The sequence below is a fragment of the Streptomyces sp. NPDC021224 genome, from assembly GCF_044332905.1.
In the GTDB taxonomy this organism is placed as follows: Bacteria; Actinomycetota; Actinomycetes; order Streptomycetales; family Streptomycetaceae; genus Actinacidiphila.
Genome location: NZ_JBIRPW010000002.1, coordinates 1 through 43,900 on the forward strand (window position 1 = coordinate 1; position 43,900 = coordinate 43,900).

Genomic DNA, 43,900 nt, shown 5'->3' on the forward strand with positions numbered 1-43,900 from the left:
TGCCTCCGTTCCGGCCCCATCCGCAGAGGCCACCGCCACCCCACCTACATGAGTCGCCATCAAGCCGGTCAGACCGACTGAACGACGCCGCCCTGCTCGACCGGCGAACACCGCCCGGGTCGCCGGCATCCTCGCTCACCGATCTGGCCGTCTCGCCGTTCGGCATGCCCACCGCCCTGTTGCAGGGCGAGGTCCGGGTGGCGTGGCTGGGGCGGACTTCCACCGAGGATCAGCAGGATCCGCGGCAGTCGCTGATCCGGCAGTTGCGCAACAGCAAGGGCGCGCTGCCCGAGGCGTGGGCGATCGTCTGCCACTTCTACGACGTCGAGTCCGGGCGGATGGAACTGGCGGCCCGCGGGCACAGGCGCGACTACGAGCGTTTCGACATCCCTATCGCCCGCGACGGCGGCATCGCCGACCTTCTGGCCGAGGCGGGGCGCCCGAACCGGCGTTTCGACGTCGTCATCTGTGAGGGCGTCGCGCGAACCGCCCGGCGGATGTTCGAAGGGCTGTCGATCGAGCGGGAGCTGGAGAAGGCCGGGGTGCCGCTCTTCGCTTCCAACGAGCCCATCAAGCTCGACGGCGGGCGGGCGCAGCAGATCCTGATGCGGCGCATCAACCAGTCCGTCGCGGAGTACGAAGTCCTCAACACCCTGGAGATGTCCTGGGGCGGGCTGTGCACGCATGTCCGCGACGGCTGGAACATCGGCAAGCCGCCCTACGGCTACAAGGCCAAGCAGTACCGGCACCCGAACCCGGCCAAGGCCGCCAAGGGCGCCACGAAGACCCGGCTGGAGCCGGACGGGCAGCTGGGCGAGAACGTCACGCAGATGGCGTTGTGGCGCTACTACGAGCACCTCGGCTACGGCACCATCGCCGAGCGCATGGACGCCGACCTCGACCGCTATCCGCCCCCCGTCCCCCCGGGCGGGACGGAGCGGGCCCGCGGTTCGTGGAGCAAGTCCGCCGTGCGCGACATCCTCACCAACCCGAAGTACACCGGCTACCAGGTCTTCAACCGCCGGGCTACCCGTTCCCGGCGCGGCGCTCACAATGACCCCGCCCTGTGGGTGTGGTCGCCGGAGCCGTGCCACGAGCCGCTCGTCCCCAAGTGGATGTTCGACGAGTTGAACGCAGGGGACCGCCCATCCCGCCGGGGTTCACGCGACGGCGGTGGTGTGAGCAACGACCCGCGGGCGGAGCGCACTTTCGTCTTCCGGAGCAGGGTTCTTTGCGGGTGCCGGCGGCGGATGCTGGGTAACTACCGGCCGACGCACACGTACTACAGCTGCTGGCCGCGGGCCAACAATCGCGGTCGGGACGAGGCCTGGACTGCGTATCCCGGTCACCCGAAGTCCGTCTACATCCGAGAGGACGTCCTGCTGGAAGCCGTCTCGGCCTTTCTCGGTGACCGGCTGTTCGGACCCTCCCGGCGAGAGCTCTTCCTCGCGGATCTCGCCCGTACGGACACGAGTGCCGCCGAGCAGCGGGTGAGGGAGCGAGAGCGCGTGCGAAGCGCTCTCGACGCCGTGGCACGCCGTCAGGCGAACGTCCTGCGCCAGGCGCAGGATTGCGAGCCCGGTGACCCGTTCGCGGACGGCCTGCGCCGGACCTACACCGAGCTGGAGGGCGAGCGCAGGAGCGGCCTGGAGCGCCTCGCGGAACTGGACACCGCGGACGAGGCGGCGGGCGACATGCCGAGCGCCGAGGACGTGGCCTTGCTGGACCAGCTGCCGTACCTCGTGCTGAACCTGGAGCGCGCTCCGCAGGAGCTGCTGCGGCCGCTGTTCGAGATCCTCGACCTGAGGATCCAGCTGCACCTGGACTCGGATGCCGTGACCCTCACGATCACGCTTCCCGCCCGCATGACCACGGACCTGGCGGAAGCGGCGGGGAGGGTCGAGGAGGTCGTGCCCCCTGCGGCCCGGCAGAGCTGTAGGAACGGCGCGGGTGCTCGTGCCGTGGCTGGTGGTACCCCCAACGGGATTCGAACCCGTGCTACCGCCTTGAAAGGGCGGCGTCCTGGGCCACTAGACGATGAGGGCGAGGGCCTGCCGACGGGGACCTCGTGGCGCACGTCGGGGACGTCAGAAGCTTAGGGGATGGGCGGGGGGTTAGCCAAAACCCTTTCGGTGCGGCGGGGAGGGGGAGGGGAGCGGGGTGGGGCGGGAGAATGAGGGCGTGCTGGAGATGAGCCGTGAGGAGTTCGAGGAGCTGGTCGGGGAAGCCCTCGACCGCATCCCGGTCGAGCTGACCCGTCTGATGGACAACGTCGCCGTCTTCGTCGAGGACGAGCCGCCCGCCGGGGATCCGGATCTGCTGGGGCTGTACGAGGGCACGCCGCTCACCGAGCGCGGGGAGTGGTACGCCGGGGTGCTCCCCGACCGCATCACGATCTACCGCGGGCCCACCCTGCGGATGTGCGGGTCGCGCGAGGAGGTCGTGGAGGAGACGGAGATCACCGTCGTCCACGAGATCGCCCACCACTTCGGCATCGACGACCGGCGGCTGCACGAGCTGGGCTACGGGTAGCGGCGGCGGTCCGGGGGGCGGCCCCGCGTTGACGGGAAACGCCGGTGTGCGTGTCCTGGCGGGCGGCCGCGGCGTTGGACACGGCGTCGTACGCCCGCAGCGCGCGTGCGCCTCCCCGCACCCGAGCCGAGCCAGAGGTCCGTGCCCGATGCCCGCAGCGCCCCCGCCAGAGCCCCCACGTCCGTGTCCGTACCGCCGGGGTGCCGCGTCCGCGCGGTCCGCCGTGCTGGTCGCGGTGCTCGCCGCCGGGGTGGCGGCGTGCGTCAGCGCGGGGGGTGAGCAGGGTCACCCCGCGCCGGCCACGGTGACCGCGACCGCGGCCGTACACGGTGGCGGGCATGCCGCGCCGGCCGAGGAGGCGCCGGGGCGCGGGCCCGTACCGGAGTCGCCGCCGCGGGCGGCGGCGGGGGAGGGCTCGCCGTCCGCCCCCGCGCGGCCGGGCGGCTCCCGTACGCCCGACCGCCACCCCGTACCGCCCCGGGACGGCGCGTCGGAGCCGCAGCCGACGGCCGGGACGCCGCCGACCGCGGAGCCGACGACGTCCGGGCCGCCCCCGGTGGACCAGACGACCGCCGCGCCGCCGCCGGACGGCGGCCCGCCGTCCACGACCGCGCCGCCGGGCGGGTCCGGCGGGGAGTCGTCGGAGCCCTGAGCCCCTGGAAGGAGTGGGCGTATCCGCTGGTCAGGGGCGGTTCCCGGAAGGGATTCGCGAAAGCGCCGCGGCATGCGTATGCTGGTAGATCGTTTGATCCCCTGATCCCATTGCCTGGCGCCTGATCCGTAACGCGCCGCGTGGCGCGTTCCTCATCTCCTGTGGCTGACCGCATCGAGGCGGTCGTAAGCAAACCTGTGGAGCTGGCGCGTGCCGTAAGTCTCCGAGAGGTTTTGCTTTCGCATGTCCCTTGACAGTGTCAACCGTTCCGCCATGCCCGAGTACGCCGCCGCCGACGTGGCCGCGACCGAGGCCGAGGCCGTAGAGATCACCGAAGCCGAGGCCGTAGAGGCCACCGAGCCCACCGCGTCCGCGGAGTCCGCGGAGTCCGCCGAGCCCGGCGTCACCTTCGGCGACCTCGGCCTGCCGGACGAGATCGTCCGCAAGCTCACCCAGAACGGCGTGGTCACCCCCTTCCCGATCCAGGCCGCGACCATCCCGGACGCCCTGGCCGGCCGCGACATCCTGGGCCGCGGCCGCACCGGCTCCGGCAAGACGCTCTCCTTCGGCCTGCCGCTGCTGACCCAGCTGGCCGGCGGCCGCACCGAGAAGCGCCACCCGCGCGGCATCATCCTCACCCCGACCCGCGAGCTGGCCATGCAGGTCGCCGACGCGCTCCAGCCGTACGGCGACGTCCTCGGCCTGAAGATGAAGGTCGTCTGCGGCGGCACGTCCATGCAGAACCAGATCTACGCCCTGGAGCGCGGCGTCGACGTCCTCGTCGCCACGCCCGGCCGGCTGCGCGACCTGATCAACCGCGGCGCGGCCATCCTCGACCAGGTGCGGATCGCCGTCCTGGACGAGGCCGACCAGATGTCCGACATGGGCTTCCTGCCCGAGGTCACCGAGATCCTCGACCTCGTCCCGGCCGGCGGCCAGCGGCTGCTGTTCTCCGCGACGCTGGAGAACGAGATCGACACCCTCGTCAAGCGCTACCTGGTGAGCCCGGTCACGCACGAGGTCGACGCCGCCCAGGGCGCGGTCACCACCATGACCCACCACGTGCTGGTCGTGAAGCCGAAGGACAAGGCGCCGGTCACCGCCGCCATCGCCGCCCGCAAGGGCCGCACCATCATCTTCGTCCGCACCCAGATGGGCGCCGACCGCGTCGCCGAGCAGCTCGTGGAGTCCGGCGTGCGCGCCGACGCCCTGCACGGCGGCATGACCCAGGGCGCGCGCACCCGCACCCTGGAGGACTTCAAGCACGGGCAGGTCAACGTCCTGGTCGCGACCGACGTCGCCGCGCGCGGCATCCACGTCGACGGCATCGACCTGGTGCTGAACGTCGACCCGGCCGGCGACCACAAGGACTACCTGCACCGCAGCGGCCGCACCGCGCGCGCCGGGCGCTCCGGCACCGTCGTGTCGCTGGCCCTGCCGCACCAGCGCAAGCAGATCTTCCGGCTGATGGAGGACGCGGGCGTCGACGCCTCGCGCCACATCATCGGCGGCGCGGGCGTCTTCGACGAGGACGTCGCCCGGATCACCGGCGCCCGCTCGCTGACCGACGTCCAGGCCGACGCCGTGCACAGCGCCGCCGCCCAGGCCGAGCGCGAGGTCGCCGACCTCACCCGGCAGCTCGAACGCGTCCAGCGCCGTGCCACGGAGCTCCGCGAGGAGGCCGACCGCCTCACCGCCCGCTCCGCCCGCGAGCGCGGTGAGGACCCGGACGAGGCGATCGCCGCCAAGGCCGCCGAGGCCGCGGAGGCGCTGGCCGCCGCGACCGTCCCCGAGCCGCAGCCCGCCCCGGCGTACCAGCGCCGCGACGACCGCGGCAACTTCGACCGCAGGCGCGACGACCGGCGTGACGACCGGCGTGACGACCGCCGTCCGTCCTCGTCCTCGTACGAGCGCCGCGACACCCGCCCGTCGTACGGCAACCGCGACGACCGTCCCTCGTACGGCTCGCGCGACGACCGTCCGTCGTACGGCAACCGTGACGACCGCCGCGACTCGCGCCCGTCCTACGGCAACCGTGACGACCGCCGTCCGTCCTCGTCGTCCTCGTACGAGCGCCGCGACACGCGCCCCTCGTACGGCAACCGTGACGACCGCCGCGACTCGCGCCCGTCCTACGGCAACCGCGACGACCGCCGCCCCGCCTACGGCCGCCGCGACGACTCCCGCCCGTCCTCGTACGAGCGCCGCGACGACCGCCGCCCGTCGTCCTACGACCGCCGCGACGACCGCCGCCCGTCCTCGTCGTCCTCGTACGACCGCCGCGACGACTCCCGCCCCACCTACACCCGCGACGACCGCAAGCCCCGCTGGAAGCGCAACGGCTGACCCTCTCCCCCCACCGGGTGCCGGGGCCCCGCCCCGACACCCGGTAACCCTGCTGAGCCGCCCCGGCGACCCGGTTATGCTGTCGGGTGCGGGCCGTTAGCTCAATTGGCAGAGCAGTGGACTTTTAATCCATTGGTTGTGGGTTCGAGTCCCACACGGCCTACGAGGTCGATCCTCTCCGGAGGGCGTTGACCTGCGGGTCCGGTGCCCCGGCCACTCCTGGTGGCCGGGGCACAGCCATGTCCGGGCTACGGGTACGCGCGCAGGCAGCGGGCCAGCTCGGCGGCGTGGGCGGCCATCGCCCTTTTCCACGGGGTGTGGTCCTGTTCGGCGATCTCCCGCCACAGGGACGCCGTCGCGGTACCGAACGCCTCGAGTGCTTCGGGCGCTGCTCTGCGCCAAGACGGGAACCGGCTGGCGTATTCGGTCGCGGCCGAGGCCGGGTGTCCGGTGTCCATGAGGCGCAGCGCGAGGGCGCCGGGGTCGATCCATGCGGCGCCGCGTGTCGGCCACGCCCAGTCGATGAGCCGTGCCCGACCTTCGTCGATCAGGACGTTGTCCGGGGCGAAGTCTGTGTGCAGCAGTGTGTCGCCGTCGAAGTGATGCAGCGTGCCCTGCGGCGCGTACTCTGCCCACCGGTCCACGGCCTGCTTGATGCCGACGTCGGCCGGTGCGGTGATCCGCTGGAGTTCGGCGAGTGCCGCCTCCACGAGCGGCAGGTCCGGAGAGCCGGGCGCGTAATCCGCGTGGCGGCCGTCGACCACCTCGTAGCCGAGGAGGCTCCAGCCGCCGAGCTCCAGGTGCCAGAAGAGCTGTGGACAGGACGGCGGCAGGTGCGGGGCCACCGCCGCCTCTCGGTGCTGTGCACCCACCTGGGGATGGTCGGTCGGGACGCCCTTCACGAAGACGGCGCCGCTGTCCGTGTCGAGGACGGAGGCGATGCCGGAGTTCATTCCGCCGGGCGCGGTCATCGCCTGGTGCACAGCGCCGGTCTTGTCGGCGACGGCACGGCGGACTTCGGCGGGAAGCTGCTCGAAGGGGACACGGGACATGGACACGACGCGCGGTTCCTCGGCTGCTGGGGAATGGGGGTGCCGCCCCGGCCAGGGTAAGGCCGGAGCGGCACTGTGCACGCCTCGCTGGGGTCAGTACGGCTGGTCGTCGCCCGCCGAGCACGAGCACTCGGCTCCCTCGGCGGCCTCGTCCAGGTCGGCGACGATCTGGAACTCGTCGTCGCCGATCGCAGCGACGGTCAGAGGCACCGGCAGGATGCCGGTCGGCTCGGCGGGCGGGCGCAAGCCGATGGCGACCGGCACGGGCTGACGCGGCGGGGCCAATGCTGCGATGGGTGGTGTCATGATCCGTAACCTCCGTGCTGGCAGTAGAGATCTCTGCGGTCCCCCGCCTCCTGGTAGAGCTTGGCCAGCGGACGACATGTACGGCACGTGCCGACCTTGGTGCAGCCGGAGCATCCACCGGTGCGGAGCTGTAGGGACTCGGCGATCGCGCCGAGCCGGGGGAGGGCTTCGACACCCTCGGCGATGAGGTTCACGCTCGGGTCGCGGCCGACCTTGCAGATCGACGCGATGCCGTGCGGGTCGACGTGGAAGAAGGTGTGGCCGGCGTTGCAGCCGGTAAAGACACTCCGGGGCCGCAGGTGGTCGTACGCCTGGGTCGCCAGCGGGTTCGCCTCGCCGTCGACCGTGGGCGACATGCTCGTGTAGACCTGGTGGGGGAAGTCGTACGCCTCGGCCAGCCTGACCATGGCGTCGACCTCGTGGGCGTTGTCGTCCGAGACGATCACGTTGAGCCGGATCGGCAGCCTGTCCTCGCGGGCGGCGTCCAGGCCCTCCACGAACCGGCCGAACGCCCCGCGGTTCCTCGTGACCGTGTCGTACGTCTCGGCGGTCGCCCCGTACAGGCTCACGGTCAGGCGGTACGGGCGGAGCCGGGCGAACAGCTCCCGGATCGGCCGCTTCCGCAGCGAGCTGCCGTTGGACGAGACCTGGACCATCATGCCGAGCTGGTGGGCGTACTCGTACGCCGCGCCGAACTCGCGGTCGATCAGCGCTTCCCCGCCGGTGATCTGCAGCCACAGGACCCCGGCGTCCCGCATCACACGGAGGAGCTGCTGCTTCCCGTCCCAGTCCAGGCCGGCGAAGCGCTTCTGGCCGAGGTAGCAGAACTCGCAGTCGTAGTCGCAGCCGAGGTTGATCTCCCAGGACGCTTTGGCGTAGCCGTACGGGGACCGCTCCCTCACGAGAAGGACGTCACGGAGACGGGTGCGGGGAAGCTCGGTGCCCCACGCCTTCGCGGCCGCGTCGACCAGCCAGGCGGGGGCTTGTTGATTGCTTCCGACGGCGCTCCGCAGCTGCTCGTAACGGACTTCGTGGATGCGTACGCCTGCGGCCCGGCCGGGCTGGAGGAGCAGGTACTGGCCGAGGAAGGGGCTGGCGACGAGGCGTGGTGTCACGGGAGGCTCCAAGTGTCCGGTGAGGGCGTCTGAGTCAGTCCCGGCGGCGGGCGGCCCAGTCGTCGCGGGCGGCGACGAGGGCGGGGCGGATCTTCTGGTCGAGCAGGTCGGCGTGCTCGCGGAGTTTGGTGGCGATCTCGGTGAGCTGGTGGGGATCGAGCCCGAGGATCCAGCGGCCCTCGGCGAGCTGGAGGTTGACGACGGGGACGCGGAGGCGCGGGTCGGGGTCGTGGGGGTTGCAGTCGATGCTGCCTTCGAGGACGGGTTCGTCCTGCGGGCCGCCCCACAGGTCAGGGGCGGTGACGGGCATCAACGGCCCCTCGAAGAAGGTGCGGTGGTGGACGAGGGCCAGCCGTTGCGGCAGCTCGTCGACCGGGACGTCGACCTCGGTGGGGTCGTCCTCGGCCCAGTCGGGCAGGTAGCCCTCGCTGACGGTGCCGTCGGTGGTGGTGATCGTCCACGTCCCCGGCGTGCTCCAGGGTGGCGGCTGCTCGCGGGCCCCGACCTCGAACCAGACGACTTTCCCGGCGGGGTCGTCCGTGCTGCCCCAATCGGCGGCGAGCGCGTCCACGAGCAGCAGTCCCCGCCCGCCCTCGGCGTCGACCGAACCGTGCCGCGGCTTCGGCCGTACGGGACTGGCGTCCGTGACCTCCACTCGCACCCGGGTGCCGGTCCAGCGGACAGCGACCGCGCACGCAGCCTCGCTGTAGCGCAGGGCGTTCGTGATCACCTCGCTCGACAGCAGTTCCACCTCGGCGACCTGCTCGTCGAAGAGCGGGACGTTCCAGTCGCGGACCAGGGCGCTGATCTTGTGCCGCGCCTGCGGCACACAGCCCTCCTCGGCGTCGACACTGAATCCGTGGGTGAGGGCCGCCGGGCCCAGGGCGGTCACCGGGGACCCTCGGCCTGAGCGGGGATACGTCCGGGCCGAGCGATGCAGGGTGCGCTGGCGGGGCGGAGAGGTCGCAGCACCGGGTGCTCCTTTCGCTACGTAAGGTGAGCACCAACTGTGCGGGGGTGAAGGCGAGGTGGCTTCCCCGGCGCGGGTATACCCATGATGGGTACGCTTTTTCCGGCCTGTGCACCGCACACTCGGCTGAACTGGCAGGACGGGACAGCGCGATGACCGGATACCGACCAGCGACCGCGTTACCGCGCGCCATCCTCGAACGAGCGGACATGCGAGCCGCGATCACCGCCCACGACATCGGGACGGTGTTCCGCCTCGCGCGTGAACTGGCCGGGATCAGCTACTCGAAGATCGCTGCGGAGTGCGACATCAAGCCGGAGCGGGTCGGCACGCTGGCCCGCGGCAAGGGAAGCGTCACCAGCTTCGAGAAGATCGCCCGCGTCGCGGACGCCCTGCGCATCCCCGGCCGCATGCTCGGACTCGCGCCCCGAATCTGGGAGAAGAGCGAGCCCGTTCCTGCACGTGACCGTACGAGCGAGGAGGACGACAATCCCGTGGAGCGCAGGCGATTTCTCCGAGCAGGCACCGGTGCCGGGCTGGCGGCGGCGCTGCCTGAGATGTCCCGCCCCGCAGGGGGCCGCCGTCTCGGCTCGGAGGTGCCGGGCCAACTCCGGCTTCGCACTGCCCGCTTGCGACGTTTGGACCAGGTCCTCGGCGGAGGGGACACCTACCGCGTCTACCTCGGCGAATACCAGGCCACCAAGGCGCTGCTACGCGACTCGACGTACACGGAGCAGACCCGCCTCGGCCTGTTGTCCGCCCTGGCCGAGCAGGCCCAACAAGCCGGATGGGCCGCCTTCGACGCAGGCCGTGCCACCGACGCGCGCGGCCTCTACGAAGAGAGCCACAGCGCCGCCACCGAGGCCGGCGACACCGACCTCGCCGGAAACGCCCTCGCCTTCCTCGCCTACCAAGCCGTCAGCGGCGACCAGAAAGCCGGAGTCGAGATCGCCGCCCGTTCCTGCGCCACGATCGGCCCCGACGCCCCCGCCGGAGTACGCGCCCTCCTCCACGAACGCCTCGCCTGGGCCTGCGCTGTCGCGGGCCGCGTCACCGAATGCGAGCACGCCCTCGCTGCGGCCGAAACCGCCCTTGCCACCGCCGGCGACACGCCCCAGCCCGACTGGGTCTCCTGGGTCGACACCACCGAACTCCAGATCATGACCGGCCGCTGCTGGACCGAACTCCACCGCCCACTACGAGCCGTCCCCGTCCTGGAAACCGCCCTCGCCGCCTACGACGACACCAACGCCCGCGACAAAGCCCTCTACCTCTCCTGGCTCGGCGACTCCTACCTCACCGCAGGCGAAGTCGAACAAGCCGCGACCACAGCCGACCGCGCCCTCGACCTCGCGCACGGCGTCGCCTCCGTCCGCCCCCGCGCTCGGCTGGCACCCCTCCTCCAGCGCCTGGACGCGCACCGGGGCCTCCCCGTGGTGGACGCGTTGCTGGAGAAGGCCGCAGCGGTCTGACGCCTACGCGTCCGGCTCCGTGCTGTCCGCGACCCACCGCAGGTATGCCTCCGACCCGGCCACGATCGGCACGGCAACCACCTCCGGCTTCTCCCACGGATGGTGCTCCAGCAGATGCGCCTCCAACGCGGGATACCGCTCGGCGGTGGTCCTGAGCAGCAGTTGCCACTCCTCACCCGTCCCGAACTCCCCCTGATGCCAAAACACCGACACCACCGGCCCCACCACCTGCGCCCCCGCCGCGAGCTGCCCCCGCACGGCGGACTCCGCGAGCCGGACAGCCTGTTCGCGAGTCTCGGTAGCGGTCGACACCTGCACGAAGTCGGTCATGCGGCGAGCCTAACCAAGCATGCGAATTGGCCGTCTACAGGTGCAGTGCATGGCTGATTACCTGCTGTCAGTGATCGCTGACAACCGGTAATGTTGCTCGTCGTGAAGGCGTTTCGCGCGTACTGGGGGTATCTCGCCATCGCTGCCCTGATCGTCTCGTGGGGGCGTGGCGCAGCACCCGCCGTGATCGTTGTCTTGTCGCTCGCCGTGTTCGTGTTCGCCGGATTTCAAGCCCCTGCTCTTTGCGGCGCCGTGAACCGTAACGGCACGTACTGCCGGGAGAACGCGTCTGGGCTTCTCATGGGCTGCCACAGGCGACACCACCGACTGCAGAAGCTGAAGATGATCGTTCTGCGCCACCGCGCGGGAACTGTCTCTCGCAGCCTCTTTCCGTCGTCAAAGGAGAAGTTCGAGGCAGCTATCGCTGTTGGCGGCCTCCTGTCTGCCGTAGCGGCTGTGGTCGTGCCCGTGGTTACCGGTTAGAGGCTGTGACGTCCGGACATTGAACGTGGCGCCAGTGGCCTCGTTAGGACAGCAACTGCATTTGGCGTGCGTGAGCGGATGTGCTGGCACCGAGCGGTGCTGTGCGGGCAGAGCGACAACCTTGGTCCGTATGACCTGCGGGTTTCGGATGGCGGCCCGCCGTCCACCACCGCCCGGCACGTCCTGGCCAGGACTTTTAATCCATTGGTTGTGGGTTCGAGTCCCACACGGCCTACCCGAGAAGACCCAGGTCAGTGACCAACTGGCCTGGGTTTTCCGCTGCCTGAGGGCACCTTGAGATCGCTTGCTCGCACGGCGCTCGCACGAGCGGTGAGCTTCGCCTCGCTGTGCGGCGCTCCACGGAGACGCACGCAACGCCACCAGAGTCCATCTCGCTGCCATCCAAGAGAGTGGGGTGGACAGGTGCCCCCATTCGAGTGTGGGATCGGTGTTCTCGACGCCACATATCGACCGGATGTTCGAGTCACAGGGGGGTACGCGCATGCAGGCCAGACGGTTGTTACCGGGGCGCTGACACAGTGCCGCAGCGGCCTGCCCCCCGCCCCCGTGATGCGCCCTCTACGCGCGTCCGTCACCCCCACGGCATCCCGCACCGGCACCGGCATCCGGGTGCCATGACGGCCTGACCGAGCGGATGGGAGGACCACCACACGCCATCCCCCACCTCCACAGCGGCAACGACGCCGCGTCCCCGACCACCTGGAGGAATCTTGGGTACTCGGGCCCTCACCGGCCTCGCCGCGACCGTATTCGCCGCCGGATGCGCCCTCGGCGCCATCGGCCTGCACCCCGCCGTCGGCAACCCGGCCCTGGGCCGCCTCGGCATGCTCCTCGCCGTAGCGTCGCTTCCGCTCCGGATCGCCGCGTCGGCACGGGCGTCCGCCCGGCTGACCGAGGACCAGATCGCCGACGCCCACGCGGCTGGTTACCAGCAGTGTCTCGCCCATCTCAGGGTTGTTGGGCGCCAGGACGGGACAGAGCGGCACGACCCCGGTAGGTCGTGCCGCCCGTGGGGCCGCAGGCGGCTACTTGGCCGTCCCCGCCGGCGGCCCGGCACCAGGGGTGCGCAGTCGTTTCGAGCGCAGCAATGCGCCGACCCAGGATCCCCAAAGCCCGCAGCTGCGTGCTGACGTCATTGCCTCCTACGCGCAGCGTCTGTCGAGTGCCGCGTGATCCACAGCCCGACCCGATGCCCGCCGTCCGCCAGGTCGTGGGGGACCGCATCCGGGTACACCGCCAGCAGCGCGGTCTGACGCAGCGGCAGTTGTGCGTAGGGGCTGAGATTCCACGGTCCACCCTCCAGGAGATCGAACGCGGCGAGAACGATGCCCGGCTCTCCTGGCTCGCCCACATCGCCCACGCACTCGATCTCACCCTCGCCCAGCTGCTCGACGTGGAGGCGCCCGCCCGGGCCGACAGGAGTGGCCGGGGCGGGCTGGGCCCATGCCGCCGCCAATGGAGGGGCTTCGCGGATCCCACAGCGGCACGGGCGGTCAGGGGCCTAGAAGACCCGGCGTGAAGGGCTTCTCGGCCTGCCATGCCAGAAATTTCTGCCGCTCCGCCTCGGTCGTGGTGGGCTCGGTCGCGTCGCCCTCGTCGTCCGACTCGTCGTCGGGCTTCGGCTGGGGCTGGGGCTCGTCGGCCGTGCTCGTCTCCTCGCTGTGCGTGGTGGATGCCTGCGCGGCCCGGCACGGGGGAGCTGGGTCGCGCAGGCGAGGGGCCGGGCGGATCGGCGCCCGCCGGACCCCGGTCTCAGGTGCGCGCGTCGCGTGCGTCCTGGCACTCGTCGGCGAGGCGGCACCAGGTGATCTCGCCCGCGTGACCGTCGGCGGCCTGCACGGCCCGGTCGCGCGTCACCCGGCCGCACCAGCCGCAGACGTGCGGCGCCAGCGTGTCGGCACCCGGGCGAGGAGCCGCCCCGGGCGCCGCGGCGCTGCTCACGACGCCGCCCCCGGGGGCGGCGCGCCCTCCCGCCGGTAGGCCGGCGCGCGCCGGTACTGGCGGATCGCGCCGAGTTGGGCGTCCGCGGCGCGCTCGGCCGCCCAGCCCAGGCAGTCCTGTTGGAGTTCGGTCACGTAGGGCTGCCCGGTCAGGGCGGAGACGTCGATGCGTAGCGCCTGAGCCACGGCAGCGACGAAGTCGGCGGTTGCCGGCCTCGCGCCGCACCCGACTTGGTTGAGGAGGCTGTAGGAGTACGGAATCCGCGCGGCGAGCTGCCGTTGCGTGAGTCGCGCGAGGCGGCGCTGCTCACGAATTCGAGTACCTGTGTGGTCGTCGTCCCGTGCGGGCGTAACGGGTCCCCCGTTCCTGACCAGTCATCTGGAACGGTACCCGCGCTGCCCCCGCACCCACCGTGGTTCGGGGTCGGTTGCACGCCCGAGGCGGCCGCGGTTGGCCGTTGCTCATGACGCGCACGCTGTATCTCTTCGGGTCCGCGGCACCTCCCGTAGCCGAAGTGGCCGACGTCATCGCGGCAGCACCGGCAGACGGGTGGGACGTCTGCCTCGGGCTGACGCCGACCGCGGCCCGTTGGCTCGCCGACCGACTCCCGGCCCTGGAGGACTTGACTGGGCACCCGGTGAGGTCGGAGTACAAGATGCCGGGAGAGCCCGACGTCTGGCCGAAGGCGGATGGGATCGCGGTGGCGCCGGCCACCTTCCACACGATCAACGCGTGGGCGCTGGGCGTGACGGACCGCTTCGTCGTCGGGGTCGCCGCCGAAGGGATCGGCAAGGGCATCCCGCTGGTGACGATGCCATGCGTGAACGCCACCTACGTGCGGCACCCCCAGTTCGAGCAGTCCGTATCGACGGGCCCGTACCCGGATAGCCGCGCACCACGGGCGCCCGCAGATGCACCAGGTGAGCCTGGAGGCCCGACACCCGAGGAGAGTCTCCATGCTCGTGAAAATGCTGTACGACAGGGGCCTGCGGTCCGACCACTGCTACGACGCGGGGCTCGCCTCGATTGGCCTGTCGCTCGTGTCGTGGGCGGTGAGCATGCAGGCGGAGGCTGCCGGGGTGTCCCGCGCGGACCGGTGGGGCATTTTCATCGGCGAGTGGGCGCCCACCTTTTTCGCGCTCGGCTTGGCCTTGCGGCAGTACGAGGACTGAGCGCAACGTCCCTCCTGCCCGTCGCGGGAGGGACGTCAGCCTGACAGCGCGCCGAGCGCACACCTGTGCGAGCCGGGCCGTATCCTGCGCGCATGACCGACATTCCCGAGACCGTGATCGCAGCTCAGTGCGCCTCCACGCAGGCGTGGGCGGACCTGGAGGCGTATCGCAAGCGGGTGGACGCTGACCGGCGCAAGACGGCTGTGCCGCCGACGGAGCGGCACCGGTCCCCCGAGCTGCGGCCCTGGACTGCGGAGGAGTCCGCCGAGTTCGAGCGGCTGCACATCGCCGCAGTCGAGGCCGCGACGATCCGCCGCCAGGCCATGCAGGACGCGGGGATCCCCAGCACCTGGGACATGGAACGGGACATGCGGGCCGCCGCCCGCGACACCGGGGCGTAGCGTGCCCGAGCGCGCGGTCGCTGATCTCGGGGCCGCCCGGCGTCGTCCAGGTGCGGCCCGCGGCGTCGGTGCAGGGCCCGGTGCCGGCGGCCGGGGTGGAGAGGACGGGGTTGGCCACCACGGGGCCGTCGATGCCGTCGAGGGTGACGCGGAAGCTGATCCGGCCGCTGCTGGGACCGGCGGGAGGTCGTCGGGCCAGTCGGCCAGGATGCCGGCCTCGGTCCCGTCCGGGCTCCACGCGATGTACGGGCGCCCCAGGGGGTCGAGGGAGACGCGCCAGGAGAACGCGCCCGCCCCTCCCCAAAGAGCGGCAGCCTCGTGCGGGACCTCTGTGTCAGCCGCCGATGAGCCGGGCCTTGGCCTGCTCGAAGTCGGCGTCGCTGATGATGCCCTGCTGGCGGAGCGCGGCGAGCTTGCCGAGTTCGTCGGCGACGGAACCGCCGAACGAGGCCGCGGCCTGCTGCGGCGCGTGGCGGGCGGCGATCGCGTCGTCGATGGCCTGACGGATCGGCTCGAAGGCGGGCTGCTGGCGGGCGCCGAACGTCACGGTGTTCTCGTCCCGCTTGGCGTCGGACCCGGTCTGCCCGGGCTTGCTGCGCCGCTCGACGCCACCGGCCAGCGTGAACTGGATGAAGCCCGTGGCGAGGCTGGCCTTGCGCCACTGGACGGCGGTGATGCTGGCGACGGGGATGCGCTTCTCGCCGCCGCCGACGAGCACGCGGGCGCTGAATCCGGTGCGCTCGATCGTGACGGTCTGGCCGTCGAAGTGGATGGTGCCGTTGGTGCCCTTGGCGCTGAGCATGTGCCCCCCTTGGTCGGTTGGGCGGCAGCTTCGCACTGCACGTCCTAGCGTGTGGGGGTTGTGACGGACCTGTGACGGTCAGACCTGCTCGGGCCAGTGCCAGGTGCCAGACTCGGTGCCCTCGGCGAGTGGGAGCGGATGTGTGTCGGTGCCGAGGAGCGTGAACACGATGAGGCTGGCCCGCTTGCCGTCCGTGCCGGTGATGATCGCGGCTCGGCACTCGCCTCGCTCGTTGTAGTGGACGATGCGGCCGACTCCGGGCTGCAAGGCGGCTCCCTCTGGAAATTCCGAAGGCCCCGGACCGTGTGGTCGACGGGGCCTTCGTGTGTCTGTGTCCGGGCATGCCGGTTCTGCTGCGCTGAGTTCTACAGCACGTGAAGCGGCCGGTCAAGCCGCCTTGGCCTGTTGGTGGTTGTGGACCTCGGCGAGGTCGGGCCTTGACCCCGGATTCTGGACACGGGTTATGCGGCTGGTGTCAGCGTAGTTGGTGTTGGTCTGGTTGCTGTTTCGTAGGCGATCGGGCTGCGGTGTCCGAGGCGGGAGTGGCGGCGCCGGGTGTTGTAGCGGTGCAGCCATCCGAACGCGTCGAGGCGGGCCTCGTGCTCGCTGGACCAGTGCTTTCGGCCCTGGAGTGTCTCGCGTTTGAACGTGGCGTTGAAGGACTCGGCGAGGGCGTTATCCGCCGAGCTGCCGACGGCGCTCATGGACTGTCGGACTCCGGCCCTGAGGCAGGCATCGGCGAACGCCCTGCTGGCGTACTGGGCTCCGTGGTCGGTGTGCATGACCGCCCCGGCGAGGCTGCCGCGAGTGCGTTCGGCCGCCGTTAGGGCGTCGATGACCAGGTCGGTGCGCATGTGGTCGGCGATCGCCCAGCCGGCCAGGCGGCGTGAGGCGAGGTCGATGACGGTGGCCAGGTAGAGGAACTTCCCGGCGTCGATGGGGAGGTAGGTGATGTCGCCGACGTACTTGGTGTTTGTCTCGGCGGCGGTGAAGTCACGGCCAATCAGGTCGGGGGTTTTCACCGCGGCTGGGTCCGGGATCGTGGTGCGGTGTCGGCGGCGCAGCCGCACGCCCGCCAGGTCGATGCTCCGCATCACCCGCGCGATGCGCTTGTGGTTGACGCGTTCGCCTGCCTCGCGAAGTTCGGCGGTGATCCTCGGGACGCCGTAGGTGCCGTCCGATTCCCGGTGCACGGCCCGGATCCGAGTGGCGAGCACCGCGTCGGCCGCTTGCCGGGCGGCCCGGTCTGCAGCCGTCGCGCGCCAGTAGTAGAAGCTGGAGCGGGCGATGCCCAGGATGCTGCACAGCCGCTTCACGCCGTAGCGGCGCTGGTGGTCGGCGACGAACTGGAAGCGGTTCACCAGCGCGTCTCCCCGGCGAAATACTTCGCTGCCTTCCGCAGGATCTCGCGTTCTTCTTCCAGTTCACGAACCTTCTGCCGCAGCGCGGCGTTCTCCGCCTCCAGCGGCGTGAACGGCTCGGTCGGCGCCTGCGTTCGGCGACCCCGCGGACGGCTGGCTCCGGCCGCTCTCACCCAGTTCCGCAACGTCTCCGGATTGATCCCCAGATCGGCAGCGACCGACCGGATCGTCGCCTCGGGCCGCGACTCGTAAAGCGCGACCGCGTCCGCCTTGAACTGCGGCGGGTAGTTCTTCATGACCACGAGATGTCCGTCCTCAGATCTTCAGGATCCAGTGTCTCGTGTGTCCAAGATCCGGGGTCAAGGCCCGTCGACGATGGCGCGGCCGCGGTGGTCGTGTCCGTGGTGGGTGAGCTTGCCGCGGTGGAGCCGGGAGCGGAGGAGCGCGGGGGTGACGCCGGTGGCGAGGTGGGCGGCGTGGGTGCCGAGGGTGGGCGTCGTACTCATGGAACCAGTGTGGATCAGGTGACCGGCTTCCAGGCGTCGATCACATCGTTCTCGGGCGACCTGTCGGGCGGTCATGTGGCCGGCGGGGACGGTCAGGGGCTCCATGGGCTCGTTGTGCACTTGGGCAGCGTAGAGGTCCGGCCTCACATTCCACGGCCCTACGGCGTCGTATCAGAGCCAGGGTTTGGTGGCTCGTTCATCGTCAGGAGGAAGTATGAGGAAGAGGGTGGGAGCCGCGGTCATCGCGGTGCTTTCGGCGGGGGGTCTGTTTCTGGGGAGCGGGGTGGCACAGGCCGCCTCGCAGGACATTCCGTGGACCGTGACGTGGGACAGCAACACCGGGGGGAATGCGAAGTTCGTCAGCCTGGGTGACGACCTCTGGGTCTGCGACACCATGTCAGGGGACAGCTACGGAGCCGGCGCCGTTCTGATCAACCAGAACACCGGCGCGATCATGGAGTCGGTCTACGACGGTGCACCTGACGGCTCGTGCGTTTCGACCAATAAGAACCTCCCTGAAGACATCCCTGTGCGTCTGCAGGTGTGCCTCTTCAGGGGCAGCGACCCGGGCGTCTACTGCACTCTTTCGGTGGAGGGTCGCACCTGATCCTGCCTGTCCCTGACGGGCGGAAAGGGTGCGGTGCGGATCCCCTGAGCGGGGGCTCGTAGTCCTCTTTTTTTGATACCGGTACGGCCCGCCGGGGCTTGCTCGGCGGGCCGTGGCGGTTGCCGCGGCTACCGGTTGCCGTTTTGGCAGCCGTGGCCGATAGGCATGCGCTCGCCGTTGGTGATGACGTGGACTCCGGGGCGGGCTCCGCGCGCCACGTCGCCGTAGTCCCACGCCGAGCGTCACCGCGGCGCCGGTCTCCAGCCCCGCCCTGGGCGAGCACGGCGAGGTCGTCGCGGAAGTCCGCGTCGTCGGGCAGGGCCAGCGTGGCGGGCCCGTCGGCAGGCGGCGGCGCAGTGTCCGGCGCGGCGTCCGGCGTGGCGGCGGCGCAGTCGCGACCAGGCCTCCCCCATGTGGCGGCACTCGTTGTTCCCCGGCGAACGCCGTAGCAAGCGCAGACCGTCCGACCTGCTGGTTTCGGACAGCGCCCCGCCGTTCAGCAGCGCCCGGCACCACGGCGAAGGGGCCGAGGGCACCGCCGTACTCCTGACCGCCGCCAAGGCCGCCCGACCCGGTCGGCGGCCTCCGGCGGACGAGCCCGGATGACGGCTCGGCGGACGGCTTCGGTACGGCCTTTCGGCAGAGGGTCCCCGTCGGTGGCGAGCGGCGGTAGTCTGCGGCCTCGGATGCCGCTTTCGGCGCCGATCCAGCGCATCGCACTCTTAGGGGGGGTACGTGCGTCTATCCGTACATTCATGTGTCACTGCCGCAGACCCGCTGACCGCAGCGGGGGCCGGCGACCTGCACCGGTGTTCCGACCGCGACCGCGACGCCCGGACGGTCACGGGATGGCCGGTCAGGTCCCGCGCAGCCAGGGCGGCCGCCCCCCTGCGCGTCGGCGGCGGAGGGAGCTCGATGACGACGCCGGTCCGGCACGCCGACCGCACCGGTGACGGCCCCCCGTACCCCGTCGCGTACGGCCGGGACGACACCGTGTGCGTCCACCGTGGCGCCTTGCGCCCGCTCCAGCAGGGCGCGGGCGGGCGCGGGCTGTTCGCGCGACGCCCAGGGCCCGCGCTGACCGGCCCACCACCAGCGCCGCCACCCCTCTCGCGGGGCGGCCACCTCCACTGTTCCACCCTTCTGACCGCGACCGCCGCGCCCGTACCGGTGCGGCCCGCTCGCGGTCCCGGCCCAACCGGAGAGAACTGATGCCGATCACCTCGTTGATACGGCGGCTCGGCCGTCCGGCCCGAAGCACCGCCCGCGTCCCCGCCGATCCCCCGGTCCGTGCCGCCGCCCGGCGTCCGGCCCGCCGGAAGGCCGCGTCCGCGCTGGGGACCGCCGCCGTGCTGGCGGCCACCGCCCTCGTCGCCGGGGCGCCGTCCGCCACCGCCTCCACGGCACCGTCCTCCCGCTGCCCGGCGGGGAAGTTCTGCGTCTTCAAGGACGGCAACTTCGGCGGCGCCATGACCACGTACTCCACCAGCCAGCCCACGCTCGGGTCCTGGGACAACTCGATCTCGTCGATGGTGAACAACACGGGCCTGCACATCGTGCTGTACGACGGGCCCGACTACACGTCGGGCGATATGGGCGGGATGTACCTCAGCCCGAACAACGGGGCCGTCGACCTGACCCGGGAGTTCGAGGGGCAGTGGGACAACTTCGCCAGCTCCATCCGGCTGGCCTACTCGGACTTCGAAGCCCAGTACGGCACGCAGTACATGGACTGGGACAACGCCTCCCCGCGCCCGGCGGGGCTGCCGGCCGTCTCGCAGTTCGGCGACCTCGACAACAACGGCCGCCCCGACCTGCTGGAACGCGCCTACGGCGGCAAGCTGTGGTTCCTGCCGGGCGACGGCACCGGGCAGTTGATCGGCAGCGGCTGGGACAAGATGACCAAGCTGGTGCGGCACGGGGACTACAACGGGGACGGCCGGGAGGACATCTACGCCCGGGACACCACCGGCGTGCTGTGGTTCTACCCGGGCAACGGCAAGGGCGCGTTCGGCACCCGGGTGAGGATCGGCGCCGGCTGGAACAGCATGCGCCAGCTCGCGGCGGTCGGTGACCTGAGCGGGGACGGCAGGCGCGACCTCGTGGCCGCCGACACCGCGGGCGTGCTGTGGCTGTACCCGGGCAACGGCAAGGGCGCGTTCGGCGCGCGGGTGAAGATCGGCAACGGCGGCTGGAACGCGATGAACGCGCTGGTCGGCGTCGGCGACGCCAACGGTGACGGCAAGAGCGACCTGCTCGCCCGTGACACCTCCCACAACCTGTGGCTCTACCCGGGCAACGGCAGGAACGGGCTCGTTGCCCGGACTCAGGTCGACGGGACGTGGGCCGCCGAACAGGAGATCTTCGCCACCGGCGACCTCGACGGGGACGGCTTCGGCGACCTCGCCCGTGGCTTCCCCGGCGAGATGCACCACTACTCCGGCACCGGCACGGGCACCTTCGTCGGCCTCACGGCCGACATGCCGTGGGACGGCGCCTCCTACGTCTGGGTCTTCTGACCTCCACGTTCTCCGCGGCCACCGGCGCCCGGTGCGCGACCCCCTCGCGGGCCCGCGCCCCGGGCGCCGGTGGCTGTCACCCGTCCGGTGCGGTGCGGGCCGGGTGCCCAGACGCGCGCCCGGTCTCGTCGACGCGGGCGCGCGAGGGGGACGACCGTGCGGACCCGCTCAGTACCAGAAGGTGAGCCCCGCCGCGCCGACCCCCGTGCGGGACGCGTGGCGCAGGACGCGGAGGGGGCCGTCGAGCAGTTCGTCGATGTCGCAGTCCGGGTCGTTCGCCGTCTCGGCCAGCCACAGCCGGATGCGGGCGGCGGCGAGGGCCCGGCGCGGCGGGGGCAGGGCGAGTGCCTGCTCGGCCGGGGGGAGTGCGGCGCGTACCTGGGCGGCGTCGAGGAGGAACTGCCCGCAGCAGCCGGGGAGCCGGGGCGTCGCGTCGGGGCCGAGTCCCCACATGAGCGCCGCGGCGCCGTCACCCCGGGGTACGGCGGCGCAGAACGTGCCCTCGCCCTCCTGCGGCGGGAGGGCGTGGAGGAGGTGGTCCTGAAGCTCGTCCGCGTCGGACTCGTCGTTCCGCGCGCCCTCGACCGCGTCGGTGAAACGCGCGATGTCGGCGGCGTGCAACGGCGGCTCGGGCGCCCCGCCGGACCACGCCGGGAACGGCCCGCTCCACCGGTCGGTGCCGGCGAGGGCCTCCGGCCACGTGCCGTGGGCGCGCGCAGCGTCGGGAAAACGGCGACGCGCCTCCTCGACGGCCTCGTCCGCCAGGACGCCGACCACCCAGACCCCCAGCGCGCTCATCCGCATCCTCCCTCGTTCACGACGGACGCCGCGGGGCTACCGCAGTGAGCGGTCGGCGACGGCCGACACGCGGGCGGCGAAGACGTCCGCGGCGTCCGGCGTGAGGGTCGTGAGGGCGACCATCGCGGTGAGCATCACGTCGCACAGCTCGGTCTGGACGTCCTCCCATGTGTGGGAGTGGCCCTTGCGCGGGTTGCCGCCGGTCGCGCCTATCGCGGCCTGCGCCACCTCGCCGGCCTCCTCCTGGAGCTTGAGGAGGCGCAGGAGCAGGGCGGTGTCCGGGGTGGCGTTGTCGTTCTCGTCCAGCCACCGCACGAGGCGGCCGACCGTCGCCCAGATGTCGTCGTTCACTGCGGTGGTGCTCCTCGTGTAGCTGCGGGCAGCGGACCCGCGGATCCCGCGACGTTACCGAGCCCGGCGGCCGGGCGGGACGGGAACGGCCGGGCCGTCACCCCGGAGGGCCCACCCCGGAGGGCCCACCCCAAGGCGCTCACCCCAAGGCGCTCACCCCGGAGTGCTCAGCCCCCCGCCTGGAGGCGCAGGCCCGCCAGCGTCAGGTCCAGGGCGGAGCGGAACTGGTCGGTGTCGTCGTGGCCGTCGAACTCGTCGACGATCTCGTGGACGAAGGGGAAGTCCGCGGGGTCGAGCTCGCGCCAGGCCTGGGCGTAGCGGCCGAGGAACTCCTCGCGGGTGGTGGCGCCGTCCAGGATCTCCTGGGGCGGCTCCTGGCCCATGTCCACCGCGGTGCCGACGACGACGCCGACGACCGCGGACACCGCGTGGAAGCGCTGGCGCGCGGTGAGGTCGAGGCGGAGCGTCTGGCGGCCCAGCTCCTCGTAGAGGCGCAGCGAGTTGCCCTGGACGTCGGTGTTGCGCATGAAGTAGGCGCCGAGCCAGGGGCGGTCCACGATCGCGTCGAACAGGGTGACGGCCATGGCGCGCAGGTCGTCGATCGGGTCGTCGCTCGGCGGGAGCTTGCGGATGTCGGTCAGGACCGCGCCGACGACGTGGTCGGTGGCGCGGTCGAGCAGCTCCTCCTTGTTCGCGACGTACCAGTAGATGCTGGCGACGCCGCCGCCGAGGCGCTGGGCGAGGGCGCGGAAGGTCAGGGCGTGCGGCCCGGCCTCGTCGAGCAGGGCCACGGCCTCGGTGAGGACGGACTCCATCGAGTGCGAGGCGCGCCGGCGTCCCTCGAGCGAACGGCGTCCCTCGATCGAACGGTTCTGCACGCGTGCCATGGCTCACATCCCAACCGGTCTTGCACCTTATCGAACGTTGTTCTATCGTACTCTATCGTACGTTGTTCGATAGCCGAACGGTGTTCGATTGGAGGACTGCCATGACCACCGCCACGCTCCACACCTCATCCCCCCGCACCTACCCGTCGCTGCGCGCGGCGTGGATCCCGCTGGCCGCCCTCTGTCTCGCCTTCTTCGTCGAGATGGTCGACAACACGCTGCTGTCGATCGCGCTGCCGACGATCGGCCGCGACCTCGGCAGCGGCACGACCGCGCTCCAGTGGGTCACCGGTGCCTACTCGCTCACTTTCGGTGGCCTGCTGCTCACCGCCGGTTCGATGGCCGACAGATTCGGCCGACGACGGGTGCTGCTCATCGGCCTCGCCGTCTTCGGCTCGCTGAGCCTGTGCGTCGTCCTCGTCAACACGGCGGGTCAGCTGATCGCCCTGCGCGCCGCGCTCGGCGTCGCCGCCGCGGCGATGGCCCCGATCACGAACTCGCTGGTGTTCCGGCTGTTCGACGACAAGGCGCTGCGGATGCGCGCGATGACGGTGATGATCGTCGTCGGCATGTCCGGCTTCGTCCTCGGACCGCTGCTCGGCGGCACCGCGCTCGCCCATGTGCGGTGGGAGTGGCTGCTCGTCGTCAACGCCCCGATCGCGCTGCTGGCGTGCATCGGCGTACGGCTCGGGGTCCCGGCCGACCGCCGCGAGGACCTGACGAACGACCGGCTCGACCTGCCGGGCGCCGTCCTGAGCGTCGCCGCCATCGGGCTCGCCTGCTACTCGCTGACCAGCGGTGTCGATCACGGCTGGCTCTCCGCGCTCACCCTCGCCTCGATCGCGGGCGCGGTCGTCGCCGGCTACGCGTTCGTACGGCACGAGCGGCGCACCGCGGCGCCCATGCTCGACCTGCGGGTCTTCTCCAACGGCACCGTCCGCGGCGCCGCCATCGCGCAGACCGGCACGTCCATCGCGATGGCCAGTGTGATGTTCGGGCTGATCCTGCACTTCCAGTACGCCTACGGCTGGAGCCCGGTCCGGGCCGGTCTGGCGAACCTGCCGATCATCGTGACGATGATCGGGGCGACCCCGCTGTCGGAGTGGCTCGCCCGCCGCTTCGGCCACCGCATCGCCTGCCTGGTCGGCGCGGCCTGCCTGGCCGGCTCGCTGGCGGGCCTCGCGTGGGGCGTGAACCACGGGTACGCGGCCATCGCCGTCTGCATGGTGCTGATGACCGTGGGTCTGCGCACCGTGATGACGATCTGCGCGGTCGCGCTCGTCGACGCGATGCCGAGCAACCGCACCTCGATCGGCGCGGCCCTCAACGACACCGCCCAGGAGGTCGGCTCCAGCGTCGGCACCGCCGTCGTCGGCACGCTGATCGCCGCGCTCGTCACCAACCAGCTCCCGGCCGGTACGTGGAGCAGCGACCTCGTCGCGTCCTTCTTCCACGGGGAGCGGATCACCTACGCCGTACTCGCCGTCGCCGTCGGACTCATCGCGGGCCTCGGCGCACTGACCCTCACCAACTCCCACTCCACCGACGAGCACGGGGGCGAGGAGGGGGACGAGGCGGCCGCGGAGGGCGCGGAGGGCGCGGCGGCCACGGAGGGCGCGGCGGATCGGCCGGCCCAGGCCGTGGACGAGGCCGCGGCGGCGCCCGCCGGGGAACGGGCGGGGAAGCCCGTCTGACGGGTCCGGGTCCCACCCGCCGCTCGGGTGCGCCGGCGACCCCCTTCTCACCGGGCTTTCCCGAATTCGCCGGTCACCCGAATTCCTGTCGACAAATCGGCTCAGTAACATCTGCGCCACTAAAGGACTCCGCTGACGTTTGATTTCACCGCGGACGGTGCGGATCCGCCCCACTTCCCGTGTTTGTGTCTGTACACAATGTGGGTTTGCGGGGCATAATCGGCCGCCTGGGCCAACTGGTTCTAGATCAGAAGACTTTCGGCGGCGAGACGCCTCGCAGGCCACCGGGCTCGTCTCTCGCTTTCGTGTGGAGTTGTGGCCCCTGTCTGCCTGCACCTGGCTGCCCGACCAGCATTCAGGGAGCATCCTTCACGTGGACGCGATATCCAGACGAGCCGTTGCCGCTGTCGCGGGGGCGACGATCGCCCTGACCGTGGGCGGTATCGGGACGGCTTCGGCGCAAGACAAGGGCGGCAACGGCAACGGCGGCAGCAACTGCAGCCTGGTCGGCATCGAGTACAAGGTGGACGGCGGCCGCTGGACGACGGCCGGGCGGATCGACGGGGACACCGCGCCGGGCAAGATCAGCGTGCGGCTGACCAGCACCCCGAGCAAGAACTGCTCCTACACGGTGTCGCTGGCCTCCTACAGCGCCGAGGGCCCGGCCTGGGAGAACTCCGGCCACCAGGACTTCCTCGGCTGGGACACCGTGACCCTCGGCAAGGGCAAGACGAAGGCCACGCTGGACGTCAGCGGGCACGTCCCGGACTGCTTCGGCCAGGTCGACCTCTACGGCAACGGCACCCAGTACGACGGCGGTACGGGTGAGGGCCACGGCGCCCTGCCGCACTTCCCGGACTCGGCCACCCCGACCGACCTGATCACGGCGTGGAACGGCGGGCACAAGTGCGAGACGTCGCCGTCGCCGTCCCCGAGCGAGACCACGGACTCCCCGAGCCCGTCGCCGAGCGAGACCACCGACTCGCCGAGCCCCTCGCCCAGCGAGACCACCGACAGCCCGAGCCCGTCGCCGAGCGTGAGTGACACCTCCTCGCCCTCCCCGACCGCGACCGGCCCGACCAGCACCGCCGCCCCGACCGGCACCCCCTCGGTGCCCCCGGCCACCGGCAGCAGCAACGGCACCGGCACCGGCAACCTCGCCGAGACCGGCAGCAACAGCTCCCAGAACACCGCCCTCATCGGCGGAGCCGCCGCCCTCCTCGTCGTCGGCGGAGCAGCGGTCTACTTCACCCGCCGCCGCCGCACCGGCAACCACAGCTGACACGCGGCTGACCTAGCGCGAACTAACGGCCGCCCGGCCCGGGACACCCCGGACCGGGCGGCCGCCCGCGTTCGGCCGAACGTCAGTTGCGCCAGGTGTCGTTGAGTGTGACGCTGCCGGACGCGGGCACGGTCGCGGTGCGGTTGGCGCCGGACTCCCACGTCACATTTCCGCTGCTGTCCTTGCGGAGGTACTTGTACTGGAAGGACGTTCCCGCGGGCAGGTTCACGTCGAGCTTCCAGACGGGGTAGGCGGCGGAGGACAGGGGCAGCGCGGCGGAGGTGTTCCAGCCGCCGAGCGCGGAGTTGTCGCCGACGACGTAGATGTTCTGCCCCCACGCCGTGGTGGCGTTGACGGCGAAGGACGCACCTGCCGCCGGGTTCGTGCCCCCGGTGGTGGTGGAGCCGCCGCTGACGCTGCCCGTGCTCCCGGTGGCGGAGCACGATCCCGCGTAGAGCGCGACCGCGTCGCCGGCCCCGACCGTCGCCGTGAACTTCCCGTCGGAGCCGACGGTGTACGGGGCGCCGCTGTGCTGGACGTCGCAGTAGGTGCCCGCGGGCAGCGACGTGCTGAAGGTCTGGGTCAGCGAACCGGCCTCGTGGTTGATCGCGACGAAGCCCTTGCTGCCGCGGCCGAAGGCGATCGCGTTGTTGCCGTTGTCCCACCAGTTGGTGACGGCGGTGCCGGAGACCGCGTTGCGGAAGCCCACCATGTTCGCGATCTGCGGCCAGGCGTGCTGGCACTTCCAGCCGTCGGTGTAGCAGGAGTTGACCTGGCCGTTGTTGGGCGGGCCCGCGTCGTTGTCGGAGAATTCGTAGCCGGAGTAGACGTTCGGGGAGCCGTACGGCCAGGCCAGCATGAAGACGTTGGCGAGCGTGTAGGTCGCGTTGCTCTTGTAGTTGAGGGTCGAGCCGTTGCGCTCGGTGTCCCAGTTGTCGACGAAAGTGCGGGCCTTGTCGCCGGAGAGGTAGCCCGCGCCCCACGACGGGCCCCACTGGCTGAGGTAGGACAGCTTCTCGCTGCCGAAGATCCGCTTGAGGTCGAACGCGCCCTGGAACTCGTCGACATCACCGGTGCCGGTGTACTCGCTCGGCTGGACCGCCTCGCCGGAGCCGTAGATCACCTCCTGCGCCCAGTAGATACCCGGGTTGCTCAGCTTGGACTTGATCGCGGCCAGGTCGCTCGCGGCGATGTGCTTGGCGGCGTCCACCCGGAAGCCGTCCACCCCGAGGGAGATGAGGTGGTTCAGGTAGGCGGCGATGGTGGAGCGGACGTAGTCGCTGCCGGTGTCGAGGTCGGCGAGGCCGACGAGTTCGCAGTTCTGGACGTTGGAGCGGTCGGCGTAGTTGGAGATGGCCGTCCGGCAGGTGTGGAAGTCCTGGTCCTGGTAGTAGCCGGGGTAGTTGTACTTGCTGTACGCCGTGCCGCCGGTGCCCGTGCCCGAGCCCGACGACATGTGGTTGATCACCGCGTCGGCGACGACCTTGACGCCCGCGCCGTGGCAGGTGCTGACCATGTTCCGGAACTCGGCCTCACTGCCGAGGCGGTTCTGCAGCTTGTAGCTGACCGGCTGGTACGAGGTCCACCACTGCCCGCCCTGGATGTTCTCGGTGGCGGGCGACACCTCGACGTAGCCGTAACCGGCCGGTCCGAGCTGGTCGGTGCAGGCCTTGGCGACCGAGTTCCAGTTCCACTGGAAGAGCGTGGCGGTGACGTCCTTGCTGCCTGGCGGTGTCGCGCTCGCCTGCTGCTGCGAGGCGGCGGCGACCAGTCCCGCGGCGGCGACCACCGCGGCGACGGCGCCGTTGAGGACCCTGGATCTCATGGGCGGCTCCTTCAGTCGAGGGGCGTCGGTGGGCGCACCGCCGCCCTGTGAAGGCGGCCACGCGCCAGGCCGCCGGACGAGAGCGGAACCCGGTCCCGCAGGTTCCGGCAGGAGCTTCCTGCCGCGGCGGTGGACACGTCAATGAGTCGGACGGGAAAACTTTCTGTGAGTTGCTGAAAGAACTTGCAGATGCCGCCGGGCAGGGCCTCTGCCAGACTGCCGCGCATGGACGTCCGCCTCGAACCCTGGTCGGAGCGCGCCCTCGCCCTCCTGCGCCGGATCAACACCCCGCAGATGCGCCACCACGTCGGCGGCCCGGAGCCCGAGGACGCACTCCTCGCCCGGCACCGCCGCTACCTGGACATGCCGGCGGCGGGCATCGGCCGCATGTACGCGGTACTGCTCGCGGACGGCCCGGACGAAGGCGAAATGGTCGGCAGCATCGCCTACTTCCGGCGCGAGTGGCAGGGCGAGGAGATCTACGAGACCGGCTGGAACGTCCTGCCGCCCCACCAGGGCCGCGGCGTCGCCGCCGCGGCCGGCGCCGCCCTCGTCACTCTCCTGCGCGACGCCGCACGCGCACCCGGCGCCCCGCGCCACCTGCACGCCTTCCCCTCCGTCGACAACGCCCCCTCGAACGCCCTGTGCGCCCGCCTCGGCTTCCACCTCCTCGGCCCCTGCGACTTCGAGTACCCGCGGGGCAGCGGCACGACGATGCGCAGCAACGACTGGTGCCTGGACCTCACTTCGCTATAGACGGCTCCCGGCACAATGTCCGCGCGGGCCGCACGACGCGGCTACGCCGAATGTCGCAGCGGCGGCGCTCGTCGCCGTCGTCGAGGGGCGCGATGCGGCTGCCGGGCTGCCGGGCTGAAGTCCGCGGTACGGCTCCCGGGGGAGGCCGCGGGCTGGGACGATGGGACGCCGACTCGGCTGCCCGTCAGACGAGTTGGCCGGGTGCGGGAGAGGGGACGGGGCAGGCGTATGGGCGAGGTCAGGGTCGAGACGGTGGCGCTGGACGCCGGTGGGGGCCGGCAGATCGTGGCGCGGACGCGGACGTCCGCGGTGCTGGGGGACCGGGCCGCGGAGGTGGAGGACGCCATCGTGCAGGCCTCGTCGATCGCGCAGCAGTCGCTGGCGCAGGTGCCCGAGCGGGACGGCTGGCAGGTGGCGTCCATGGAGGTCACCTTCGGGCTCACGCTCGCCGCCGAGGCGGGGGTCATCCTCTCCAAGGCCTCCGCGGAGGCGTCCTTCGAGGTGAAGCTCACCGTGGAGCGGACTCCGAGCCGAACCCCGGAGCCCCCGCCGGACACCTCGCCGGACGCCTCGCCGGACCGGTCGTGACCGCCGGGACGGACTACTGGGTCGAACTGTCCCACGGGCAGCGGCGGCTCGGCGCGGGCTTCCTGCTCACCCGGCGGTTCGTCGTGACCGCGCTGCACTGCCTGCGCGGGACGGGCGACGGCGAGGGTGAGGTGGACGTCCTCCTGGCGGACGGCACGCGCGTGCCGGGGCGGGTCTCCCGCCAGGACAAGGAGGCCGACCTCGCGCTGATCGAGATCTCCGCGGGATACGGCCTCGCGCAGCCCGTACCCGCCGCCGGGGTCGCGCGGGGCGGCGAACGCTGGCGCGGCCCCTACCGGCCCGCCCTGAACGACGTGGAGCTGACCGGCTGGGTCGCCGGTGGTGCCCTCCCGTACGACTGCGAGGGCGGCGGCCGTATCGAGGCCCTGCAACTGACCGCCGACCAGCACCTCGGCGACTACTCCGGCTACTCGGGCGGGCCCGTCGAGAGCGTGGAGGAGGGGCAGGCCCCGGCGGTCGTCGGCATCCTGCTGGAGCAGGCACCGGACCGCGCCGACCCGAGCCGCAGCGCCAACGTGCTCTTCGCCGCGACGATCCGCGAGGTGATGCGGCGCTTCGACCACTTCGACGTCGGGCACCTCGTGGACGTCCTGCGGCCGCGGCAGGAGCCGCCGCCGGAGCCGGTGGACGTCCCGCCCTTCCGGCCGACCCCGGCCCACCGCGTCGACACCCTGCTCGAGCTCTTCCAGCAGATGGCCGAGCAGGCCGTCCTGGACCCGGCCGACGTCTCCGAGCTGCGGTATCTCGCCCTGAAGCGGGTCTTCGAGGGGCGGAGCGGGGGCGTCGCATGACCGACGCATGGCGGAAGACGCTCAGCAGCGCGCGGAGGGCCGTGCGGGACGGCCGGGGGCCCGAGGTGCGGGCGGCCGCCGGGAAGGCCTGCACGCGGAGGCGGACCGGCTGGTCGACGAACTGGCCGGGTACGTACGCCGCTTGGCGGCACGGGCCGGTGACGACCACCCCGCCACGCTGTCGGCCCTGGCCGCGCCGGCCTCCGCCGAGTTCGCCTCGGCCGAGGCGGCGGGCGAACGGGAGCGCAGGGAAAGGGCCGTGGGCGTTCTCGCCGTCGCGGCCCAGCGGATGGCGGCGACGCTGGGCGGCCACCACCCCCGCGCGCTGGCGGTACAGCGGGGTCTCGCGGCGGCGGAGTACGAGTTCGCGCTCACGTCCGGTGACGCCCGGCGGCTCGCCGGAGCGGAAGCGCTGATGGCGGAGGCGGGGCGGCGCGCGGAGGGGCAGCGGCCGGAAGAACGGCAGGAACGGCGAGAACGAGCGGAGCAGCCGTCGCCGGGAGCGCCGTCCGGCCCGGCCGGAGCAGCGCTCAGGGACGTGGCCGAGTCGCTGGTCGACGAGATCGATCTCCTGCTGGCCGAGCAGCAGGCCGCCTGCGTCCGACGCGGCGAGGACAGCCGCGCCGTGCGACGGCGGTTCAACGACATCCGCCGCCAACTGCTCCTCGCCCGCTCTTCTCCTGGACGACCGGCCCGCCGCGGCTTACGCGCTCGCCCTCGACGCCGGGCACGCGCTCGGCGAACTGGCCCCGACGCGCCAGGGTGACGGCGGCCGGGCCTCCGCCGCTGAGGACGCCACCCCCGAGGATGCTTCCCTCAACTCCCCCCGGCCGCCAGCCCCGTGACCGTCTCCGCCAGGCGTTCCGCGTAACCGGCTGTCAGGGAAGCGGGGTCGAAGAGCAGCCGGTACCACATGGGGCCGTAGACCAGGTCGACGAGGAAGTCGGCCTCGGCGGTGTCCAGTTCGCGGGGCTCGTGGGCGCGGGCGAGCAGGGTGCGGACGAGGTCGCGGCGGGGGAGGATGAGGCGCTCCCACACCGTGCGGGCGAAGGCCTCGTCGCCGATCGACTCGGCGACCAGCGCGCGGTTGAGGACGCCGCTGATGCCCTGCTGGGCGGCGAACGTCGCGGTGAGCAGGGCGGCGAGGTCGCCGCGCGGGGAGCCCGTGTCGGGGGCGGGTAGGTTGCCCGCCGCGTAGGCGGCGAGGGCGTCGAGGATCACCTCGCCCTTGCTGCGGTAGCGCCGGTAGACGGTCTGCTTCGAGACGCCCGCGCGGGCGGCGATGCCCTCGATGCTGGCTGCCCGGTAGCCCTTCTCCTCGACCAGCGCCATGGTCGCGCGCAGGATCGCGTCGTCGACGCCGGGGTCTCTGGGCCGTCCGCTCATGGGTCCTCCTCACCAGGTCGTTCTCCGGGTTCCACCGTACCCCACTTGACATACGGACCGGACCGTATTTGAATCTCATTACGAACCGCACCGCACCGTATTGAAAGTGAGGGTCCGATGATCTCTCGTCGCCCCGGACCGGCCCTGTGGGCCCTGGCCCTCGGTTACTTCTCCTTCGGCACGTCGTCGCTGGCCGTCGTCGGCCTCGGCGACCCGATCGGCGCCGACCTGCACGTCAGCCAGTCCCGGGTGGGCCTGCTCGTGACCGTGTTCGCGCTGACCTTCGCGCTCACCGCGCCGCTCGCCCCCGTGCTGCTGGGGCGCCTCGGCCGCAAGACCGTGCTGCTGTCCGGGCTCGCGGTGATGGCGGCCGGCGGGGTCGCCGCCGCGCTGGCCCCGAACTACGGGGCGCTGTCCGCCGCCCGGGTGCTCACCGCGCTCGGCGGGGCGGCCTTCGGACCGGCCGCGTCGGTCGCCGGTTCGCTGCTGGTGCCCGCTGAGCGGCGGGCCCGTGCGCTGGCCACGGTCTTCGCGGGCATGACGGCCGCGGCGGTGCTCGGCGTACCGCTCAGCACCAGCCTGGGGCAGAGCGTCGGATGGCGCTGGACCACCGTCGGCATCGCCGGGCTGACGCTGCTCGCCCTCGGTCTCGTCGCCGCCTTCGTGCCCGCCCTGGAGCGCGGCACCCCGGCGACCCTCGCCGCCTTCCCGCCGGTGCTGCGGACGGCCGGTGTCGTACCCGCCGTGACCACCACCTTCGCCTTCATGGCCGCGCAGTTCACCGTCTACGGCGTCATGGGCGCCTACCTCGCCGACCGCTTCGGCTCGGGCACCGGGCAGGTCGCCGCGCTGCTGCTGGTCTTCGGCGTCGCCGGTGTCGTGGGCAACGCGCTCGCCGGACGGGTCTTCGAACGGCTCGGCGGGCCCGCCACCATCACCGTCTCGCTGACCGGGTTCGGTGTCGCCTTCGCGGCCCTGCAGCTGGCCCCCGCCGACCTCGCGGTGGCCGTCGCCGCCATCGTCGTCTGGGCCGCCTTCAGCCAGCTCTTCCAGGCCCCGCAGCAGGCCCGCCTGGTGGCCCTGGTGCCCGACCAGCGCGCCCTCGGGCTCGCCCTCAACGCCTCGTCCCTCTACCTCGGGATGAGCATGGGCAGCCTGCTCGGCAGCGGCCTGCTCCCCGCCCTCGGTGCCTCGTGGCTGCCGGCCGCCGGGCTCGTCCCGCTGGCCCTCGCGGCCGCCGCGCACCGCGCCTCGGGACGGCACCACGCCGTACGGGACGCAGCCCCCGCCCCCGCCGCCGTGAGCGAGGCACCGGCCGCCCCCGCCGCCGCGCACGCCCGCTGACCGACCCGACCCCTGACCACCGCACATCGACCCGCACGATCCGAGGAGCCCGACATGACCGCCACCGCCGCCACCACCGAGCAGACCACCGCCGAGCAGACCGCCGCCGACCAGAACATCACCGAGCAGACCACCACCGAGCAGAACACCGCCCTCGTCCGGGACTTCATGGAGACCGTCTGGAACGCGGGGCGTACGGCGGAGGCCGCCCGCTTCGTCGCCGCCGACCTCGCGCAGCACAACCCCGCGCTGCCCGACGGCCTGGCCGCCCTCACCGGCCTGATCGACACCCTGCACGCCCAGCTGCCGGAGCTGCGCTTCGCCATACGGCGCACCGTCGCGGAAGGCGAACTGGTCGTCGTGCACAGCCTGTTCACCCCGGCGCCGGGCGCCGACGCGCAGGCCGTCGTCGACATCTTCCGGATCGAGGACGGACGGATCGCCGAGCACTGGGACGTCCACCAGGAGCTGCCCGCCACCACGGCGAGCGGGCGTCCCGCCGTCTGACGGCCCGGGCCTCGGGTCCGGACACCGCGGCCACCACCGGTGAATCGCCGGTGGTGGCCGCGGTGTTGCTCCATGATTGGTCCAGACCTTGACAGGTCCAGACCAATGCGGGAAGGTGCGCCTCGACCCCACCGAACCCCCCTAAGGAGTGGTCACGTGTCGAGACAGCGCCTCATCGCGTTCCTGGCCGCGCTCGCGGCGATCGTCGGGCTGGTGATCCTCGTGCCGATGGCCTCCACCGCGTCGGCGGCCACCTGCGCGAGCGCCTGGAGCTCGTCCTCGGTCTACACCGGCGGCATGACCGCCTCGTACAACAGCCACAACTGGCAGGCCAAGTGGTGGACGCAGGGCGAGACGCCCGGCGCCGCCGACGTCTGGGCCGACCAGGGCTCGTGCACGGGCGGCAGCGGCGGCACGGGCGGTACGACCGGCGGCACCGGCACCGGGTGCAGCTACCCGGCGTGGGTCGCGGGCCGCGCGTACGTCACCGGTGACGTCGTGCAGTACACCAACGGCCTCTACTACATCGCCACCCACGACAACCCGGGCTACGACCCGACGATCAGCACCTGGTACTGGAGCCCGTACACCTGCTCCGGCTCCGGCGGCACGACCGGCGGCAGCACCGGCGGCACGACCCCGCCGTCCAGCGGATTCGTGGTCAGCGAGGCGCAGTTCAACCAGATGTTCCCGAGCCGGAACTCCTTCTACACCTACAGCGGCCTGACCGCGGCGCTCAGCGCGTACCCCGGCTTCGCCAACACCGGCAGCGACACGGTGAAGAAGCAGGAGGCCGCGGCCTTCCTCGCCAACGTCAGCCACGAGACAGGCGGCCTCGTCTACATCGTCGAGCAGAACACCGCCAACTACTCGCACTACTGCGACACCAGCCAGCCCTACGGCTGCCCCGCCGGGCAGTCGGCGTACTACGGCCGCGGTCCCATCCAGCTCAGCTGGAACTTCAACTACAAGGCCGCGGGAGACGCGTTGGGCATCGACCTGCTCGACAACCCGAACCTCGTGCAGACCGACTCGGCCGTCGCCTGGAAGACCGGCCTGTGGTACTGGAACACGCAGTCCGGGCCCGGCACGATGACCCCGCACAACGCCATGGTCAACGGCGCCGGCTTCGGTGAGACCATCCGCAGCATCAACGGCAGCATCGAGTGCAACGGCGGCAACCCGGCGCAGGTGCAGAGCCGCGTCAACGCCTACCTCTCCTTCACGTCCCTGCTGGGCGTGCCCGCGGGCAACAACCTCTCCTGCTGAGGCCCGCTCCCCGCACCCCCGGGCGCCCCGTCCCCGCCGCCGCCGCGGCAGGGGCGGGGCGCCCGTGTGTCCGCCTCTCCGCCGAAGGGGTGACCTGCCGGGCATGTCCGGAACCGGCTGCCCGGCCTTAGTATGTGTAAGCGCCAACGTGTTCTCGGGCACGTCCTCCCCACTGGCCGTCGACCGCTCCGTCCGCTCCGCTGCCCGAAGGATCACCCGTGGCCGTTCGCGTTTCCCCGCTGCCCACGCGCTCGCGCGCCCTCCTCGCCGCCGCCGGCACCGCGGGCGCGCTGCTGCTGGCCGTCGGCTGCGGGGCCTCGGGTACGGGCGGGGGCAGCGCGCAGGCGACGGCGGACCGGGACGCGCCGCAGGCCCTCGCCTCGACGTCCGTGCCCGCGTCGCCCTCCGCCTCCGACTCGACGACGCCGAGCCCGTCCCGTACGGCGACGGCGACCGCCTCGTCCACGCCGACGTCCACGCCCACGTCCGGCAGGAGCACGGGCCCCAAGGCCCCCTCCGCCACCGCGTCCGCCGGGAAGCCCGCCAAGGGGTCCGGCACGCAGTCCGCGGGCACCTCCGGGACGAAGAGCGGCGGCTCCTCCGGCGGCGCGGCGGCACCGCACTTCCCCGTCCCCGTCCAGGTCGGCAACGCCACCCAGCTCATCACGGTCGAGGCGAGCGGCTCGTACGCCACCGTGACGGCGTGGGAGAAGGGGTCGTCGGGCTGGAAGGCGCAGTTCAGCACCACCGCGGGCCGGGTCGGCTCGGCCGGGGTCGTCAACGGGACGACCCGCAAGCAGAATTCGTCCACGACCCCCTCGGGGACGTACACCCTCACCGAGGGCTTCGGGGTCGCGGCGAGCGGTACCGCGATGCCCTACCACCGGGTCGGCGCCGACGACTGGTGGGTCGAGGACCCGCAGTCCGCGTACTACAACTCCCTGCACAGCGCCCAGGGCGCGGACTTCCCCCTCACGGAGGCGGGCGTGCGCGGCAGCGAGCACCTGATCGACCATCCCACGCAGTACGCCGAGGCGCTCGTCGTCAACTACAACCGGTGGCCCGCGGTCCCCGGCCGCGGCGCGGGCATCTTCCTGCACGTCAACGGAGCCGGAGCGACGGCCGGTTGTGTGTCCGTGCCGCGCGCGACGATGGACCGGATCATGAGCTGGATCAAGCCCTCGGCCCACCCGCGTATCGCCATCGCGTGACCGCGGACGTGACCGTGGTGCAGAGGAGGATCACGGTGCAGAGGAGGATCACGGGGCCGGGGTCCCGGAGGCCGCCCACAGCTTCTCCAGCAGGCGCATCAGGACGTCGTAGGTCTCGCCTCGCCGGTATTTGATCACCGGCGAGCTGCTGCCGTGGCGGTCGGGCGAGTAGGGCGTCAGGTAGAGGACGCGCTCGGTCGCGACGACCCGGCCGAAGTGCGGGATGTTGTAGCCGCGGACCTCCAGATGGCCGGTGACCAGGAGGGGCGCGAGGTAGTCGTAGGTGGCGGCGATCTGGCGGCGGAGCAGGTCCGTGCCGAACGCCGAGTCGAAGACGTGGAGTTCGGCCTCCCGGTCGGCGATCCAGTCGGCCTCGTGGGCGGGCACGCTCAGCTTCGGCAGCATGATGCGGCAGTGGCAGCGGCGGGCGCGGCTGCGCGTGAGCACCTCCTCGAACGTGTCGCGCTGCAACTCGGCCCCGCGGCTGGTGAAGACGAACACCTGCCGCGCGCGGGCGAGTTCACGCCGGATGTCGAGCCCCGCATCCCGGCCGTTGGCGAACACCTCCTCGGCGTCGAGGTGCAGCAGATGCGCTGCCAGCCCGCGGACGAAGCGGCGCGCCGTCTTGGAGAAGATCCACGCCAGCAGGACGAACAGCACACTGGACACCAGCGATACGCCGGTGTCCGTCAGGAATCCCATCCCGTCCCCCCTAGGGCGTGTCGTCTGGATCTCCGCGGCGTCGCGTGCCCCGGCCGCACATCTTCCCCCTGCCTTCGGCGGGAGGTGCCCCCGGCGCTGTCGTCGGTCGACAACTCCCCCAGAGGCTTCGCCATGGGGGGACCCCCGCCGCGTTGCCTCCCTCCTCCGCCTTGCATCTGGGGGTACCTCCCAGGCGAAGCTCTGGGGGAGCACCGGACCCCGCTCCTTCCTCCACGGAGATCCACACGACAGACCCTGAGCCCGCGCTCCTTCGCCCGTGCCCGCCCCGGTAAAAGCGTGCGGGCGCGCGCCGCCGCCCGTGGTGCGGTGGGCGACGTCGTCACGCAACCGATACGGAGGACGCCCCCCGGCGACGGGGGTGCGTCCGGCGGCGGAATCCGGTGTCGGCGCCCGCCGTTCGCGGCTACGCTCGCCGACGGAGCACGAACCCCGGCGAGGAGCGAGGACATGGTCGGCAGTACGAGCGCGCGCTGACGTCGTAGGCCGTCATCGGCCCGTCATCGCGTGCTGCCCCTGACAGTCGGTGCGGCACAGCGAGCCTTCTCCTTTGCCCGTACCGCCGGTGCGCCGTCCGCGCGCCCGGCGGCGGGTCCGTTCGCCGCACCCCGAGGGACCGCCGTGCCGTACGCCGCCACCCCCGCCGTACCCCATCCCGACTCCGAACTTCCGCCCCCGCCGGCCCTGTTGGGGGACGCGGACTTCCGCCGGCTGTGGGCGGGCCAGACGGCCTCGCAGCTCGGCGAGCACGCGACGCTGGTCGTCCTGCCGCTCCTCGCCGTCCTGACGCTCGGCGCCGGGCCCGGCGAACTGGGCGTCCTCCGGGCGGTCGGGCAGGCCCCGGCGCTGCTGCTCTCGCTGCTCGCCGGGGCGTGGGTGGACCGGTGGCGGACGCGCACGACGATGGTGCTCGCGGACGCGGGCCGCGCCCTGCTGCTGGGGGCCGCCGCCCTGGCCGGACTGCTCGGCGGGCTCGGCCTGCCCGCGCTGTTCGCGCTCGCCTTCGCCGTCGGAGCGCTGTCCGTCTTCTTCGACGTCGCCTACCAGACCTCGCTCGTCCGGCTGGTGCGGCGCGATCTGCTGGTACGCGGCAACAGCGCGCTGGAGGGCAGCCGTTCGGCCGCGCAGACCGGCGGACCCGCGCTCGGCGGCGCGCTGGTGTCCGCCCTGTCCGCGCCCTTCGCCACCGCCTGCGGCGGGCTGCTCTTCGCGCTCTCCTTCCTGTCCATCCGCCGGATCCGGCGGGACGAGGCGATCCCGCAGCGGACGGCGGGCTCGCAGCGGGCGTCGGACCGGCCCCGGGCGGCGGCCTGGCGGCAGATCGGCGAAGGCCTGCGCTTCGTCGCACACGAACCCCTGCTGCGGGCCGTCTGCGCGGCCTCAGCGGTCTTCCAGCTCTCCTTCGCGGCCATGACGACCGTCTATCTGCTCTTCCTGCCACGGGAGCTGCACCTGTCCGGCGCCGTCGTCGGCCTCGCGCTCGCCGCGACCGGACCGGGCGCGCTGCTCGGTTCGCTGCTGGCCGCCCGCCTGCCGCGCCGCCTCGGCTACGGCCCGGTGATCGTCGTCGCGGCAGCCCTCGGCGACGGCGCGTTCCTGTGCGTGCCCGCGCTGCACGGCCCGCCCCGGGCGACCGTGCCCGCCCTCCTCGCGGTCGGCCTGCTCTTCGGCAGCGGCGGCCAGCTCGTCAACGTCGCCCTCATGGCGGTGCGGCAGGCCGTCACCCCCGACGCGATGCAGGGCCGGGCGGCCGCGACGCTGACCTTCACCGGCATGGGGACGGCCCCGCTCGGCTCCCTGCTCGGCGGTTTCCTCGCGGCCGCGCTCGGCCTGCGCACCGGCCTGCTGGTCACGGCCGCGGCGATGCTGCTGTCCCCTGTGCTGCTCGCGCTCTCCCCGCTCGGCCGCCTGGGACGCGAACTCCCGCTCAAGGAAGCGCAGTCGGGCTCCGGGGGCGCGGACGCAAAACCGTAGCCCGCGCGGGCGGCGCCTCCCTACCCTTGCGGGCATGTGCTTCTACGCCGTCGCCCACTACAAACTGCACTACGTCTGCCTCGCGTGCCGGGTGAGCTTCAAGCGGCACGGTGGCGCGAACTGCCCGTCCTGCGGGCGGGAGATGCTGTGTGCCGGGCACGACTTCGCCGCCCCGCGCCGCCGGGACGTGCGGGGGTGGTCGGTGGTCTCGGTGGTGCTGCACGCGGGGCTGCGGTACGAGGGGCTGTCCGGCTGCGGGTGCGCCAAGGAGCCGGAGTACCGGCCGCGGACGCGCGCCGAGGTACGGGTGCGCCGGACGGTCGCCGCGCGCGAGGGCACGCCCCTCGCGGAGGTGCTGGCCCGTCCCGAGCCGGGTGAGCCGATGCCGCCGCGGGGGTCGCGCCGGGCGCGGTGACGTCGGCCGGTGACGTGACCGGCCACCGGGATACCGTCGGCGCACGGGCCGGGGGGCGCGGGACCAGGACCAGGATCACGGGAGAGCGGGGGGCGGATGCGCGGGTGGCGACGGGGCCGCTGGTGGGTGCTGGGGCTGGCCGGGGCCGCCGCGGTCACCGGCGGGGTGCTGCTGATCCTCGGGCCGCTGTCCTGGCTGGTCGCGGGCGGCAGCGTGCGCGCCCTGCACGGCAAGGACCGGGCGGACGCGGTCAACGCCGTCCGGCAGACCGTGCTCGCGGCCTTCGCGGGCGCCACCGTCTTCGCGAGCCTCGCCTACACGGCGCGCACGTACGTCCTGACCCGGCGCGGCCAGGTGACCGAGCGCTTCCGGGCCTCCGTCGAGCAGCTCGCCTCCCCGCACACCGAGGTGCGGCTCGGCGGCATCTACAGCCTGGAGCACGTGCTCACCGAGTCGGAGCAGGACCATGACGCGGTGGTCGGCGTGCTCGCCGCGTACGTACGCAACCGGACCGGCGCGGCGCTCGGCCCGTCCGCCGGGCTGCCCGCCGTACGCAACGCGGGGCGGCCGGTGCCGGAGTGGGGGACGCAGCCCCCGCAGGACGTGCAGGCCGCGGTCGAGGTGCTGGCGCGCCGGCCGCCGCGCGCGGAGGCCCGCCGGGTGGATCTGCGGGGGGCCGTGCTGGTGGGGCTGAGTCTGCGCGCGTTCGAGTTCGCGGCGCCGCCGCGGCTCTCGCCGATGTTCCTGACGTGGGCGGATCTGCGGCGGGCCGACCTGCGCGGGGCGGACTTCCAGCGCTCGATCCTGAACTCCGCCGATCTGCGCGCGGCCGTCCTGGCCGGGGCCCGGCTCGGCGGCGTCCCCCTGGCCGGTGCCGATCTGCGCGAGGCGAACCTGGTGGACGCCGACTTGCGGGACGCCGATCTCGGCCGGGCCGACCTGCGCGACGCGACCGGGCTCACCGCCGGGCAGCTCGCGGGCGCCCACCTCGACGCGGGGACCCGGCTGCCGGCCGAGCTGGCCGCCGACCCGTGGGTGGCCGCCCGGCTCGCGGACTGCGCGGCCTGGACGCCGGTCCGCACGTCGAACGGCCCGCCTCCCACGCCCCGTCCGCTCTGACCGGCGCGCCGGAGCCCCTCACTCCACCGGTCCCGGCGGGGCGTCCGGCACCGACGCGCGCAGTTTCGCCAGCAGCTCCAGCAGCAGTGTGCGCTGCTCACCGCTCAGGCTCGCGGTGGCCGTCGCGAGCGCGGCGCGGTCGATCTCCTCGGCCCGCGCGTGCGTCGTACGCCCGACGTCGGTGAGCTTGAGCAGGAAGGCCCGGCGGTCGGTGGGGTGCCGCCGGCGCTCGACCAGGCCCTCCCGCTCCAGGGCGTCGACGAGCGAGGTCACGGTGCGGGCGGCGACGCCGAGCGCGTCGCCGAGGTCGCGCATGCGCAGCGGCTCGTCCGTGGTGGACAGGGCCCTGAGCAGGCGCAGCCGGGACACGGACAGGCCGTGGCAGTGCAGTTGCGCGTCGACGTACGTGCGCAGCCGCACCGTCGTCCTGAAGAGGTCGTCGACCAGTACGTCGCTGCTCCGGATGTCCACCACTGGGTCCCGTACCGCTCCTTCCGCGCCCCGTGAGGATGGCGCGTTCCCGTGCTGTGCAGTGTTGTGTGCCGACTCATAGTGAGTAGACTCAGCATATCGGGCGCGCGGCTCGATCCGTCCGTGCGCCCGTTCATGCCCGCACGCGCACGTACACGTACGTACACCCGTAAGCGATTACGGTTCACCTCGCCGTTCCGCTGCCCCGCCGTTTTCCCGCGGCGCACCACGTCTGCACCCACACCCGCCACGCACGCCCCGGGCCCCCGGGGGAGGAGGACCATGCCCGGCCGACGCCTCAACCAGCGCCTGGTCGTCCCCACCATGTTCGTCGCCACGTTCTTCCTCGTGGTGATGGACGGGGCGATCACGACCGTCGCGCTGCCCTCGATCGCCCACCAGTTCGGTGTGACGGCGGCCGGGGCGGACAGCGTCGCCGTGGTCTACCCGGTGTGCGTGGGCATCACCATCCCCGTCTCCGGCTGGCTCGGCGACCGCTTCGGCGGCAAGCCCGTGCTGCTGTCGGCGATGGGCCTGTTCACGCTCGCCAGCGCGCTGTGCGGGATGGCCGACAGCCTCGGCCAGCTCGTCGTCTTCCGCGGGCTCCAGGGCCTGTCGGGCGGCCTGCTCACCCCGGTCGCGGCGGCGATGCTGTTCCGCACGTTCAGCCCCGCCGAGCGGGTCCGGGCCTCCCGCGTCATGATCATCCCGCAGCAGATGGCCCCGGCGGTCGCGCCCATGCTCGGCGGCGTCCTCGTCGACAGCATCTCCTGGCGCTGGGTCTTCTACGTCAACCTCCCCTTCGGCATCGCCGCCCTCCTCTTCGGCCTGCTCTTCCTCGACAACCCCCGGCACGGCGACCCCGGCCGCCTCGACATCCCCGGCCTGCTGCTGTCCGCGGGCGCGCTGTCGCTGCTCATGTACGGGGTCTGCGAGGGCGCCCGGCAGGGCTGGGGCAGCCCGCTCATCGCCGGAAGCCTCGCGCTCGGTGCCGCCTTCCTCGTGGCGACCGTCGTCGTCGAACTCCGCAAGCCCGCGCCCGCGCTGCGGCTGCGGCTCTTCAAGGACGCGCTCTTCCGCGACACCAAGATCCTCGGCCTCATCGGCGTCGTCCCCTTCATGGGCGCGATGTACGCGGCGCCGCTCTTCCTCCAGGAGGCGCGCGGCGCGAGCGCCCTCCAGTCCGGCAGCGCGACCTTCACCGAGGCCTTCGGTGTGCTGCTCACCGTCCAGCTCGCCGCCCGCGTCTTCGACCGCTTCGGGCCGCGGCTGATCATCGCGAGCGGCCTCGCGGTCGTCGCCGCCGTGCTGGCCGTGATGACGGCGACGGTCGGCGCGGACACCGGGACGTGGTCCTTCCGGATCTACATGTTCCTGCTGGGACTGGGCATGGGCGCGGTCTTCATGCCGCTCACCGTCGCCTCGTTCGCGACGATCGGCAAGGAGGACATGGGCCAGGCCTCGACCCTCGGCAGCGTCATCAGCCAGCTCTCCATGGCCCTGGCCCCCGCGCTCGTCGCGACCCTGCTGATCGTCAACACCTCCTCCGCCGAGCGCATCGCCCCGCCCTCCGCCTACCACACGGTCTACCTCGTGCTCACGGTCATGGCCGTCGTCTCCGTCCTCTTCACGCTCACCATCAAGGACGCCCCCGCGCGGCACGCCCCGCCCCCCGCCGCGGGCGGCTCCCGGGGCCCGCGCACCCCGTTCCGCCGCCGGGCGGAGGCGGGCAGCGCGGAACTGGGCTGAGCGGGCCTGTTACGTTCCCGGGCGGCTCCTCGTCGCAGAAGTGGAAGCAGCAACCACGCCTCACGAGGACGAGAGGGAGGGCCCCATGGGACCCCGGATCAACGCGCTCGGCACGGAAACGGGCCAGAAGCTCGTCAAGCACATGGTGGCGAGCGACCGGGCACTGCGCGGCGCGGACCTGCCCGCCGGACTGCGGGAACTGGTCAACATCCGCGCCAGCCAGATCAACGGCTGCGGCGGCTGCCTCGACATGCACGTCAAGGAGGCCGCCGCGGCAGGCGAGACGACACTGCGGCTCAGCCTCGTCGCCGCCTGGCGCGAGACCACCGTCTTCACCGAGGCCGAGCGCGCCGCCCTCGACCTCACCGAGTACGGCACCCGCCTCGCCGACTCCGCGGGCGTCCCGGACGACGTGTGGGCGGCCGTGGCCAAGCACTTCGACGAGGACCAACTGACCGCGCTGGTCGGCCAGATCGCCCTGATCAACGCCTTCAACCGGCTGAACGTGATCATCCGCCAGCCGGGCGGCGACTACGTGGTGGGACAGCTCCCGCACTGAGCGGATGCCCCTGCGGGGGCTCGTGCACCGATACGTGGCCGGGCGGGCCGTTGCCGGATGCGCAACGGCCCGCCCGACGCGTGGTGTCACGCCTGGCAGACCGCGAAACGCGTCGCGCCCTCGCCGCTCTGCGCCGCAGGATCGGTCGTGACGGTCACACCGACGTACGGGTGCCTGGAGTCGGGCTTGAAGCTGTAGTTGCCGGTGAAGGTGTAACTGCCCGCACCCGCGGGGAACTTCGCCGTCTGCGTCGGGGTCATCGCGGACGCGCCCCGCGCCCGGCCCGAATCACTGCGCCACCACGTGAGCTTGAGCGTGCCCGACGCGCTGCCGTCGTAGCTGACGACGATCTTCGCCGAGGCGTGGCTGGCACCGCCCCCCTGGCCCAGGGTGCACGCCAGGTCCTCGACCCGCACGCTCGCCACCTTCGGCCCACCCGACTTCGGCGGGGCGGCGGGCGCGTGCGTGGCCGGCGCCTTGGTCGGCGCCTTCGTCGCGTGCGGCGACGGGCTCGTGGTCGTCGGCCTCGCGGTGGGGCTCGACGTGGCACTGGCGCTCGGCGACGCCGTGGTCGGCGCCGCGGAGGGGGACGCACCGGCCTTTGACGGTACGGCCGCGGTCGTCGTGGGGGCCGCCGAATCGACCGCGGGGTCGTCGCTGCCGCTGCTGCTCACCACGGCGGTGAGAGCGATCGCGGCCGCGACGACGACCGCCGCGGCCGCGATGAGCAGCACCCGCGCCCGCCGCCCGAACCGCGGCTCCTTCACCGCGCCGGGCTCCCCGTCACCGCCCTCGGAGCCGCCGCCCGCCTCGACGCTGCCGAAGCCCTGCCGCTGCAGGTAGCCGGGCACGGCGACGGGGGCGGTCGCCGCGCTTTCGGCGGCGGGGGACGGGGGTACGGATGCGGATACGGGTGCGGTTGGGGCTTCGGCGGGGGCTGCGGCTGTGGCTTCGGCTGCGGCGGGTTGGGCCTGGTCGGTCTGCTCGGCCTGGTCGGGGGCTGCGGTGGGCTGCTCGGGGGTTGCCTCCGCCGTGGCCGCGTCGGCGGGCTGCGGGGGCGTAGCGGCTGCGGGCCCGGCCTCGGCGTTCGCCGTACCCGCGGCGGCTGCGGTCGCGGCTGCCGCCGCCGGGGCCGCCTTCTTCGTTGCCGCCTTGCGCGCGGGCGCGGGCTTCTGCGCGGCGGTCTTGCCCGCGGCGGCGGACTTGCGCGCGGGGGCCTTCTTCGCCGTCGTCGCCTTCTTCGCCGACTTCCCCGGCGCGTCCTTCTGCGGCTCGCCCTCGGCGGCGGGCGCGGCGCCCTGCGCGGACGCGTCCTCGGCGGAGGCGGCTTGCGCCTGGGCACCCTTCCGTGCCGCAGCTTTCTTCGCGGCGGTCGGCTGGGGGGCCTTGGCGGCGGCCGACTTCTTCCGCGGCCCGATCGCGATCTGCATGGTCGGAGCGTCCAGCCCGGCCCCGTCACCCTGCACGACGGGCGCGGCCTCGGGTTGCGGCTCGGCGGCCTGCGTACCGGTGTTCGCGGTCGCCGACTTGCGGGCGGCGGCGGTCCTGCGGGTGGTCGTGGTCTTGGCGGTGGGCGCGGCTTGGGGCTGGGCGCT

The 43,900-nt window shown here is 72.5% G+C and carries 42 protein-coding genes, 2 tRNA genes and 4 pseudogenes; 27 read left to right on the forward strand and 21 right to left on the reverse strand.

Translation table 11 applies throughout. From position 1 onward, the window contains the following. Nucleotides 1-338 precede the first annotated feature (338 nt). Nucleotides 339-1,121, forward strand: a pseudogene (locus ACH4PY_RS05135) (recombinase family protein); the annotation flags it as partial. 848 nt (nt 1,122-1,969) lie between these two features. On the opposite strand, the gene ACH4PY_RS05140 reads toward ACH4PY_RS05135, so the two are convergent. Next, nucleotides 1,970-2,045, reverse strand: a tRNA-Glu gene (locus tag ACH4PY_RS05140). 136 nt (nt 2,046-2,181) lie between these two features. On the opposite strand from ACH4PY_RS05140, the gene ACH4PY_RS05145 reads away from it, so the two are divergent. Then, nucleotides 2,182-2,532, forward strand: a complete 351-nt coding sequence (locus ACH4PY_RS05145) for a metallopeptidase family protein (protein ID WP_398176118.1) — start codon at nt 2,182-2,184, stop codon at nt 2,530-2,532. Between the two features lie 285 nt (nt 2,533-2,817). Here the strand turns inward: ACH4PY_RS05145 and ACH4PY_RS05150 are convergent, their stop codons facing one another. Next, nucleotides 2,818-3,258 (reverse strand): hypothetical protein, encoded by a 441-nt coding sequence (locus ACH4PY_RS05150; RefSeq protein WP_398176120.1) that lies wholly within the window; start codon nt 3,256-3,258, stop codon nt 2,818-2,820. 169 nt (nt 3,259-3,427) lie between these two features. Here ACH4PY_RS05150 and ACH4PY_RS05155 point away from each other — a divergent pair, with 169 nt between their 5' ends. Further along, on the forward strand, nt 3,428-5,530 hold the full coding sequence (locus tag ACH4PY_RS05155) for a DEAD/DEAH box helicase (protein ID WP_398176122.1): 2,103 nt from the start codon (nt 3,428-3,430) through the stop codon (nt 5,528-5,530). 90 nt (nt 5,531-5,620) lie between these two features. Further along, a tRNA-Lys gene (locus ACH4PY_RS05160) sits at nt 5,621-5,693 on the forward strand. An 85-nt stretch (nt 5,694-5,778) separates the two neighbouring features. Here ACH4PY_RS05160 and ACH4PY_RS05165 read toward each other — a convergent pair. The 4 genes from ACH4PY_RS05165 to ACH4PY_RS05180 form a co-directional block, all read right to left on the reverse strand. After that, nucleotides 5,779-6,582, reverse strand: coding sequence for an aminoglycoside phosphotransferase (locus ACH4PY_RS05165; RefSeq protein WP_398177540.1), 804 nt, complete (start codon nt 6,580-6,582; stop codon nt 5,779-5,781). 93 nt (nt 6,583-6,675) lie between these two features. Then, nucleotides 6,676-6,888, reverse strand: coding sequence for a hypothetical protein (locus tag ACH4PY_RS05170; RefSeq protein ID WP_398176124.1), 213 nt, complete (start codon nt 6,886-6,888; stop codon nt 6,676-6,678). Beyond that, entirely contained in the window at nt 6,885-8,003 is a 1,119-nt protein-coding gene (locus tag ACH4PY_RS05175) for a radical SAM protein (protein ID WP_398176126.1), read from the reverse strand. Before ACH4PY_RS05175 ends, ACH4PY_RS05170 begins: the two co-directional genes overlap by 4 nt. Nucleotides 8,004-8,037: 34 nt before the next feature. Then, nucleotides 8,038-8,895, reverse strand: coding sequence for an ATP-binding protein (locus ACH4PY_RS05180; protein WP_398176128.1), 858 nt, complete (start codon nt 8,893-8,895; stop codon nt 8,038-8,040). 287 nt (nt 8,896-9,182) lie between these two features. Between ACH4PY_RS05180 and ACH4PY_RS05185 the strand changes: the two genes are divergently transcribed. Next, entirely contained in the window at nt 9,183-10,445 is a 1,263-nt protein-coding gene (locus ACH4PY_RS05185; RefSeq protein WP_398176130.1) for a helix-turn-helix domain-containing protein, read from the forward strand. A 3-nt stretch (nt 10,446-10,448) separates the two neighbouring features. Here the strand turns inward: ACH4PY_RS05185 and cutA are convergent, their stop codons facing one another. Continuing rightward, nucleotides 10,449-10,775 (reverse strand): divalent-cation tolerance protein CutA, encoded by a 327-nt coding sequence (cutA, locus tag ACH4PY_RS05190; protein WP_398176132.1) that lies wholly within the window; start codon nt 10,773-10,775, stop codon nt 10,449-10,451. 90 nt (nt 10,776-10,865) lie between these two features. Between cutA and ACH4PY_RS05195 the strand changes: the two genes are divergently transcribed. Next, a complete protein-coding gene (locus ACH4PY_RS05195) occupies nt 10,866-11,258 on the forward strand; it encodes a hypothetical protein (protein ID WP_398176134.1) in 393 nt (130 codons plus the stop codon). Between the two features lie 1,210 nt (nt 11,259-12,468). After that, on the forward strand, nt 12,469-12,798 hold the full coding sequence (locus ACH4PY_RS05200; RefSeq protein WP_398177543.1) for a helix-turn-helix domain-containing protein: 330 nt from the start codon (nt 12,469-12,471) through the stop codon (nt 12,796-12,798). Between the two features lie 233 nt (nt 12,799-13,031). On the opposite strand, the gene ACH4PY_RS05205 is transcribed toward ACH4PY_RS05200, so the two are convergent. Together ACH4PY_RS05205 and ACH4PY_RS05210 are read right to left on the reverse strand one after the other, a co-directional pair. Further along, nucleotides 13,032-13,220, reverse strand: a complete 189-nt coding sequence (locus ACH4PY_RS05205; protein WP_398176136.1) for a hypothetical protein — start codon at nt 13,218-13,220, stop codon at nt 13,032-13,034. 107 nt (nt 13,221-13,327) lie between these two features. Beyond that, nucleotides 13,328-13,594, reverse strand: a pseudogene (locus tag ACH4PY_RS05210) (helix-turn-helix domain-containing protein); the annotation flags it as partial. An 89-nt stretch (nt 13,595-13,683) separates the two neighbouring features. On the opposite strand from ACH4PY_RS05210, the pseudogene ACH4PY_RS05215 reads away from it, so the two are divergent. The 3 genes and pseudogenes from ACH4PY_RS05215 to ACH4PY_RS05225 all read left to right on the forward strand — a co-directional run. Continuing rightward, nucleotides 13,684-14,088, forward strand: a pseudogene (locus tag ACH4PY_RS05215) (flavoprotein); the annotation flags it as partial. 88 nt (nt 14,089-14,176) lie between these two features. Beyond that, a complete protein-coding gene (locus tag ACH4PY_RS05220) occupies nt 14,177-14,392 on the forward strand; it encodes a hypothetical protein (protein WP_398176138.1) in 216 nt (71 codons plus the stop codon). 92 nt (nt 14,393-14,484) lie between these two features. Next, complete coding sequence (locus ACH4PY_RS05225; RefSeq protein ID WP_398176140.1) at nt 14,485-14,793, forward strand: hypothetical protein; 309 nt, start codon at nt 14,485-14,487, stop codon at nt 14,791-14,793. Nucleotides 14,794-15,127: 334 nt separating this feature from the next. On the opposite strand, the gene ACH4PY_RS05230 is transcribed toward ACH4PY_RS05225, so the two are convergent. From ACH4PY_RS05230 to ACH4PY_RS05245, 4 genes are all read right to left on the reverse strand, one after another. After that, nucleotides 15,128-15,595, reverse strand: coding sequence for a DUF4429 domain-containing protein (locus tag ACH4PY_RS05230; protein ID WP_398176142.1), 468 nt, complete (start codon nt 15,593-15,595; stop codon nt 15,128-15,130). Between the two features lie 78 nt (nt 15,596-15,673). Beyond that, nucleotides 15,674-15,862, reverse strand: a complete 189-nt coding sequence (locus ACH4PY_RS05235) for a hypothetical protein (RefSeq protein ID WP_398176144.1) — start codon at nt 15,860-15,862, stop codon at nt 15,674-15,676. Between the two features lie 194 nt (nt 15,863-16,056). Further along, a protein-coding gene (locus tag ACH4PY_RS05240; protein WP_398176146.1) for an IS3 family transposase occupies nt 16,057-17,258 on the reverse strand; the annotation gives its coding sequence in 2 pieces (ribosomal slippage) (nt 16,057-16,967 and nt 16,967-17,258; 1,203 coding nt in all). 57 nt (nt 17,259-17,315) lie between these two features. Continuing rightward, a complete protein-coding gene (locus tag ACH4PY_RS05245) occupies nt 17,316-17,462 on the reverse strand; it encodes a hypothetical protein (RefSeq protein WP_398176148.1) in 147 nt (48 codons plus the stop codon). Between the two features lie 214 nt (nt 17,463-17,676). Here ACH4PY_RS05245 and ACH4PY_RS05250 point away from each other — a divergent pair, with 214 nt between their 5' ends. After that, on the forward strand, nt 17,677-18,069 hold the full coding sequence (locus ACH4PY_RS05250; protein WP_398176150.1) for a hypothetical protein: 393 nt from the start codon (nt 17,677-17,679) through the stop codon (nt 18,067-18,069). 1,211 nt (nt 18,070-19,280) lie between these two features. Then, the gene (locus tag ACH4PY_RS05255; RefSeq protein ID WP_398176152.1) at nt 19,281-20,588 is read left to right on the forward strand and encodes an FG-GAP-like repeat-containing protein; all 1,308 of its coding nucleotides are present in this window, start codon (nt 19,281-19,283) and stop codon (nt 20,586-20,588) included. A gap of 168 nt (nt 20,589-20,756) precedes the next feature. Here ACH4PY_RS05255 and ACH4PY_RS05260 read toward each other — a convergent pair whose 3' ends face one another. The 3 genes from ACH4PY_RS05260 to ACH4PY_RS05270 all read right to left on the reverse strand — a co-directional run bounded on the left by ACH4PY_RS05260 (nt 20,757) and on the right by ACH4PY_RS05270 (nt 22,552). Then, the gene (locus ACH4PY_RS05260) at nt 20,757-21,386 is read right to left on the reverse strand and encodes a hypothetical protein (RefSeq protein WP_398176154.1); all 630 of its coding nucleotides are present in this window, start codon (nt 21,384-21,386) and stop codon (nt 20,757-20,759) included. Nucleotides 21,387-21,422: 36 nt separating this feature from the next. Continuing rightward, the gene (locus ACH4PY_RS05265; RefSeq protein WP_398176156.1) at nt 21,423-21,737 is read right to left on the reverse strand and encodes a MazG-like family protein; all 315 of its coding nucleotides are present in this window, start codon (nt 21,735-21,737) and stop codon (nt 21,423-21,425) included. A 167-nt stretch (nt 21,738-21,904) separates the two neighbouring features. Further along, the gene (locus tag ACH4PY_RS05270; RefSeq protein ID WP_398177546.1) at nt 21,905-22,552 is read right to left on the reverse strand and encodes a TetR/AcrR family transcriptional regulator; all 648 of its coding nucleotides are present in this window, start codon (nt 22,550-22,552) and stop codon (nt 21,905-21,907) included. A 173-nt stretch (nt 22,553-22,725) separates the two neighbouring features. On the opposite strand from ACH4PY_RS05270, the gene ACH4PY_RS05275 reads away from it, so the two are divergent. Both ACH4PY_RS05275 and ACH4PY_RS05280 read left to right on the forward strand, forming a co-directional pair. Beyond that, on the forward strand, nt 22,726-24,318 hold the full coding sequence (locus ACH4PY_RS05275; protein WP_398176158.1) for an MFS transporter: 1,593 nt from the start codon (nt 22,726-22,728) through the stop codon (nt 24,316-24,318). 373 nt (nt 24,319-24,691) lie between these two features. After that, on the forward strand, nt 24,692-25,600 hold the full coding sequence (locus ACH4PY_RS05280) for an LAETG motif-containing sortase-dependent surface protein (protein ID WP_398176160.1): 909 nt from the start codon (nt 24,692-24,694) through the stop codon (nt 25,598-25,600). Between the two features lie 82 nt (nt 25,601-25,682). Here the strand turns inward: ACH4PY_RS05280 and ACH4PY_RS05285 are convergent, their stop codons facing one another. Beyond that, nucleotides 25,683-27,425 carry a carbohydrate-binding module family 20 domain-containing protein gene (locus ACH4PY_RS05285; RefSeq protein WP_398176162.1) on the reverse strand — a complete coding sequence of 581 codons (1,743 nt, stop codon included), beginning with the start codon at nt 27,423-27,425 and terminating at the stop codon, nt 25,683-25,685. A 225-nt stretch (nt 27,426-27,650) separates the two neighbouring features. On the opposite strand from ACH4PY_RS05285, the gene ACH4PY_RS05290 reads away from it, so the two are divergent. From ACH4PY_RS05290 to ACH4PY_RS05305, 4 genes are all read left to right on the forward strand, one after another. After that, nucleotides 27,651-28,181, forward strand: a complete 531-nt coding sequence (locus ACH4PY_RS05290) for a GNAT family N-acetyltransferase (RefSeq protein ID WP_398176164.1) — start codon at nt 27,651-27,653, stop codon at nt 28,179-28,181. A 228-nt stretch (nt 28,182-28,409) separates the two neighbouring features. Next, entirely contained in the window at nt 28,410-28,769 is a 360-nt protein-coding gene (locus tag ACH4PY_RS05295) for a CU044_2847 family protein (protein WP_398176166.1), read from the forward strand. After that, nucleotides 28,766-29,581, forward strand: a complete 816-nt coding sequence (locus ACH4PY_RS05300; protein WP_398176168.1) for a serine protease — start codon at nt 28,766-28,768, stop codon at nt 29,579-29,581. Before ACH4PY_RS05295 ends, ACH4PY_RS05300 begins: the two co-directional genes overlap by 4 nt. A 7-nt stretch (nt 29,582-29,588) precedes the next feature. After that, nucleotides 29,589-30,347, forward strand: a complete 759-nt coding sequence (locus tag ACH4PY_RS05305) for a hypothetical protein (protein WP_398176170.1) — start codon at nt 29,589-29,591, stop codon at nt 30,345-30,347. Between the two features lie 50 nt (nt 30,348-30,397). On the opposite strand, the gene ACH4PY_RS05310 is transcribed toward ACH4PY_RS05305, so the two are convergent. Further along, on the reverse strand, nt 30,398-30,967 hold the full coding sequence (locus ACH4PY_RS05310) for a TetR/AcrR family transcriptional regulator (RefSeq protein WP_398176172.1): 570 nt from the start codon (nt 30,965-30,967) through the stop codon (nt 30,398-30,400). A 117-nt stretch (nt 30,968-31,084) separates the two neighbouring features. Between ACH4PY_RS05310 and ACH4PY_RS05315 the strand changes: the two genes are divergently transcribed. The 4 genes from ACH4PY_RS05315 (at nt 31,085) to ACH4PY_RS05330 (ending at nt 35,298) form a co-directional block, all read left to right on the forward strand. Beyond that, nucleotides 31,085-32,311: an MFS transporter gene (locus ACH4PY_RS05315; RefSeq protein ID WP_398176174.1), complete on the forward strand. Its 1,227-nt coding sequence runs from the start codon at nt 31,085-31,087 to the stop codon at nt 32,309-32,311. 54 nt (nt 32,312-32,365) lie between these two features. Next, nucleotides 32,366-32,818: an ester cyclase gene (locus ACH4PY_RS05320; RefSeq protein ID WP_398176176.1), complete on the forward strand. Its 453-nt coding sequence runs from the start codon at nt 32,366-32,368 to the stop codon at nt 32,816-32,818. Nucleotides 32,819-32,974: 156 nt separating this feature from the next. Then, nucleotides 32,975-34,087, forward strand: coding sequence for a glycoside hydrolase family 19 protein (locus ACH4PY_RS05325; RefSeq protein WP_398176178.1), 1,113 nt, complete (start codon nt 32,975-32,977; stop codon nt 34,085-34,087). 218 nt (nt 34,088-34,305) lie between these two features. Next, complete coding sequence (locus ACH4PY_RS05330; RefSeq protein ID WP_398176180.1) at nt 34,306-35,298, forward strand: L,D-transpeptidase; 993 nt, start codon at nt 34,306-34,308, stop codon at nt 35,296-35,298. Nucleotides 35,299-35,346: 48 nt separating this feature from the next. On the opposite strand, the gene ACH4PY_RS05335 is transcribed toward ACH4PY_RS05330, so the two are convergent. Continuing rightward, complete coding sequence (locus ACH4PY_RS05335) at nt 35,347-36,000, reverse strand: hypothetical protein (RefSeq protein ID WP_398176182.1); 654 nt, start codon at nt 35,998-36,000, stop codon at nt 35,347-35,349. A gap of 702 nt (nt 36,001-36,702) precedes the next feature. Here ACH4PY_RS05335 and ACH4PY_RS05340 point away from each other — a divergent pair. From ACH4PY_RS05340 to ACH4PY_RS05350, 3 genes are all read left to right on the forward strand, one after another. Further along, the gene (locus ACH4PY_RS05340) at nt 36,703-37,992 is read left to right on the forward strand and encodes an MFS transporter (protein WP_398177549.1); all 1,290 of its coding nucleotides are present in this window, start codon (nt 36,703-36,705) and stop codon (nt 37,990-37,992) included. A 34-nt stretch (nt 37,993-38,026) separates the two neighbouring features. Continuing rightward, on the forward strand, nt 38,027-38,407 hold the full coding sequence (locus ACH4PY_RS05345; protein ID WP_398176184.1) for a hypothetical protein: 381 nt from the start codon (nt 38,027-38,029) through the stop codon (nt 38,405-38,407). A 96-nt stretch (nt 38,408-38,503) separates the two neighbouring features. After that, entirely contained in the window at nt 38,504-39,526 is a 1,023-nt protein-coding gene (locus ACH4PY_RS05350) for a pentapeptide repeat-containing protein (RefSeq protein WP_398176186.1), read from the forward strand. Nucleotides 39,527-39,544: 18 nt separating this feature from the next. On the opposite strand, the gene ACH4PY_RS05355 is transcribed toward ACH4PY_RS05350, so the two are convergent. Beyond that, on the reverse strand, nt 39,545-40,000 hold the full coding sequence (locus tag ACH4PY_RS05355) for a MarR family winged helix-turn-helix transcriptional regulator (RefSeq protein ID WP_398176188.1): 456 nt from the start codon (nt 39,998-40,000) through the stop codon (nt 39,545-39,547). 279 nt (nt 40,001-40,279) lie between these two features. Here ACH4PY_RS05355 and ACH4PY_RS05360 point away from each other — a divergent pair, with 279 nt between their 5' ends. Both ACH4PY_RS05360 and ACH4PY_RS05365 read left to right on the forward strand, forming a co-directional pair. Continuing rightward, nucleotides 40,280-41,746, forward strand: coding sequence for a DHA2 family efflux MFS transporter permease subunit (locus ACH4PY_RS05360; RefSeq protein ID WP_398176190.1), 1,467 nt, complete (start codon nt 40,280-40,282; stop codon nt 41,744-41,746). Nucleotides 41,747-41,831: 85 nt separating this feature from the next. Then, nucleotides 41,832-42,305 (forward strand): carboxymuconolactone decarboxylase family protein, encoded by a 474-nt coding sequence (locus ACH4PY_RS05365; protein ID WP_398176192.1) that lies wholly within the window; start codon nt 41,832-41,834, stop codon nt 42,303-42,305. Between the two features lie 86 nt (nt 42,306-42,391). Here the strand turns inward: ACH4PY_RS05365 and ACH4PY_RS05370 are convergent. Beyond that, nucleotides 42,392-43,900 (reverse strand): annotated as a pseudogene (locus ACH4PY_RS05370) (hypothetical protein); the annotation flags it as partial.

Bases quoted from the DNA above. Each gene is read 5' to 3' on its own strand.
- ACH4PY_RS05150 (WP_398176120.1), bottom strand. From the start codon at position 3,258: ATGCCGCGGCGCTTTCGCGAATCCCTTCCGGGAACCGCCCCTGACCAG.
- ACH4PY_RS05155 (WP_398176122.1), top strand. From the start codon at position 3,428: ATGTCCCTTGACAGTGTCAACCGTTCCGCCATGCCCGAGTACGCCGCC.
- ACH4PY_RS05165 (WP_398177540.1), bottom strand. From the start codon at position 6,582: ATGTCCCGTGTCCCCTTCGAGCAGCTTCCCGCCGAAGTCCGCCGTGCC.
- ACH4PY_RS05170 (WP_398176124.1), bottom strand. From the start codon at position 6,888: ATGACACCACCCATCGCAGCATTGGCCCCGCCGCGTCAGCCCGTGCCG.
- ACH4PY_RS05185 (WP_398176130.1), top strand. From the start codon at position 9,183: ATGCGAGCCGCGATCACCGCCCACGACATCGGGACGGTGTTCCGCCTC.
- cutA (WP_398176132.1), bottom strand. From the start codon at position 10,775: ATGACCGACTTCGTGCAGGTGTCGACCGCTACCGAGACTCGCGAACAG.
- ACH4PY_RS05195 (WP_398176134.1), top strand. From the start codon at position 10,866: ATGTTGCTCGTCGTGAAGGCGTTTCGCGCGTACTGGGGGTATCTCGCC.
- ACH4PY_RS05200 (WP_398177543.1), top strand. From the start codon at position 12,469: ATGCCCGCCGTCCGCCAGGTCGTGGGGGACCGCATCCGGGTACACCGC.
- ACH4PY_RS05220 (WP_398176138.1), top strand. From the start codon at position 14,177: ATGCTCGTGAAAATGCTGTACGACAGGGGCCTGCGGTCCGACCACTGC.
- ACH4PY_RS05225 (WP_398176140.1), top strand. From the start codon at position 14,485: ATGACCGACATTCCCGAGACCGTGATCGCAGCTCAGTGCGCCTCCACG.
- ACH4PY_RS05230 (WP_398176142.1), bottom strand. From the start codon at position 15,595: ATGCTCAGCGCCAAGGGCACCAACGGCACCATCCACTTCGACGGCCAG.
- ACH4PY_RS05245 (WP_398176148.1), bottom strand. From the start codon at position 17,462: ATGAGTACGACGCCCACCCTCGGCACCCACGCCGCCCACCTCGCCACC.
- ACH4PY_RS05250 (WP_398176150.1), top strand. From the start codon at position 17,677: ATGAGGAAGAGGGTGGGAGCCGCGGTCATCGCGGTGCTTTCGGCGGGG.
- ACH4PY_RS05255 (WP_398176152.1), top strand. From the start codon at position 19,281: ATGCCGATCACCTCGTTGATACGGCGGCTCGGCCGTCCGGCCCGAAGC.
- ACH4PY_RS05260 (WP_398176154.1), bottom strand. From the start codon at position 21,386: ATGAGCGCGCTGGGGGTCTGGGTGGTCGGCGTCCTGGCGGACGAGGCC.
- ACH4PY_RS05270 (WP_398177546.1), bottom strand. From the start codon at position 22,552: ATGGAGTCCGTCCTCACCGAGGCCGTGGCCCTGCTCGACGAGGCCGGG.
- ACH4PY_RS05275 (WP_398176158.1), top strand. From the start codon at position 22,726: ATGACCACCGCCACGCTCCACACCTCATCCCCCCGCACCTACCCGTCG.
- ACH4PY_RS05285 (WP_398176162.1), bottom strand. From the start codon at position 27,425: ATGAGATCCAGGGTCCTCAACGGCGCCGTCGCCGCGGTGGTCGCCGCC.
- ACH4PY_RS05290 (WP_398176164.1), top strand. From the start codon at position 27,651: ATGGACGTCCGCCTCGAACCCTGGTCGGAGCGCGCCCTCGCCCTCCTG.
- ACH4PY_RS05295 (WP_398176166.1), top strand. From the start codon at position 28,410: ATGGGCGAGGTCAGGGTCGAGACGGTGGCGCTGGACGCCGGTGGGGGC.
- ACH4PY_RS05305 (WP_398176170.1), top strand. From the start codon at position 29,589: ATGGCGGAAGACGCTCAGCAGCGCGCGGAGGGCCGTGCGGGACGGCCG.
- ACH4PY_RS05310 (WP_398176172.1), bottom strand. From the start codon at position 30,967: ATGAGCGGACGGCCCAGAGACCCCGGCGTCGACGACGCGATCCTGCGC.
- ACH4PY_RS05315 (WP_398176174.1), top strand. From the start codon at position 31,085: ATGATCTCTCGTCGCCCCGGACCGGCCCTGTGGGCCCTGGCCCTCGGT.
- ACH4PY_RS05320 (WP_398176176.1), top strand. From the start codon at position 32,366: ATGACCGCCACCGCCGCCACCACCGAGCAGACCACCGCCGAGCAGACC.
- ACH4PY_RS05335 (WP_398176182.1), bottom strand. From the start codon at position 36,000: ATGGGATTCCTGACGGACACCGGCGTATCGCTGGTGTCCAGTGTGCTG.
- ACH4PY_RS05345 (WP_398176184.1), top strand. From the start codon at position 38,027: ATGTGCTTCTACGCCGTCGCCCACTACAAACTGCACTACGTCTGCCTC.
- ACH4PY_RS05350 (WP_398176186.1), top strand. From the start codon at position 38,504: ATGCGCGGGTGGCGACGGGGCCGCTGGTGGGTGCTGGGGCTGGCCGGG.
- ACH4PY_RS05360 (WP_398176190.1), top strand. From the start codon at position 40,280: ATGCCCGGCCGACGCCTCAACCAGCGCCTGGTCGTCCCCACCATGTTC.
- ACH4PY_RS05365 (WP_398176192.1), top strand. From the start codon at position 41,832: ATGGGACCCCGGATCAACGCGCTCGGCACGGAAACGGGCCAGAAGCTC.